Here is a 44443-nt window from a genome sequence, read left to right as displayed (position 1 = left end):
ATTGCCGCTCAGGTAGCGCTGGTGTTCTTCTTGCCTCTGCTGATCGGCAGCGGCGGTAACGCCGGCGCTCAGGCCGCCACGCTGATGGTGCGCGGCATGGCGACGGGGGATGTCGGGGTCAAGGATTGGGGCAAGCTGCTCGGCCGCGAGCTGTTGGTGGCCGGCGCGTTGGGTTTGACCATGGCCCTGGCGGTAGCGCCTATCGGTGTCATGCGCGGAGGCGAGGCGGTGGCGATGGTAGTGGCCATGAGCATGGTCACCATCGTTCTCTTCGGCAGCCTGCTGGGCATGTGCCTACCCTTTGTGCTCAATCGCGTTGGCTGGGATCCGGCCACGGCCTCGGCGCCACTGGTAACCACCGTAATCGATGCCTGCGGCGTGGTGATCTATTTCAGCATCGCCACGGCGATACTCACGGGACTCTGAAACGGCGAAACGATGCGCCTCGACTGGTCGCAGTCGTAGCAAGTCGGGGGAATAGGAAACGAGAAGGGCGGCCCATGGCCGCCCTTCTCGTTCATGCTGCTGCAAATGCAAAGTGGTATTGGCGCTTGCTCGGTCGTTACTTCTTGCGCTGAAAGAACGAGCGGATGGAGACGAACAGGATAACGCTGAGCAGCAGCGTAAAGGGAACGACAATCAGAGAAACGGCGGGCACGATCATGTCGGCGGCCATGGCGAACTCCTTGAGAACGGCGGGTGGGGAGTGCCGGCGCGGGGCGTCGACGAAAGGAAAATGGTATCACACGGCGCCGGCGAGTTTCAGCGAACTCGCTGCGTTACCTCCACCTCTGCCAGCCAGGGCACGTCCTTGATGCTGTCGCTAAGCTGTCGCGGCAGCATATCGAGGTCGCGGTACGACAGCCGAGCATCCAAGAACACGTCCACGCTGATCCTGCCATCCAAGTAGTGCAGGCGGTAGTGCTCGATATAAGGCCAACACGGAAGAGACGACCAGCGCTCGACCAGAACCCGATCCACCTCAGGTCTTAGTGGCAGGCCGGGAAACCGGCTGGGGTCGCCCTCGCCGGCATCGTCTTCCGGGTCGATATGAAAGGTCACGTCGCTGAGCGCGGGATAGGCCAGGCGTAGCCGGCGGCTCACCTCGTTGCCGATCTCGTGGGCCTCGGAGACGCTGATACGCGGCCCTACCACCACGTGCAGATCGACGATGGCATGGCCGGCCGATTGGCGGGTACGCAGGTCGTGAACGCCTTCTACACCGGGCACCTCGAGGGCCACCTCGTGCATGTGCTGCTGGGCATCGGCGGGCAAGGCAGTGTCGACCAGCTCGCGCGCCGATTCCCACAACAGGTCCCAGCCCACCTTGCCAACCAGCAGGCCGACGATTACAGCGGCGATGGCATCCAGCCAGCCAGCACCGAACTGGGCACCGATCAGGGCGATCAGCACCACTGCGGTGGAGAGCACGTCGGTACGTGAATGCCAGGCGTTGGCCTCGAGCAGCTTCGAGTTCACCCGCTTGGCAATGCGCATGGTGTAGCGGAACAACCACTCCTTGGCGAGCAGGGCCACAAGTGCCAACAGCATGGCCCAGAGGCCAGGAGCGGCGATCTCGGTTCCACGGAACAGGCGCAGCAGGCTCGACCAGGCGATGGCACCGGCGACGAAAATCAGCACGCTGCCCAGCAGCAGCGTGGCCAGCGTTTCGATGCGTCCGTGGCCATAATGGTGATCCTGGTCGGGCCCCTGGCGACCATAGTGCGTGGCCGCCAGGACGAAGCCGTCGGTGATCAAATCGGAGAACGAATGGATGCCGTCGGCCACCAACGCCGCCGAGCCGACCAAGGCACCCACGACGACCTTGGCACAGCCCAGAAGGCCATCCAGCCAGGCGGCGAAATAGGTGGCGCGTTTGGCGTCACGACTGTGTATGGCTTGATCGTGAGTCGAGATCATCGCTTCGAGACTCCGTTACGTCTCCGGTTGGATTTTCGCATCCTCACCGAGGCAGTTGAAGTGCCTAGGGAAGTGCTGAACAAATCGGCGAACGAGACGGTAGCGCGAACCGTAGCCAATGCTCGCGTGACATCGTAGTAGGCCGGAATCGCCACGTAATCCGAGGTCATGATCGCCCCGGCGGTGCCTTCTGCGTAGCTGGCCAGCCGCTCTTTCATCGGCATTCATTTGCTCCAGCAGTTCGCTCAGCTTCACATCGGTGAGCGAGGCGGCTATCTCCTCCTGGAGCGCCACGCTCAGATAGCCGAAGGCCTGCGCACGACGCTCCAGAGGGAGATGACGTAGCAGGGAGATGACGGTGTCGGTGTGCTCGTGCTGAACGAATTCGGCCAGGTCGGCCGGCTGCATATCGGCGATCAGGCGCTCGATGGCTTCCTGGTCGTTACGCTGCATGGCGCTGCGCAGAGAGGCAGCGAGAATGGCATAGCTCATGTCAGGCTCCTAGGCGCGCATCGGCATGCGCGCACGGGAGCTCGACTAGACCTGAGGGGTCAGGGCCGGGCGGTGTCCGCGCGCACGTATCGGTGCGGCACTGATATCTGGAAATTCCGTCGCTGTCTGTCGACTCGGAGGTTCCATAACGTCCTCGGGATAATGGGTGTCGCCGCGATTCAGCGGCGCGCGCATTCTAAGCTCACCAGCGCGCACCTGCAACATGAGGTAAATACACTCGAAATGGTAACTATGCACGGCGGACAATCGGAAAGGGGGCGTGTATTCTCTTGGCCTCCTGTCATGCATTTGCTGCGTTGCACATGCCTTGTCATCGGGAGAGTGCCGGAATGGATTGGCTTCAGGTCGTTGTATTGGCTGTGGTTCAAGGATTGACCGAGTTTCTGCCCATCTCGAGTTCCGCCCACCTGATTCTGGTGCCCGTGCTCACCGATTGGAACGATCAAGGGCTGACTTTCGACGTGGCGGTGCATCTGGGCAGCCTGGCGGCAGTAGTGATCTATTTTCGTCATGATCTGCGGCGGATGGGAGCCAGTTGGGCCAGGTCGCTGCGCGGAAGCCGTCTGGGCGAGGGCGTGGAGGATCGGGATGCCCGGCTGGCCTGGTGGGTTTTGCTGGCCACGATCCCGGTTTGCGCGGTCGGGTTCGTGTTCCATGACAGCATCAGCGTGAACATGCGCTCACCTATATTGATCGGCGTTATGCTGATCGGCTTCGGTTTGCTGCTGGGGTATGCTGACTGGAACAAGCGGGCGGGGAGAAGCGAGTATCAGCTTACCTTTCGCGATGTCATGTGGATCGGGGGAGCACAGGCCCTGGCACTGTTACCCGGGACGTCGCGCTCCGGCATCACCATGACCGCAGCGCTGCTGTTGGGTATGAGCCGTGAGGGAGCGGCGCGCTTTTCGTTCCTGCTGTCGATCCCGGTAACCGCCCTGGCTTCTGCCCTGGAGATCCACGGGCTGGTGCAGTCACCGCGCGAGATCGACTGGATGGCGATGGCGACAGGTGTGTTGCTTTCGGGGCTGAGTGCCTATATCTGCATTCACTACTTCATTGCCTTCATCAAGCGGATCGGTATGCAGCCCTTCGTTGTCTACCGCATTGTGCTGGGATTATGGCTGCTTTGGATCTTCTGGTAGCCCTACCTACCTTATCGAGGAGTCCTTTAATCATGACCTCTGTCCTGCGCCCTATGGCGGCTTTGGCCCTCTGCCTTGGGCTGCTGCTTACCGGTTGCTCCGAAAAAGACCGTCCGCTGGACTCTCCGGTGCGCCTCGAAGGAGCCATCTTCGGCTCCTTCTATCAGGTGACCATTGCCGATAGCCTGACGCAGGGCAAGGCTCAGGAACTCCATGAGGGATTGCTCGAGGTACTCGAGCAGGTCGATACGGCCATGTCCATCTATCGTGACGATTCTGAGCTGGTGGCGTTCAATCAGTCGCCGGTGGGGGAATGGCAGCCGCTCTCCAACGAGCTGATCGAGGTACTGGCCATCAGCCAGTCGGTGGCCGAGGCCAGCAATGGCGCCTTTGACGTGACCATCGGGGGGCTGGTCAATCTATGGAGCTTTGGCTCCGAGGCGCGCCCGCGAGAAGTGCCCGCCGAGGAGAGCCTGCAGGCCCGCCTCGCCGAGGTCGGGCCCGGCAGTATCGAAGTCGATGAGCCTGCCATGCAGGCGCGGCGCTTGCGTGACGTCTTTGTCGATCTCGGCGGTGTGGCCAAGGGGCACGCTACCGACCGGGTCGCGGCCTACCTGGATGGCCAGTCCATCGAACATTATCTGGTCAACCTGGGGGGCGATCTAGTTGCGCGAGGTTACCGTGACGCCGATAGTGAAGCTTGGCGAATCGGTATCGAAGCGCCGCTGGACGATCGACAGGAAGCGACTCAGATCGTTTCCGTGCGCGATGTTTCCATCGCCACGTCAGGCGATTACCGTAACTATTTCGAGGAAGAAGGCCGGCGCTTCTCGCATACCATTGACCCGCGTAGCGGCTACCCCATCGAGCACCGGGTGGCCTCGGTGACGGTGGTGCATCCCTCCAATGCCTGGGCCGATGCCTGGGCCACGGCATTCATGGTGCTCGGTGAGGAAGAGAGCCTGGCACTGGCACGCGAGCAGGATCTCAAGATCTTGCTGCTGGTACGCGATGACGAAGGCTGGACCAGCCTGGCGAGCCCGGCCTTCGCGGATCACTTCGGCGGGGAACTGAGTGATGAAATGGGTCTGGAAGTGCGCTGAACCGTCGTCTCAGAACGGTAAGCACAGCCCATGAGGAAATCACGGGAGCGCCATCAGGCCCCCGATGAACTGAAGCCAATCGAATGGACAAGGAGTCTTCGATGACCCTGGATGTGGTGGTTCTTGCCGCGGGGCAGGGCACGCGGATGCGTTCGAGCCTGCCCAAGGTACTGCATCGTCTGGCCGGCAAGCCCATGGTGAGTCACGTACTCGATACCGCCGGCAAGCTCGATGCGCAACGCCTGCATGTAGTGGTAGGGCACGGTGCCGATCAGGTGCGAGAAGCGCTGCGCGATTATCCGGTGCGTTTTGCCCTGCAGGCCGAGCAGAAGGGCACCGGCCATGCGGTGGCTCAGGCGCTGGATGGCCTGGGCAATGGCAAGGTCCTGGTGCTGTATGGCGATGTGCCGCTGATCCGTCGCGAGACCCTTGCGGAACTGTTGGCGCAAGTCAGCGAGTCGCGTATGGGTCTGTTGACCGTGACCCTGGAAGACCCCAGCGGTTACGGTCGTATCCTGCGTAACGACCGTGGTGAAGCGGTGGCCATCGTCGAACAGAAGGATGCCAGCGAACAGCAGCTGGCGATTTGCGAATGCAACACCGGCATCATGGCAATGACCGCAGCACAATTGAAGCGCTGGCTGCCCCGCCTCTCTGCCAACAACGCTCAAGGTGAATACTACCTGACCGACGTCATCGCCATGGCGGCCGACGAAGGGGTTGCCATTGCCACGTCTCAGCCCGTCGATGCGATGGAAGTGGAGGGTGTCAATAACCGGCTTCAGATGGCTCGCCTGGAGCGCGCTCATCAATTGCACATCGCCGAGCAGCTCATGGTCGGTGGGGTGGCGCTGCTCGACCCTTCTCGCCTCGACGTGCGTGGTCAGCTCAATTGCGGGCACGACGTGGAGATCGACGTCGGCTGCGTGTTCGAGGGCAACGTGGAGCTGGGCGAAGGCGTGCGCATCGGTCCCCACTGTGTGATTCGAGACAGCCATATCGGTGCCGGAACCGTCGTCGAGCCTCATAGCGTAATCGACGGCAGCGTGGCGGCCGGACACAACCGCATCGGTCCCTTTGCTCGGCTGCGCCCCGGTACACGCCTGGCGGTGGGCGCCAAGGTCGGCAACTTCGTCGAGACCAAGAATGCTGAAGTGGGCGAGGGCAGCAAGATCAATCACCTCAGCTATGTCGGCGATGCGCGGCTGGGACGTGGCGTCAACGTCGGGGCGGGCACCATCACGTGCAACTACGATGGCGCCAACAAACATCATACCGACATTGGCGACGATGCCTTCATCGGTTCCAACACTGCCCTGGTGGCACCGGTGAGCGTTGGCCGTGGAGCCACGGTTGGGGCCGGCTCGACCATCAGCAAGGATGTACCCGATAACGCCCTGGCCGTTTCTCGTGGGCGCCAGATCGGTAAGGCTGACTGGCCGCGACCGGCCAGGAAGAACGCAGACTGAAGCTAGCGCGAGGAGTCGTTATGTGTGGAATCGTCGGTGCCGTTGCCGAGCGCAACGTGGAAGGGATCCTGCTGGAAGGCTTGAGGCGCCTCGAGTACCGGGGCTACGATTCGGCCGGCATGGCCGTGATCGACCCTTCCGGTGAGCTTCAGCGACGCCGTGCGCTGGGCAAGGTGGCCGCGCTCGAGGCAATACTCGATGAGGCGGCCCTGCCGGGGCGCTGCGGCATCGCTCATACCCGTTGGGCCACCCACGGCAAGCCCAGCGAGGAGAATGCCCATCCGCATCAGTCGGGCAACCGGCTGGCGGTGGTGCACAACGGCATCATCGAGAACCACGAGCCGCTGCGCCGCGAGCTCGTGGCAGGTGGCTACGATTTCACCTCGCAGACCGATACCGAAGTAGTGGCGCATCTGCTGGAGCGTGAGTACCGCCAGGGAGACGGCCTGCTCGCTGCCGCCCAGCGGGTATTGGCAGATCTGGAAGGGGCCTATGCTCTGGCCGTGGTACATGCCGCTGAGCCCGGTGTCATCATCGGGGCGCGCAAGGGCAGCCCGCTGGTGGTGGGCGTGGGTATCAACGAGGCTTTCCTGGGCTCCGACCCGCTCGCGCTGCTGCAGGTTACCGATCGCTTCATCTACCTGCAGGAAGGCGACGTCGTTCGGCTTTCCGACGGGGGGCGAATCGAGATCTTCGATGCACAGGGCCAAGCCGTGCAACGTGAGGTACTCACTTTCGAGCACGGCGATGGCGCCGCCAGCAAGGGCGACTATCGACACTTCATGCAGAAGGAGATCTTCGAGCAGCCGGAGGTGATCGCAGCGGCCCTGGAAGGGCGCCTGGGTGAGCGTTCGGTACCGGTGGAATGTTTCGGTCCCGACGCCGAGTCGCTGTTCGGACGGGTCGCCCAGCTCCATATCGTCGCCTGCGGTACCAGCTACCATGCCGGCCTGGTGGCCCGCTACTGGATCGAGCGCTACGCCGGGATCCCGGTGCAGGTCGAGGTGGCCTCGGAGTACCGTTATCGTACCGTGGTGGTACCCGAGAACACGCTTTTCGTCACCCTGTCGCAGTCCGGTGAAACTGCCGATACGCTGGCGGCGCTGCGCTTTGCCCGTGAGCGGGGCTATCTTGGCAGTCTAGCCATCTGCAACGTGCCGGGTAGCTCCCTGGTTCGGGAATCCGACCTGACGCTGATGACCCGGGCCGGCCCCGAAATCGGCGTGGCCTCGACCAAGGCTTTCACCACCCAGCTTACCGCTCTGATGCTGCTGACGCTGGCCCTTGGCCGGGTCAAGGGCCTGGCGGAAGAGACCCAGGCGGAGCTGGTGGCCGGCCTGCGCACCTTGCCGCAGCTGGTGAGCCAGGTGCTGAACTTGGATGGAGCGATCGAGACACTGTCGACGGCCTTCGCCGAGAAGCACCACGCCCTGTTCCTGGGGCGCGGCGCACATTTTCCCATCGCCCTCGAAGGTGCCTTGAAGCTCAAGGAAATTTCCTATATCCATGCCGAGGCCTACCCGGCCGGTGAACTCAAGCACGGCCCGCTGGCGCTGGTGGACAGTGAGATGCCGGTGATCTCGGTGGCACCCAACGATGAGCTACTCGACAAGTTGAAGTCGAACCTTCAGGAGGTGCGCGCCAGGGGGGGAGAGCTCTACGTCTTTGCCGACGAACGGGTCGGCCTCGACGAGGAGGACGGCGTCAGAGTCCTGTTTCTTCCACACGTCCACGAGGCTTTGGCACCGATCCTATATACCGTGCCGCTGCAGCTGCTCAGCTACCATGTGGCAGTGCTCAAGGGCACCGATGTCGACCAGCCGCGTAACCTGGCCAAGTCGGTAACGGTGGAATAAAACCGGCGTGAGTAATCTTACGTTTCCCGTTTCCTGTCGTTAAACTTCGCGTTTGAAATCCAGCAGCAATAGGCATCGCTTATTGCTGCTTAATTTTAATTAAACGAAGAACGAGAAAAGGATATCGACGTGGGGAAAGGACAGAAACGCAAGGGAAGCCTCCTGAAAAGATCAGTGCTGGTCATCGTCGGCTTGATGATCATGGCTGGCCTGGCAGCTCCTTATTGGCTGGGTCAACAGATCGAGCAGAAGTACGCCGATTATCTTCAGCAGTTGCAGCGTTTTGGCTATATCCAGATTGAGAACCAGACTTATGAGCGGGGCTGGTTCGAGGCACGTGCCCGTTATGAACTCACTATCGAGCCGGAGTTTTCTCAGGCGTACGAAGGGCTTCTCAGCGCAAACATGGGCCTGGAGTTCGAGGGAGAACCGTTGAGGGTCGCCGTCGACGATCGTATCACCCACGGCCCCTTCGTTGGCGCCCTGGCCACGTTCGAGGGTCGAGCCGAGGCGTCGGGCTGGCTGTTCGAGCAAGCCATCCAATTGGAAGAGCAAGCGGCTTTCTCACGCTATGCTGGCAGGGTCGGTTTCGACCGGGTAGTACGGGGCACCTGGGAGCCCATGACGGTAACGCTGGTCGCGGGTCCGTTGCTCAGCGATGCCGGTCTCGAGATGCGCTACGAGGCCGATTACCAGGGCGGTGAGTTCCGCTTCGACCCAGGCACGGGAGAGTATCGCAATACCAACCGGTTGGGGCGGGCGCGCTTGGTGGAACCCTCGGCCGTGCATGTCTTCGAGGGCTCCACTACCCATCTCGTGGCTGCCTTTCCCCAGGGCGTCCTGCGCGAAGTCACGTTGCGCTCGGACGATGCGCCGATGCTGACGGAGAGCCGTGATCCGCAGCAGGCGGGCAGCTCCCGGATCGAAGGGCAGAACGTCGAGGCCAGGTTCCTGTTCGACGACCAGGGGCGCTTCGAAGACCTTGCCGTGCATTTCGAAATGCAGGGCCTCGAATCCGAAGCGCCCGAGCTCAATCTGACGATGAATGGTCTGGCGGTCGATATCGCTGCAGCCCGCCAGGGCGGTGACAGCTGGTATGGTCAACTGGGCCTCAGCCTCGATGGCATGGCGGCACGTGAGCAGAACTCGCCGGGCTTTAGCGCCCAAAGCGCCAATTTCCGCCTGGCGCTGGAGCCGCAGTCCGAGTCGCACTTTCAGGTAGCCCAGCTGTGGTCCGCCAATGATTTACGGATCCAGGGTATGGAAGAACCCATCGCGTTTCATGTCGAGTCGAGTTACAGGCAACTGCCGCGTGCCGAGTACGAGACGCTGTGGAGCCTGATCTACGAAGCCATTGCCAGCTTCCGTTGGGACGACCCCGACGCCCTGCTGCCTATTTTCCAACGCATGGCAGAGACCGGTGAAGCGCTGATGGCGGGCCGCTCCGTCCTCACCTTCAAACCGGCGTCGTTCAGCATCGGCGATGCGGATATCGAGCTGGAGCTGGAAGCCGATCTGTTGCTGCGAGACCTCGCCGATTTCGATGAAAGCCACCTGCTCGATCCGGAGAATCGGCTGGAACTCAACGTCAACGCTTCCGCCATGCTGCTTCACAGGGTGGCCCGCGAGTCGCTGCGCCAGCAGTACAACGGGATGCTTTCTGGCAATGAACTCGATGCAATGGCCAAGGACGTGGTTGCCGGCGGCGTGGAGCCGATGCTCGAGCTTGGTGTCATTCGCCGTGAAAAAGACGGACGCTACACCTTGAACCTGCAGCTACAGGATGGACAACTGCTGATGAATGGCGAACCCGGCGAGTGGTTGTTGGGACAGTTTTGAGCCATCTTGGAGAACCCTGGTAGGGGAATCGGGTGGAGCGCTCAGCGCTCCACCCAGCCACGGCGGATAAGCGGAGCGAACAGCAGGTGATAAAGCCGCATGGCCACGCGGTGATAAAAGGGCAGGATCAGCCAGCTGCGGCTGATGCCGACCAGCGTGGCCATGGCAGCGGCGAGCAGCAGCGCGCCGAGCATGTCCTGAGGGAAATGCACCCCGAGGAAGACCCGCGCCCAAGCTACGGGAAGGGCCAGAAGCAGCAGATAGCGCCCGATACGGCGGGTACCGCCATGCAGCAGCAGACTGAAGGCCATGGTCAGCATGATGGTGGCATGGTTGCTGGGAAATGCCGGGGTGGGGGCATGTTCGAGAAATGTCGCCCCGATAGGCATCATGAACGGCCGGGGTGTCGGCCATAGCCAGCCAATCAACCAGCTCGCCGCCAGGGCAAACAGGGTGGCGATGAAAGCCTCCAGTAGCGGACGCTTGAGGCGATCGCTGCCGCGCAGCCAGCCGATGACCAGCAGGGCCGGCACCAGCCAGATCAAATAGACCGCGAAGAGTTCTGCCATCAACAGCAGACGTGGGTCACTGTCGGGTGTCGCATTGAGCCGGGCGAAAAGGGTTAGATTGAGCGTCGATTCCATGAACGTAGGCGCACTGGGGCGCTTCCTTGTTGATCTTCTGGCGGGCAGCTTATGCTGCCACTCGTCACGCGGCGTTTCCGATTAATTTTGTTACAGGAGTATGACAAGCTTGTCCAGACTGTATCTCGGTTTGGCCATGTGGGCCAATTCCGACTGGTGTGGCTCGCTGTATCCGCCCTATGCCGGTCAGCGGGACTGGCTTGCCGACTATGCCAAGGTATTTTCTGCGGTTGAGGGCAACACCACCTTTTATAGCGGTGCGCCAAAGAGCGAAACGGTAGCGAGCTGGTCGCATCAGGCACCCGCTCACTTCCGCTTCTGCTTCAAGCTACCGGCGGCGCTCACCCACGAGCGTCGTCTCGAGGATGTCGAGGAGGACTTCGATACCTTCATCGCCTCGCTCGAGCCGTTACACGATCGTCTGGGGCCGCTGCTTGTCCAGTTGCCTCGGGATTTCGGATCTGCCGAGCTGCCTCGGCTTGAGAAATTGCTGGCGCGATGGCCTGCGGGCATGCCTTGCGCGGTCGAGGTCCGACACCCCGAGTTTTTCCACAAGGGCGAGGCCGAAGTTGCCTTGAACCGCCTGTTGATAAGTCATGGTGTCAACCGTGCAATGCTTGACGTACGTGCCCTGTTTTCAACGACCTCGGAAGGCAGCCCGGCGCTGGCCCAGGCGCAGCAGGAAAAGCCAAGAAGCCCATTACACGTGCTTTCCACGGGCGAGCAGCCGCTGATTCGCTTTATCGGTCATCTCGACGAGTCGATCAACCTGGCCTACTTCGAGCCTTGGATCGCCCAGCTCAAGCTGTGGATAAATCAGGGGAAAACCCCTTTTCTCTTTGTGCATACAGCTGACAACCGTGCAGCCCCGCAGTTGGCCCGGCGGCTCTATCAGGCCCTTGCCGAGCACAGCGAGCAGCCGCCGCTAAACGACTTTGCCGGCGAACGGCAAACGACGCTGTTCTGACTTCCCTTCGTTGCTGGCCTTCGGCCGTATGATCGGATAGATTTGCCGCTATTCGGTGCAATTACCCATCTATCTCCTGGTTTTTGCGCTTGAGGCAGATCAACAATCGGATACATAACAATAGGGTGACTCATGTCTAAACTCGTCCATGCGCAGTGGTCATCGAAGATGACCTTCGTGCTAGCGGCGGCCGGTTCGGCCGTGGGACTAGGCAATATCTGGCGCTTCTCCTACATGGTGGGAGACAACGGTGGCGCCGCTTTCGTACTCGTATATCTCGCTTGCGTGGCAGTCGTCGGTCTGCCCGTACTGGTCGCCGAGTGGCTTATCGGGCGGCGCGGTCAGAAGAATCCGATCAATTCCATGGCGGAGCTTGCCGCCAAGAACGGCCAGAGCAAGGCGTGGGCGCTGGTGGGAGTGAGCGGGGTGCTGGCGGCGTTTCTTATCCTTTCCTTCTACAGCGTGATCGGCGGCTGGTCGCTCTCCTATACCCTGGGCTCGGTTACCGGTTCCTTCACCGGCCAGGATGCCGATGGCGTGGGCGCCATCTTCGAGGGACTGCTGGGCAGCCCCGTCGTGCTGCTGCTGTGGCACACTGCTTTCATGGCCTTGGTGGTATGGATCGTGGCTCGCGGCGTGACCAAGGGGCTGGAAGGGGCGGCTCGCACCCTGATGCCGGCACTGGTGCTGCTGATGATCGTCCTGGTGGGTTACGGCATGACCACCGGTCATTTCGGCGAAGCCCTGGCCTTCATGTTCCGTCCGGACTGGAGCGCGCTCTCAGGCGATGTGGTACTGGCTGCCATGGGCCAGGCCTTCTTCACCCTGTCGCTGGGCATGGGCATCATGATGGCCTACGGCTCCTACCTCGGTGAGGACGTCAATCTGCTGGGCACCGCGCGCACGGTGATCCTTCTGGATACCGGCATCGCCCTGCTGGCTGGTCTGGCGATCTTCCCCATCGTTTTTGCCAACGGCCTCAGCGCAGGCGAGGGGCCGGGGCTCATTTTCGTTACCCTGCCCCTGGCTTTCGGCAACATGACCGGTGGCATGCTGCTGGGCCTGATGTTCTTCCTGCTGCTGACCTTCGCTGCCCTGACCTCGGCCATTTCGCTGCTCGAGCCGGTAGTGGAATTCGTCGAGGAGCGCACTCCGCTGACACGGGTCATGGCGACCCTGACGAGTGCTGCAGCAGTGTGGCTGTTGGGCATTGCGGCGCTGATGTCGTTCAATGTCTGGCCCGAGCCAGTGATGTTCGGGCTCAACGTGTTCGACCTGCTGGATACCTTCACCAGCAAGATCCTGCTGCCGTTGACCGGGTTGGGAGCCATCGTCTTTGTCGCCTGGTGCCTCGATCGAGGCAGTGTCGCGGCCGAGCTGAATCTTACGGGTGGTAGCGAGCAACTGTGGCAGGCAGTGGCACGCTATGTGGCCCCGCTGGGGGTCATCGCCGTGTTCATTCACTCCCTTCTGGGGTGACGAACCTTGCAAGCCCCGCCTGGTGCGGGGCTTGATCGAACCTGCTGTCCGGTCGCTTGCGGGTGACCGTTCAGTGTTTCTCGTCGTCGATCAGATCGGCGATATCACGCTCCAGCTGCTTGAACTCCTGGTGCAGCTCTATGCCGCGGCGCGCACGCAGATTGCGCTGGGCGGCGCTTCGGGAGCGCTTTTCGTGCTCGGCGACGTTGATGCTCATGAAGATGTCAAGAAGCTCGTTCTTGACGGAAGTGACGCGTTCGACCTTACTCATGATCGACTCTCCCTTCTTCTTCTGTGTCTTATCTTCGTCCGTACCGCAAGATCAAAATCACAGCATCTTTACTATACCCTACTTGACAGATTAATGACGACGTGGGCTATTCCACGCTGCAAGCGAATCTCCCCCAAGCGAGTCAGGATCAGGCATACTGAGATTTTGCGTTCGTCAACCAAGGAGTAAAGCGTGAGCCGCGCCCTGTTCGATGAAATGAGACGCCGCATGGAGCATTTCCGCCGCTCCGAGCAGAAGGTGGCGCGTTTCGTGCTACGCAATCCCGATGAAGTTATCCACATGCGTATCGTCGACCTGGCTACCGAGGCCAAGGTCAGCGAACCCACCGTAGTGCGCTTCTGCCGCGCGCTGGGCTGCAACGGATTTCAGGACTTCAAGCTCAAGCTGGCGCAGATGCTGGCCTCGGGCAGCCAATTCGCCCAGTTCTCGATGAACGATGACGACTCCGTCGCCGAATTCTCCCAGAGCATCTTCGACTCCACCGTCGGCACCCTGCTGTCGGTGCGCGATCGTCTCGACAACGATGCCTTGAGTCGGGCGATCCAGGCCCTGGCCATGGCCAACCGGGTCGAGTTCTATGGCTTCGGTGCTTCTGGTGCGGTGGCCTTCGACGCCCAGCACAAATTCTTCCGCCTGCAGATTTCCACCGCCGCCTATGCCGACCCGCACATGCAGAACATGTCGGCGGTGACCCTCAAGGAGGGAGATGTGGTGGTGGCGATCTCCCAGACCGGGCGTACTCGCGCCCTGGTGGCCAGCGTGCGTCTGGCCCGTGAGGCCGGTGCTACGGTGATCGGGCTGTGCCCGAGCGGTTCGCCGCTCTCCGAGGAGGTCACCCTGCCGCTCTACATCGACGTGCACGAGGATACCGAGATCTATACGCCGATGAGTTCCCGTGTGGCGCATCTGGTACTGGTCGACGTGCTCGCGGTGGGCGTGGCCAAGACCCGCGGGCCGAGACTCGCCGAGCAGCTCAAGGCGGTGAAGAAAAGCCTGACGCCGCTGAGGTTCCCCGAACAGGAAGGCAAGCCTTGAAGTGAGCGCCGCCGCTCGCCTCACTGATTGGGCTGGCGGATATGCTAAGCTGGGCGATCAATTTTCCAGCGGCAGACCCCTTCCATGGATGACGTCACGGCGATTCTCGATCAGTTGAACCCGGCCCAGCGTGAGGCGGTGAGTGCCCCGCAGGGCAACATGCTGGTGCTGGCCGGCGCCGGCTCGGGCAAGACCCGTGTCCTGGTGCATCGCATTGCCTGGTTGATGCAGGCCGAGGGGCTGTCGCCCTATGCCGTGCTCGCCGTGACCTTCACCAACAAGGCGGCGCGCGAAATGCGTACGCGCCTCGAGGCGCTGCTGGGGCTGTCGCTGCGCAACGTCTGGGTCGGTACCTTCCACTCCATTTCTCATCGCCTGCTGAGAACTCACTGGCAGGATGCGCGCCTGCCGCAGCACTTCCAGATCATCGACTCCGACGACCAGTTGCGACTGGTCAAGCGCCTGCTCAAGGACCACCGGATCGACGACGAACGCTTCCCCCCGCGCCAGGTGCAGTATTTCATCTCCGGCTGCAAGGAGGAGGGGCTGCGCCCGCATCAGGTGGACGTGCATGGCGATGCCTACATGGCTCAGATGGTCGAGCTTTACGAGCGCTATCAGCTGACCTGCGACCGCGGCGGCCTGGTCGACTTCGGCGAGCTGCTGCTACGGAGCCTGGAGCTGCTGCGCGACAATCCGGCACTGCTGGCTCACTACCAGGAGCGCTTCGCCCACGTGCTGGTCGACGAGTTCCAGGATACCAACACCCTGCAGTATGCCTGGCTCAAGCTGCTCACCGGTTCGAAGACGCCGATGACCGTGGTCGGCGACGACGATCAGTCGATCTACGGCTGGCGCGGAGCGCGGATCGAGAACATTCGCCGCTTCGAACGCGAGTTCGCCGAGACCAAGACGGTACGGCTGGAACAGAATTATCGCTCTACCAGCGCCATCCTCGATGCCGCCAACGCCTTGATCAGCCACAACGCCGAACGTATGGGCAAGGAGTTGTGGACGGCGGGCGCTCGCGGTGAGCCGATCTCGGTGTATGCCGGGTTCAACGATCTCGACGAGGCTCGTTTCATCGTCGACAGCATCAAGGAGAAGGTCGATGAGGGCTACCGGCGCCGCGACGTGGCCATCCTCTACCGCTCCAACGCTCAGTCCCGGGTGCTCGAGGAAACGCTGATCCGCCAGGGCATGCCCTATCGCATCTACGGTGGCCACCGCTTCTATGAACGCCTTGAGATCAAGAACGCTCTGGCCTACCTGCGGCTGCTGCTCAACCGCGACGACGATGCGTCGCTGGAGCGCATCATCAATGTTCCGCCACGCGGCATCGGCACCCGTACCGTGGAGCAACTGCGCGAGCATGCCCGCCTCACCAGTGTCTCGCTGTGGCAGGCCCTGCACGACGGCTTGGCCGACGGCTCTCTGAAAGGTCGAGCCGGTGCTTCGCTGCAAGCCTTTGCCGATCTCATCGACGGTCTCGACAATGACACCGCCGGCATGTCGCTGCACGAAATCATCGCCCATGCCAACGAGATCTCCGGGTTGATCGAGCACCACCGCAACGAGAAGGGTGAGAAGGGGCAGGCCAGGGTCGAGAACCTGGAAGAGCTGATCAATGCCGCTCGTGCCTTCACCCAGGGCGAATCCTTCGAACCACCCGAGGCGGGTGAGGGCGCCGTAGCGCTGGAGGCCTTCCTGGCCGAGGCGGCGCTGAATGCCGGCGAACACGAAGCTGATGAGTTCGAGGATAGCGTGCAGCTGATGACGCTACACTCGGCCAAGGGGCTCGAGTTCCCGGTGGTATTCATCGCCGGCGTCGAAGAGGGGCTATTCCCCCACAAAATGTCACTGGAAGAGCCCGGCCGCCTCGAGGAAGAACGCCGTCTCTGCTACGTGGGCCTGACCCGCGCCATGCGCAAGCTCTATCTTACCCACGCTGAGATTCGTCGCCTGCACGGCAAGGAGACCTTTCAGCGGCCGTCGCGCTTCCTGCGCGAGATACCCGCCGAGTATCTCGAGGAGGTGCGTCTGCGCGGCCAGATTTCGAGGCCAGTGACGGCTTCGCGCCCGGCGGTGGGGCTGTCGCGTCAGACCTCGGTCGATCCCGGGGGCGATCTACCCAGCCTGAGCCTGGGTCAGCGGGTGCAGCATCCCGTCTTCGGTGAGGGCGTGATTCTCAACGCCGAAGGCGAGGGGGCGCGTGCCCGGGTGCAGGTCAGCTTCGAGGGCGAAGGGGACAAGTGGTTGGTGCTAGGGTTCGCCAAGCTCACCCCACTGTAGGGATACGTTGACGTCTACGTCAAAAGGCGTGCTTGCTGCCAAAATTGGCTTTAAGCATACTCACAGGCGGACACATCGCGCTGAGCTTGATAAGACGCGACTCAGAACAACCACCCGGAGTCATGCACGCATGCAACGCCGTAAATTTCTCAAGACCGTCGGCATCGGTGCCGCCGGCGTCGCCGCCGCGCCTTTCGTTTCCACTGCCAAGGCGCAGGACACCATCACCTGGGACATGGTCACCTCCTGGCCGACCAACTTCCCTGCCCTGGGCACAGGTGCCAACGAGTTCGCTCAGCGCATCGAACAGCTCTCCAACGGTCGTATGCGTATTCGCGTACACGGCGCGGGCGAGCTGGTACCGGCAATGGAGGTGTTCGACGCCGTTGCTGCCGGCACTGCCGAAATGGGCCATTCCGCTGCCTACTACTGGCGTGGCAAGGTGGCCGCATCGCAGTTCTTCACCGCCGTGCCCTTCGGCATGAACACCACCGAAATGAATGCGTGGCTCTATCATGGCGGCGGCCAGGAGCTGTGGGACGAGATCTACGCCAAACACAACCTCAAGCCGTTCCCGGTAGGCAACACCGGCGCGCAGATGGCCGGCTGGTTCAAGCGCGAGATCAACTCCCTGGCCGACATGCAGGGCATTCGCCTGCGTCTGCCGGGCCTGGCCGGCGAGGCCATGAACGGTATCGGCGTGACCACGGTGAACATGCCGGGGGGAGAGATCTTCACTTCGATGCAGACCGGCGTACTCGATGCCGCCGACTGGGTCGGACCCTATAACGATATGGCTTTCGGGCTGCATCAGGTGGCGGACTACTACTACACCTCTCCGTGGAACGAGCCCACCGCCGTGCTCGAGGGTACCGTCAACCTGGACGCCTGGAACGCTCTGCCCGACGACCTCAAGGACGTGGTGCGCGAAGCGGCCAAGGCCTCCAACCTGAGCATGATCAGCGAGTTCGCCTATCGCAACGCTCAGGCCCTGGCCACACTGGTGGAAGAACATGGCGTTCAGCTGCGTTCCTTCCCGCAGGACGTGATCGAGGCGTTGTACGAATCCTCGCAGCGGGTCATTCAGCAGCAGGTGGAAAATGACCCCGACTCGGCCAAGGTCTACGAATCATATAGCGCCTTCCAGGCGCTGCTGCGCCCGTTCAGCGACGTGGGTGAGTTCGAATACCTGAAGACGCGTGACACCGTCGTCACCTGATCGGCGAGAGTAATACCGTAACGAGGGCGCCCGGTGGCGCCCTCGTTGCGTTGTGAGGTCACCCGGCCTGGCGTACTGCGCGGATGCGCCCCTTGTCGTCGAGCGCCACCATCACGAAGCGGGCTTCGGTCACCTTGTGGAGTTCGCTATTCTCACGTTCTTGAGGCTGGCGAATCCATACTTCGACGTCGATCTTGATCGAGCTGTGGCCGATTTCGCGCACCGCGGTGAAGATATTGACCATCGAACCGACTCGTACCGGACACAGGAAATCCATGGTCTCGATGGCGACGGTAGCGGTGCGGCCGTGAGCCTCACGTCCCGCAGCGAGTTCGGCGGCCTGATCCATGTGGCTTACCAGCCAGCCTCCGGGAATGTCCCCATAGAGGTTGGTATCCTGCCGGTTGGCCAGTAGTTTGAGAGTCAGTTGTCCCTGGGGAGCGGGAACATCGTCGAGGTCGGTCATGGAATGTCGTAAGCTCGGCTTGTTGTTGTGGGTGGCGGTATTGCGTTGCAGCGATAGCAGAGCGCCATCTTATACGCCAAGCTCTGCCCTCACCAGCGCTGCAGCGAGCCGGCCTGAGCGATATGCTGCCTAGCACCCGTAAGGAGTCCATTATGATCGCTTCCGGCAAGACCCTGAGCCGGCCCAGGCTGCTGCAAGGTTGCATGGCGTTCGTGCTGGCATTGGTGATGGCCAATGCCCAGGCCGATGAGCCACTCGGCACGCTGGGTATCGTGGGGTCGGACACCATGGCCGGGCTGATGCTGCGCTGGGGCGAACAGCTCAGCGAGCAACACCCCGGCATTCGCTTGCAACTCCAGGCCGGCGGCTCTGCCAGTGCGCCACCGGCGTTGGTGGCCGGCACCACGCGTCTCGGGCCGATGTCACGACCGATGAGCGAATCGGAGCGTCAATCCTTTATCGAGCGGCAGGGTTATGCGCCGGTGGAAGTGGAGGTGGCGCGGGACGCCTTGGCGGTCATCGTGCACCGCCACCACTTGCTCGAGTCGCTGCGCCTCGATGAGCTGGACGCTATCTTTTCGACCTCGCGGCGCTGCGGTGCCGACCAGGCCATTGTGCGCTGGGAGCAGCTGGGTATTGCTGGCCGAGCGGGACAGATCGAACTCAACGGACGCAACCCTGCCTCCGGCAGCTTCGGCCTGTTTCGCCAGCAGGCACTCTGTGGCGGAGACTACAGCCCCCGACTCAACGAGCATCCGGGGTCGGCGGCGGTGGTGGCAGCGGTGACCGAGAGCCTGGAAGCCATTGGTTATGTCGGCCTGAATCATCTGACACCTGGTGTGAAGCCGCTTTCCATTGAAGACCGCGATGGCCGTCTGCATTTTCCGCACGCCGAACCGGTCCGCCAGGGTGAGTATCCGCTGGGTCGTGCGCTCTATCTCTATGTCAATCTACCCCCCGATGACACGCTTTCCGGACCGGAGCGGGCTCTGCTGGAACTGGTACTGTCCCCGCAGGGGCAGCAGACGGTGGTGGAGCTGGGTTTCGTCGCGCTGTCTGAGCGACTGCTGAAGGACCAGCGCCTGCGTTTGGGGCTCGACCCGCTACCTTGAGGCTGTCACGCAATTGTCATCAAGCCGCTATAGGCTGCCGAACATGATAGAACCCTCACGTCTTCATTCCGCTACCCGATCTCCCTGGCGCCGATGGTTCGATCGGCTGGCCACGGGGATGATTGCTGCGGGCGGCATTGGCGTGATCCTCGCCCTCATGGCGATAGGTGCCTTTCTCGTCGTCGAGGTGCTGCCGGCGCTGCTTGGGGGGAGGCTGGAGGCGCAGCGGGTGCGTACCGCCCTGACGCCAATGGCCTGGGGAACGCTGAAGGCGGCGCTGTGGGCCATGGTCTTTGCCGTGCCCTTGGCACTGGGGGCCGCCATACATTCCGCGTTGTTCATGACCCAGCGACTGCGCAGCCGCATGAAGCCCACCCTGGAGATGATGGAAGCCATGCCGGGGGTGGTGGTCGGCTTCGTGGCCGGCCTGATCCTGGCCCCCTGGGTCGAGCGCCATCTGGCCGGAGCGCTGACACTTCTGCTGATGCTGCCTCTGGGGGTGCTGCTTGCGGCCGGCGTGTGGCGCCGGCTGCCGTCTCTCTGGCGGCGGCAGCTGCCGCTGTCTCGTGCCGGGCTGTGGCTGGTCCCTTGGCTGTTGCTGCTGGTGCTGATGACCTTTTGGCTATCGCCCGGGGTCGAGAGGCTGCTGTTCGACGGCAATCTACGCCTCTGGCTGGATCGCGAACTGGGCCTCGATTACGCCACACGCAACGCCATGATCGTGGGCCTGGCCATGGGCTTTGCCGTGATGCCAAGCATCTATGCCCTGGCCGAGGATGCCCTTTCAGGCGTGCCCGGACGACTTGGCGAGGGTGCTCACGCGCTGGGAGCGACGCGCTGGCAGACCCTGTGGCGGGTGGTGCTGCCGGCGGCGTCGCCCGGCATCTTTGCGGCCGTCATGATCGGCGCCGGACGGGCCGTGGGCGAAACCATGATCGTGCTGATGGCCAGTGGTAACGCTGCCCTGATGAGCTTCAGTCCGTTCGAGGGCATGCGTAGCATGGCGGCAGGAATCGCCGTCGAATTGCCCGAGGCCGTGCCCGGCAGTGAAGCCTATGCGCTGCTGATGCTGGCGGCACTGCTGCTGTTTCTGTTTACCTTCCTGGTCAATACCCTGGCCGAAGTGGTGCGAAGCCGTCTGCGGCGGCGCTATCGCTGGATCGGTGGTGGCGCCGCATGAGCAGGTATTCGCCAATTAGTGCCTGGCTGCCCTTCTCGCAGCGGCGCCTGCCGCGAACGGAGGGGCCATGGGCCTGGCTGGCCGCGGGCAGCGTGGCGCTGTCGCTACTGATGCTGGGTGGTTTGCTGTTATTGCTTGCTACTCGCGGCCTGGGGCACTTCTGGCCGGCGTCAGTCGTGCTGGTCGAACTCGATGACGGTCGCATGCTTGCAGGCCGCGCCGTACGCGAGCTACCGCTGGGGGGAGAGGCCGGGCGAGAGCGACTCTATTTCACCGGCAATCGCGACCTCGATGGTCATGTGTGGCACTGGCTGCCGGTCGATGCCATCGTGGCCAGCGAGCGACCTGCCGATCTGGTGGTGCTGGAGCGCCGTCGACACGGCCATTTCATCGGTCGGCTGCTAGCAGTGGGTGAAACCGATAGCCTGCCGATCGCCCAGACCCAGGAAGCGGCCTGGGCCAGCCTGCAGGAACAGCTGACCGCGCTTCACGACCTGCGCGGCGAGCGCGAGCGATTGCGCAGGGAACTGCTGCGGCCGCTGATCCGGCGACTGGACGACAGGCCGGACGACACGGCAGCACGCCAGGCGCTGGCCGAAGCCAACGAGCGCGTGCGTCAGCTGCAGCAGGCCATGCGCAACCGAGTGGCGCTGCTCGAAAGCGCCGATGGCCGCCGGCTGGTCCAGCCGCTCGATGATGTGCTTCGCGCCTGGCAACCCAACGGCATGTCAATCGGTGAGAAAGTAGCGGCCTGGGCGCAGGGGGTCTGGCGTTTTCTCTCCGAGGGGCCGCGGGACGGCAATACGGAGGGGGGAGTATGGCCGGCCATCTTCGGAACCGTGCTGATGGTGCTGCTGATGTCGCTACTGGTCACGCCCTTCGGCGTGCTGGCGGCGGTCTATCTCAACGAGGTGGCGCATCAGGGACGGCTGACCAATCTCGTGCGCATCGCCGTGCGCAATCTGGCGGGGGTGCCTTCGATCGTCTATGGCGTGTTCGGTCTGGGGGTATTCGTCTACGGTATCGGTGGCTCACTGGATGAATGGTTCTTCAGCGAATCGCTGCCTTCGCCGACCTTCGGTACCGGGGGGCTGCTGTGGGCCTCGCTGACGCTGGCGCTGCTGACCTTGCCGGTAGTGATCGTAGCCACCGAAGAGGGCCTGGCGCGGATTCCGGTACAGCAGCGCGAGGGCGCACTGGCACTGGGCGCCACGCGTCTGGAGGCTCTCACGCGAGTGGTGCTGCCAATGGCGGTACCGGCCATGCTCACCGGCGTGATCCTGGCCGTGGCGCGCGCCGCCGGTGAAGTCGCACCGCTGATGCTGGTTGGGGTGGCCAAGTTGGCACCTCAGGTGCCGGTGGACACCGAGTTTCCTTTCCTCCATCTCGATCGCAAGTTCATGCACCTCGGCTATCACATCTTCGATACGGCCTTTCACGGCAACGATGTACAGGCGGCGCTGCCGCTGGTCTATGCCACGGCGCTGCTGCTGGTCATGGTAATACTGGTGCTTAACCTGACTGCCATATTCCTGCGTCATTATTTACGCGCGCGTCACGACGTGCAGTCGCGTCCATGATGAGGAACGCCGAACGATGAACACACCGCCGCGACTCCAGCCAACCGCTCAGGGCTCGATCATCGCATTCGCCCCGGACGTCAGCTGCTTTCAGCTCGAGGGGCTGAGTCTGGCCTATCATGGTAAACCTGCGCTGCGCGACATTTCGTTGCGGGTGCCGCGCCATCGCGTCACGGCATTCATCGGTCCATCGGGATGCGGCAAGTCGACGCTGCTGCGCATGCTTAACCGTCTTCACGACCTCAATGAGGATGTGAGTCATGAAGGCAGGATACTGCTCGAAGGCGAGGACATTCACGCGCCCGAGGTGGCCGTGGACGAACTGCGTCGGAGGGTTGGCATGGTGTTTCAGGTGCCCAACCCGTTTCCCATGTCGATCTACGAGAACGTGGCCTTCGGCCTGCGTCTGCAGGGCGGACTGACGCGCCGGCGCATGGACGACATCGTCGAGTGGGCGCTGCAGTCTGCGGCGCTGTGGGACGAGGTGAAGGATCGCCTTCGCGCTTCGGCCTGGTCGCTATCCGGTGGACAGCAGCAGCGCCTGGTCATTGCCCGTTCGCTGGCGGTACGCCCTGAGGTGTTGCTGCTCGATGAGCCGGCCTCGGCGCTGGATCCGATCTCCACGCTCAAGATAGAGGAGCTGATTCGCAGCCTGAAATCGCAGCTCACATTGATACTGGTTACCCACAACATGCAGCAGGCGGCGAGGGTCTCCGACTACACCGCCTTTCTGCAGGACGGGCAGCTAGTGGAATACGCTCCCACCGATACCCTGTTCACCAACCCCAGCCTGCGCAGTACCGAGAATTACATTACCGGCCGCATGGCTTGAAAGGCCGCCCGAGGAGTGCAAGATGGATATCACCAGTGAAACCCACAGCCAGCACATATCCCGCCAGTTCAACCAGGAACTGGAAGCCCTCAAGACCCAACTGATGACCATGGGTGGACTGGTCGAGCAACAGGTGCAGGAGGCAATCCAGGCGCTACTCGAGGGCGACAGCCGCCTGGCCGAGAAGGTTCGCGACCGCGACCGCGACGTCAACGAAATGCAGCTCAAGATCGACGATGAATGTACTCGGGTGCTGGCTCGGCGTCAGCCGGCCGCCTCCGACCTGCGTCTGGTGCTGGCGGTGATACGCGCTACCGCCGACCTCGAGCGCATCGGTGACGAGGCGAGCAAGATCGCACGCAACGCCCTGACCCTGATCGATAACGGAAACAATGTGCGCGGCCTGGTAGAGGTTCGCCATATCAGCGAGCATGTACGGGGTATGCTGCGCGATGCCTTGACCGCCTTCGCCCGCTTCGATACCGAATTGGCCTTGCAGGTCGTGCATGAGGACGAGTCGGTGGACGACGAGTACAGCAGTGCGATGCGCTCGCTGATGACCTTCATGATGGAGGACAGTCGTGCCATCGGCCCGGTGCTCAACGTGATGTGGATATTGCGTGCCCTGGAGCGGGTCGGCGATCATGCCGACAATCTCGCCGAGTACGTGATCTACTTGGTCAAGGGGCTCGACATCCGCCATATGGATCCGAACAAGATCGACGAGGATGCCTTGAAGCGCAAGTAACTGTCACCGCAAGAGGATACGGATGCTGGACGCCTTCACGGCTCTCAATCGCGGGACGCGGCTGGTCTACGGTCGCGGCCTGCGTCGCTACGTCTACGCGCCGATTGCCGTCAACCTGACGGTCTACACGGTGATGCTCTACTACGTGGTAAGCGGTTTCGGCGGCTGGCTCGAGGCCTGGATGGCGCTGGTGCCGGCCTGGCTCGGCTGGCTGGAATGGCTAATCTGGCCGCTGTTCGTGGTGAGTCTGGCGCTGATCGTCTTCTTTACCTTCACCCTAGTGACCCACCTGATCGCAGCGCCCTTCTACGGCTTCCTGGCGGCCAAGGTCGAAGTCATCGTGACAGGCCGCCCGCCGCTGGACGACCGCGGTCTGGCACGCACCGCCGTGGATGCCCTGGGGCGTGAGCTGGTCAAGCTCGGCTATATCCTGCCGCGTGCAGTGGCGCTGTTCATGCTCAGTTGGGTGCCCGCGCTAAACGTATTCGCCCCTTTCCTTTGGGCCCTCTTTTCGGCCTGGATGATGGCGATCACCTACCTCGACTACCCCATGGACAACAACAAGGTGAGCTTCGCCGACATGCGTCGCCGCCTCAGCTTGCACTCCTGGCAAACCCTCACCTTCGGCGGCTGGGTGACGCTGATCACCTGGATTCCCCTGGCCAATCTCTTCCTGCTTCCGGGTGCCGTCGCCGGCGCCGTGCTGATGTGGGACAGCCACTATCGGGGTAGTGTGATGGTTCCCGACTCGCATGTGCGATAAATAGATTAATTAAAATTAGGTAACATGTTGCTCAGGGAGCAAAAAATTTCCCGTCGCGGGCAATTTTTAGCCTAATTAAATTTTTCCTTTGCGCGGATTTTTAATTACCTGTCTGTTTTTATTAATATTTATTTTTTCGGGCATGCTTTCTGCTCTTGCTGAATGCCTTTAGGGGCATCCATGACATGTAAGCAGCAGCCCAATGCTGACTCCCCTGTTACACCCAAATCTAAAGTGGTTCTCTGGGTAGCGTCATGAACGGCGTCATCGCCAGGCTGAGGTGTCTGCGGAGTAAGTGTGGCGGCGGCCGCATAGCAAGGAGAACGAGGTATGAGCAGAAAACTCGTGCTCGTGGGTGATATCGGCACCGGCCATGATGGCTTTCCACCGTCCCCGGTCACCGCCGGGAGTCCTACCGTACTGATTGATGGCAAATCGGTGGCGCGCTTGGGCGACCCCCTGGCGCCACATGAGAAGTCCAACCATCCCGCTCATCCGCGCTTCATCAGTGAAGGTGCGGATACCATTCTTGTAGATGGCAAGCCGGCGGCACTCACCAGCCACGCTGTGAGTTGTGGTGGCGTGGTGATTGGAAGCGCCAGCGCAGTAGCAGATGATTCGTCCGCGGGAGCGCCGTCATCTACTGCTGTAGGGCCGGCCCTTTCAACTAACGCAGTTACAATTCCCACTGAAAGATCTGATACGCAAACAGAAGCCCTCGCCATGAGCGAAGCTGGAAAGCAGTGGCTGAAAGATGTCGAGCAACTGCGTTTAATGCCCTACGACGACCAGACCGGGCGTGACATCACCTCTTGGGTGAAAGGTGCCACGATTGGTTACGGCCATCTTGTTTCCGAGGCCGAATGGGATTTATATCGTGAGGGGATCGATCGTGAGCAAGCCGAGCGCCTCTTTGAAGAAGACTTGGCTCCATTCGTCAGGGCAGTGAACGGATCGGTAGAAATCCCATTGGCTCAGCATCAATTCGATGCCGCTGTCATGCTTGCGTACAACATCGGTATTGGTGCCTTTTCCTCTTCATCTGTGGTCAAGCTGATGAACGATCCTTGGGCTGTTACTCCTTACCCCACCCTGGAGGAAGCCTGGAAGGCTTGGAATAGATCTCAGGGTGTCGTCAATCGTGGTTTGGTAAACAGACGGGCTGCCGAGTGGAAAATGTATTCACAAGGAATTTATGAAAGATGGTGAAAAAGTCCCTGCTGTTTTTTCTTCCGGTTTCCCTGAGCTTTGCTCAACCGGATGCATTGGCTAATTGCGACTGCCCAAGCCTGCAAGACATTGTGGGTGAATACATCACTACCGAGATCGCTCGCTATCGCGGGGGCCTGACCTCTCCGGAGGAAGCAGAACGGCGCATCGGGGAAAGTACCAGAGTGACTGAGCATGCTTTTTCCCTCTGGAATGAAGTTAACTACGAAGCACCGAGCTACGAGGTGGCTTGCCATTCCCAACGTCAGGAAGAGGGGGAGGTGGCGGCTCCGTCAGAAAGGTGGGGGAATTTTTACGGCTTCGGGGTCGATAGGAACACCATTGTCACGCTCGATATCGTTCCTTCAGCACAGGATGGAGCGCGTTTGTCATTCGAATTCGTCGACGATGAACTGTGGGCTTTTATCGATGGCTGGTTCTATCGGTTGGAGCGAGAGCCCAAAGTCGAAGATGACGAGACATGAGAGGCTGTGGCGATGTGGTGCGGATTCCGTCTAAACGCTGCCTTCACCGGAGCCGCTCTATCTCAGTTGGTCACGGTTTCGGCCGCCACCAGCCGTTCAGCGGGGAAGACGCAGCGGAACAGCGCGCCCTGGCCGGGGTGGGATTCGATTTCCAGATAGGCGTCGTGGCGCAGCAGCACGTGCTTGACGATGGCAAGCCCTAGGCCGGTGCCGCCGGTTTCGCTGCTGCGACCCTTGTCGACCCGATAGAAGCGTTCGGTGAGGCGGGGAATATGCACCGGGTCGATGCCCTCACCATCGTCTGCCACCTCCAGGCATGCCCCCTTGGGGTGCTTCTTCCAGCGCAGCACGACCTGGCTGCCCGGCGGAGTGTAGCGCACCGCGTTGAAGGCAAGGTTGGAAAGCGCGCTGTGTATCTCGGTATCGCTGCCGACTAGCCGGCTGGGCTCAGCCACCTCGACGCTCACCTGCTGACGGCCTCCCGCTAGCGCCTCGGCGTCGCGGCGCACTTCCTCGAGCAGCGTGGCCATGGCCAGGGGTGAATGGTCCTCTCCACCGCGGTCTATCTCAAGGCGCGACAGCAGCAGCAGGTCGTTGACCAGATTCTGCATACGGCTGGTCTGCTCCTGCATGCGACTCAGTCCTTGCGCCAGCCGCGGCGGAAGCTGCTCGGCGTAGGTAGCGTAGGTCTCGAGGTAACCTGCCAGCACCGTCAAGGGGGTTCTCAGCTCATGGGAGACGTTGGCGATGAAGTCGCGGCGCATCTCCTCCAGGCGATGCAGCCGGGTAATGTCGCGGGCCATCACCAGGCGTTCGTCGTCTCCATAGAGGGTGATCTGGAACTGCAGCACCATGCGCTCGCTGACCGGCGAACTCAGCGTCAGCGGCTCGCGGTAATCACGTGAATTGAAATAGGTAACGAAGCGCGGGTCGCGAATCAGGTTGGTGATGTGCTGGCCTCGGTCATGTGCGGCCTTGAGTCCCAGCATGCGCTCGGCGGCACTGTTCCACCACTCCAGGTCGCCATGGGGGTCGAGCATGACCACGCTGTCGCGCATCGCTTCCGAGGATTCCTGAATGCGCTTCAGGGTCGTCTGTAGACGATGCTGGGTGTGGCGCTGGCCTTTTTGATAGCGGTAGAGGCGATCGAACAGATCGCCCCACAGACCGGTGGCCGCGGGTGGTTCGCTGTGGGGATTACGCGCGAGCCAACGGCGCAGGGCATGCAGCTGTCGTAGATGGTAGGCCAGGCGCAGGGCAATACCGACGGCAAACCCGAGCCAAGGGACTGATAACAGCCAGCCGACAACGAGCCCGGCAATGGCAAGCAGGCCGAGGCGCCAGAGTTCATGGCTCCAGAGGCGCACGTCAGCCCTTGCTGGAGAATCGGTAGCCGGTACCGCGCACGGTCTGTACCAGATGCTGGTGGGCATCGCCCAGCGCCTTGCGCAGGCGACGAATATGCACGTCCACGGTGCGCTCCTCGACGTAAACGTTGCCGCCCCACACCTGATCGAGCAGCTGGCTACGTGTGTAGGCCCGCTCCTGATGGGTCATGAAGAATTGCAGCAGACGATACTCGGTAGGCCCCATTTCCAGCGCACGGCCGTTGGCACTGACCCGATGGCTGACGGGATCGAGCATCAGACCGTCCACCTCTACCGGCTCCTCGACGCCCTTGGGGGTGGTGCGTCGCAGCACCGCCTTGAGCCTGGCCACGAGTTCCCGCGGTGAGAAGGGCTTGGTGATGTAGTCGTCGGCCCCGGCTTCGAGGCCCAGTATCTTGTTGTCCTCTTCGCTCTTGGCGGTGAGCATGATGATGGGCAGTTCGCGGGTGGCTTCCTCACGCTTCAGGCGGCGTGCCAGCTCGATGCCGCTGGTGCCGGGCATCATCCAGTCCAGCAGCAGCAGGTCGGGCTGGTTGTCGACGATCATGGCGTGGGCGCTCTGGGCGTTGGCAGCCTCCAGCACGCGATAGTCGGCCATCTCCAGCGCCACCGCGATCATCTCGCGAATCGGCGTTTCGTCGTCGACGATAAGAACGGTCTTGGCGGTCATCCCGAAGCCTCGCGGTCAGTGACGGGTCGGTGACGATCTCACCATGGCATCATGACATTTGCGTGACACTGCCGCTAGCGCTGCGCTACAGGCCCGCTGCCGGCCATAGACTCAGCGCAATGCCGGCGAAAACCAGCAGGCCCGACCAGTGGTTGTTGAGAAAGGCCTGGAAGCAGCGTTCCCGTTCACGGCCTCGGATCAGAACCTGCTGGTGCAGAAAGGTCGCTGCCATGCCCGCCAGCCCCAGCCAGAAGAACACGCCGAGCCCCAGGCGCAACCCGGCCCAACCCAGCAGCCCCAGGGTAACCAGCTGCAGCAGACCGATCATGGCGCGGTCGGCACGGCCGAACAGCACCGCGGTGGATTTGATCCCGATCCTCAGGTCATCGTCCCGGTCGACCATGGCGTATTGGGTGTCGTAGGCCACGGTCCAGGCGACGTTGGCGGCGAACAGCAGCCAGGCTTCCAGCGGCACGTGGCCCAGCACCGCGCCGAAGGCCATGGGAATGGCCCAGGAGAAGGCAGCACCGAGGAACGCTTGCGGCAGGTGGGTGTAGCGCTTCATGAAGGGATAGATGAAGGCGAGCACCACGCCCACCAGGGAGAGCATCACGGTAAAGAGGTTGGTGAAGAGCACCAGCACGAAGGCCGCCGCCACCAGGATCACGAACAGCGACTTGGCTTCGCGTTCGCTGATGCGTCCGGTGGCCAGCGGGCGGTTTTTGGTGCGTTTGACGTGGCCATCGAAGTGACGGTCGGCGTAATCGTTGATCACGCAGCCAGCGGCACGCATCAGGTAGACGCCGGCCACGAATATCAGCAGCAGGTGCCGCTCCGGGATACCGGCGGCAGCGACCCACAAAGCCCACAGCGTCGGCCACATCAACAGCCAGGTGCCGATAGGGCGATCCAGCCGCATGAGGTGCAGGAAATCGGGCAGGCGAGCCAGCCCCTTGGGGCGCATCAGGGAGCGATCCATCGGTGTCTCCTCATTCGATGCCGGTCATCCTAGCGTGTTGCCAGTCCCAGTTCATCCGCCATCGTATCGAGAAAGAACTCCTGCACCAGCACCGCAAAGCGGCGGTGGCGAAACACGGAGCGCCGCCCCCAAGGACCGGGCAGGGGATGGAAGGGGGCCGGTGCGGCGGTAATCTCGATGGGGCCGCGCTCGAGACCGGGCTGACGAAACAGCCAACTACCCAGAGAGCGCTCGCCCAGTCGCTCGAGACGCTGTCCGCGTAGCTGTGCCAGCGGCGCCACCGAACGGGCCACCACCCAGGGCCGTTCGTCCAGACATAGTGCGACTTCACGCAGCCAAGCCAGGCGGTCGAGGGGCAGGCCCAGGGCGTGAGCCTCGTCGGGCCGCGGTCGCCCCAGACGCTGATCGAGCAGGCGCACGCGGAAGGTGCGGCCGGTGCCGGCCTCGATGAGCCGTGCTGTGAGCGAGTCGCGGGTGGCGACCCATGCCCACCAGTCGGGGCTCATGGCCGGCCGGCCCGCGGCCAAGGGGCGCCAGGGTAGGGACAGGTGGGGGTGGCCGTGGCGCGCCGTGAGGTGAGTCACCTGCACTCTCCGGGTCGAACTAGGGGCGCATAGTGTAACATGCGGTCTTCACGAAACCTGACCGAGCCGTGGCACGAAACGACGGCTCCGTAAGCCATCAAGGAGCCCCATGACCGCTCCCCTGATCATCATCGGTTCCGGCATGGCAGGCATCGGCCTGCTCAAACAGATACGCGCGCTGGACACCGAGCGCCCCGTGACGCTGATCACTGCCGATAGCGGTGACGACTACTCCAAGCCGCTGCTCTCCACCGGCTTCGCCAAGCGCCTGCCACCGCAGCGGCTGGCAGCACGCACAGCTCTGGACGTGGCCGACCAACTGGGCGCAGTGGTGCGAACCCATACCCGCGTTACAAGCATCGACACCCAGCAGCGAGTTCTAGTCATCGGCGACGAACGCCTGGCCTGGAGCGAACTGGTGCTGGCCACGGGCGCTGCCCCCGCCATGCCATTCACCCTGCCCGACGAGATCGTGGGACGCGTATTCAGCATCAACGACCTGGACGACTACCGGCGCTTTCATTCCACGCTGGGAATGCTGGGCCGGCCTGCGCGGGTGGCCATCGTGGGTGCCGGCCTGGTGGGCTGTGAATTCGCCAACGACCTCACCGCTGGCGGCCATGAAGTGACGCTGATCGCACCGGAGAAGGCGCCGTTATCGCGCCTGCTGCCCGACCCCCTGGGGAGGGCGCTGGGGGAAGCCTTCGTCGAGGCCGGCATGGTGTTGAATCTGGGCCACGGCATTCGGCGGCTGGCGCAGAGCGGTAGTGACGTGGGGCTTTCACTCGAAGACGGCAGCTGCGTCCAAGCCGATCTGGTACTGCTCGCCACCGGCTTGCAGCCGCGTATCGAGCTGGCGCGAGCGGCAGGCATCGAGGCCGGGGCTGCCGGCATCCAGGTCGACCGCTACCTGCAGAGCTCTATTGAGGGTGTTTTCGCGCTGGGCGACGTGGCCTGTGTGGATGGGGTCAATGCCATGTACGTACAGCCACTGCAGGCCGGCGCCAAGGCCTTGGCGCGCACGCTCTGTGGCACACCCACGCCGGTGAGTTACGGCGCTTGGCCGGTGCTGGTCAAGACACCCTTGTTGCCGGTGGTAGCCATGCCGCCTCTGCAGACCCCGGCGCGCTGGCGGGTCGAAGGGACGGGACATGACCTGGCGGCCTTCGCCGAAGACCAAGACGAACGTTTGATCGGCTTTGCGTTGACAGGAAGCTGCGTGAAGCGGAAAGTTGAGCTGGCGCGGGCCACGCCGCCGTTGCTAGGCTAGTGTCGTCATCGTTTCGGCCGGCTTGACAGCTCGACGCGCGATGACCGCCACGCTTGCCGCTCCAGGAGCAGGGGAAGATCCAGACAAGGGAACGGGCTCTCCGGGAGAGTGACAGGCGTCACCAACTCGATACGAACGTGAATAACAAAAGACCGGCACTTTCGCCGGGATATAGCCAATACCAGGAGGGCTGTATGCGTAAGCCAGAACTTGCCGCGGCAATTGCCGAGCGTGCGGAGCTATCCAAGGACAAAGCCAGCCAGGTGCTCAACGTCATCCTCGACGAAATCACCGGCAGCGTGGCCCAGGGGCAGGACGTTTCCCTGATCGGTTTCGGTACCTTCACCGTGCGTGAGCGTGCCGCTCGCACCGGCAAGAACCCGCAGACCGGCCAGCCGCTGGCCATCCCGGCCAGCAAGACCGTTGCCTTCAAGCCGGGCAAGGGACTCAAGGACGCCGTCGGCAAGGGGTGATCCGACATCGGATCCACACCCGGCGCGGCCTGCCTCGTCAGGCCGCGGTACCACTCCACCTGCTCGAAACGGATTCGACATGAAGCTGCGTTTGATGCTCTGGCTGCTTGGGTGGATGCTGAAACGCGCGCTGCGTCGCAAGCCGCGCTTTCGCCAACTGCTCTCCGAGACGCGCAGTCTCGACTGGGGCATCGCCACCGAAGATATCTCCATTGCCCGCCACTACCGCATGTCGCCGGAAGCCATTCAGGTCGGCGCCGGGCTGCCGGTGGATCTCGATCTCGAGCTGCGCTTCGATGACGAAGCCACCGCCATTCGGGTACTGCGCAAGCCGACCCAACAGGCTTTTCTCGACGGCATGATGGCCGGCAAGGTGCGTCTGGTGGGCGACTCGGCCGATCTCAAGAAGCTGCAGAAGCTGCTCAAGCATCTTTGATTCCGCACCGTATCACGTACCAGCGAGCCTTTAGTCGGCGAAACATGACGTGGATATTCCCCACCAGCGTCTGGTCTATTTCAGAGTCACCCTGGAGTCGGGCTCGGTTCGCCAGGCCGCCGCACGCCTGGATATCGCCCCATCGGCGGTGAGCCGCCAGATCATGCTGCTGGAAGATGCGCTGGGCGCTACGCTGCTCGAGCGCAAACGCACCGGTATCCGGCTCACCCCGGTGGGCGAGATGCTGCTGGAGTACTGCGAGCGCCGCGGTGCGTTGGATGAGAGCTTCGTCGCCTCGCTGGAAGCCTACCAGCGGCTGGAGACCGGCACCGTTGCGCTGGTAGTGGGAGAAGGCTTCGTCGGCGATCTGGTGGCCAAGCCGCTGCGCGAATTCACCGAGCGTTATACCGGTATTCAGATCGACATCCACCTGGCCGGCACCTCGGGCATCATCGAGGCGATCATCGACGAGCAGGCGCATATCGGCCTGATGTTTCATGAGCGCACCCATCACCAGCTGCGTTTCTGGGTATCGAGCCCGCAGCCGTTGATGGCCATATTGCCGCCTGACCATCTGCTGGCCGCAGAGACGCGACCCCTGACCCTGGCTCAGCTGAGCGAGGCACCCATGGCGATGTGGGACCCCAGCCATCAGGTACGCCAGATGGTGGACGAGGCGTTCCATCAGGCGCGGCTGCGGCCGCGCATGGCCATGAACACCAACTCCATGGCCATCCTGGCCCAGTACGTGCGCAGCGGCATGGGCATCACCCTGCTGCCGGCCTTTGCCGTGGCTGCCGACCTGGCCGAGGGGCGCCTGGTGGCGCGCCCCGTCGACGACCCGCTGTTCCAGCGCTCCCAGGCCCACATGGTCACCCGCATCGGCCGCCAGCAGCCCAAGGCCAGCATTCTGCTGCTGCGCCATCTGCAGCGCTGGATGCAGGCCTTCCAAGGCGTCGATCCGGCACAAGCCCCGGACGAGGTGCGACCTTAACCCACGCCGCTGCCGTAACCCATTGCCACGCTGGCGTCAGTGGCGGTCTCCACCCATACGCTCTGCGGCAGGGTGTACTCACGCAGGCCGTCGAGGCCGCTGGAGCGACCGAAGCCGCTGTCGCCGAAGCCGCCGAAGGGCGACATCACGCTGATCGCCTTGTAGCCGTTGATCCATACCGTACCGGCACGCAGCTGGCCGGCGACACGGTGCGCGCGCGCCGGGTCCTGGGTCCACACCGCGCCGGCGAGACCGAAGCGGGTGGCGTTGGCGAGGCGCACGGCATCCGCTTCGTCGTCGAAGGGCATTGCCACCAGCACCGGGCCGAACACCTCTTCGCGCGCGATCTCCATTTCCGGGGTGACGTCGACCAGCACGGTCGGTGCTAGGAAGTAGCCCTGAGCCTCTTCGGGCAGCCCCGCCGGGCGGCTACCGCCGACGATCACCCGCGCTCCGGCGGCCACGGCAGCGTCGATCATGCGCGTGACGTGGGCGTACTGGCGGGCGTTCTGCAGTGGTCCCATGCGGGTCGCCTCGTCACTGGGCAGGCCAACGGCGATTTCGGCCGCGGCACGCGCCAGCCGCTCGGTCATCTCGGCGAAGGCCTCGCGTTGAACCAGCAGTCGCGAGCCGGCCACACAGCTCTGGCCTGCCGCGGCGAAAATCGCTGCCTGTGCGCCGGCCACGGCGGCGTCGAGCCTGGCGTCGGCGAAGACGATGTTGGCCGACTTGCCGCCCAGCTCCAGTACGCTGGGCACCAGCCGCCGGGCACCGGCCTCGGCGATCATGCGTCCGCTCTGGGGCGAGCCGACGAACACCAGCTTGCTGATGCCCTCGCTGTCGGTAAGGGCCTTGCCGGTGCTCGGCCCCAACCCATTGACGATATTGACCAGCCCCTCGGGCAGGCCGCCTTGCTCCAGCAGCCGGGCGATCACCACCGAGGTGAAGGGGGTGAGCTCCGAAGGCTTGAGCACGACGCCGTTGCCGGCGGCGATGGCGGGAGCGAGCTGCCAGGCACAAGTGAACATCGGCGCGTTCCACGGCGTGATCTGGCCCACTACGCCGTAAGGGACATGACGCACGTAGTTGAGGTGACTGGTGGGCACCGGGATCACCTCGCCATGCTGCTTGTCGCACCAGCCGGCGTAGTACTCGAACATCTCGCGCACCTTGCCCACTTCGCCGCGGCAGTCGCGGATCGGTTTGCCGGCCACCACGCTCTCGAGCTGGGCCAGGGCTTCCTCATGGCCTTCCAGGCCACGTACGGCGGCGTTCATGCGCCGGCCGCGCTCGCTGGCGGTGAGTGCCATCCACGCCTGCTGCGCTCGCGTAGCGGCGACGACGGCGCGCTCGACCAGGGCCGGGCCGGCATCGCGGTACTTGAGCAGCGGCTCGGCGGTGGCAGGATCGATCAGCCTGATCGTCTCGCCTTCGCCCGGGCAGGCGGTACCGTCGATCCAGTTGGAAAGCGGTGTTTCGCCCTGCAGGGCGAAGCCATCGAGCAGCGCCGAGATACGCTCCCGGGCCTGTTGATTGAGTCGGTTCATTGCGTGGCTTCCTCGGCGGAGATGGCGGCGGCCAGCAGCGCGCCGGCGATGCGGTTGAAGTCGTCGCCATCGGCGGGACGATCAGGATTGGCATGCCACGCCTCGACCACGGCATCGAGCAGCCCCGGCGGCATGTCCAGGCGCTCGGCGGCGTCGCGGGCCAGGCGCAGGTCCTTGCGCATCAGGCCGGTGGTGAAGCCGGAATCGAAGCGCCCGGAGAGAATCCACTCGGGGAAGTTGACCTCGCTGACCGCACTGCGTCCCGAACCGCTGTTGAGCCCGGCCAGGCAGGCCGCAGGATCGACCCCGGCGCGAGCGGCCATGGCTACTGCCTCGGCGGTGGTCAGCAGGTGGGCGGCACAGAGATAGTTGTTGGCCAGCTTGACCACATGGCCACTGCCCGGCCCGCCGACGTGGGTGTAGCGGGCCGACATCGCGTCGAGCATCGGTGCCAGACGCTCGATGGTGGTCGACTCGCCGCCGAGCAGCATGCCGAGCTTGCCTGTTGCCGCCCCCTTGGGGCCGCCGCTCACCGGGGCGTCGAGCCACGCCAGGCCGGCGGCCTGGATCTTGGCCGCCAGCTCACGACTGACCACCGGGTCGGAGGTGGAGGTATCGACGATGACACTGCCCTGTGGCGCCAGGTCGAGCAGCCCGGGCGAGGTTTCGATCACCTCCCGGACCTGTGCGGAGGTGGGCAGCGACAGCAGGTAGACGTCGCTCGACGGAAGCCGCTCGGGAGCGACCACGGTAAGACCTTGGGCGGCCAGACGCTGGCGTGCCTCGTCGAAGAGGTCGCTGCCGGTGACGTTGAACCCGGCGGCTTGCAGGGTCAGGGCCATGTTGCCGCCCATCTGGCCGAGGCCGATAACGCAGATGTTCATTGGCATTCCTCTGAAGCTGTATGTTCCCTGGCAGACGCGCCTCACCCGGCCGCGGCATGACGCAGCCAGGAGGCATAGGGGATAGCGTCGCCTTCAGTCGTCGAGCAGGGCCTTGACCAGCGCCTGCCAGTAGGTCACGCCGAGCGGTGTGATGGCGTCGTTGAAGTCGTACCGCGGGTTGTGCAGCGCCGCGCTTTCCAACCCGTTGCCGAGCCAGATGTAGGCGCCTGGACAGGCCTCGAGCATGAAGGCGAAGTCCTCCGAGGCCATGCTCGGCGGCAGGTCGCGATGCACCCGGGCGATGCCCGGCAGCGTTTCGAGTACCTCGGCGCAGCGTGCCGCGTGCTCGGACGCGTTGATCGTGGCCGGGTAGCGCGACTGATAGTCGAGCTCGGCCCTTAGATCATGGAAGCCGGCCAGCGCATCGACGGCATCGCGGAAGCGTCGTTCCAGATAGGCGCGCAGCTCGCCGTCGAAGCAGCGCAGGGTGCCGCGCAGCTCCACCGTCTCGGGAATCACATTGAAGGCATCGCCGGCGTGGAACTGGGTGACGCTGAGCACTGCACTCTGGTGGGGGGGCGTCTCGCGGCTGACCAGCCCCTGCAGCTGGCTGACCAGCTGACAGGCGGCCAGAATGGTGTCGCTGCCAAGATGAGGCATGGCGGCGTGACAGCCGCGCCCGCTGAGCCTCAGGGTGAAGACGTCGAAGGCGGCCATCACCGCACCGTCGTGCACGGCCGCTTCGCCCACGGCGAGCCCGGGCCAGTTGTGCAGGCCATACACGGCGTCCATGGGAAAGCGCTCGAAGAGGCCCTCTTCGACCATCACGCGGCCGCCACCTTCGCTCTCTTCCGCCGGCTGGAAGATGAAATATACCCTTCCGGCGAAGTCGGGATCGGCCGCCAGGGCACAGGCCGCCCCCAGCAGCATGGTGGTGTGACCATCATGGCCGCACGCGTGCATCTTGCCGGGCGTACGGGAGGCATGAGCGAAGTCATTGGCCTCCGTCACGTCGAGAGCGTCGATGTCGGCCCGCAGCCCGATGGCGCGTCCGGGCCCGCGCCTGCCGTCGAGTATCGCCACCACGCCCGTGCCGCCGCCCAAGCCGGTGACGACCTCCAGGCCAGCCTGACGTAGCAGCTCGACGATACGGGCCGATGTCCGGTGCTCCTGGAAAGCAGTTTCCGGATGGCGGTGAAAATCATGGCGCCAAGCCGTGAGACGCTCTCGTGTCGGCAGCAGGCAGTCATCCATGAACGGGCTCCTCAAAGAAACAGATGGGCGATGAATGCCGAAGCGACGAAGGTCCCGGTGAAGACCAGCAGCGAGACGATCACCAGCTTCCAGCCGGTCTGGCGGAACATGGTGAACTCGCGGCCGGTCAGCGCCAGACCGGCATAGGCCAGCACCGGGGTCACCACGGCAAGAAAGTTCACATGAGCGAGCTGGCCGACGATCCAGGCGTTGCCGGGGAAGAACGGCAGCGTCATGACGATGCTGACCAGCGAGACCCAGGCCACGCTGGGCAGGTAGAACGGTACGAAGCGGCCGATGGCCAGTCCGATCATGACCATGATGTAGAGCAGGATCATGCCGGGCAGTGCCTGAGGCAACGGGGCACCGTTGACGATGTTGGCGATCCAGGCGGCCACGCACACCACGGCCAGCAGCAGCGCGGTCTTGCCCAACTGCTGCTCGGGGCGCAGCTCCTGCAGCGCGGAGGAGTCGAAACCGTTGTTGGGTGCGGTCGTATCAGAGGGTTTCATTGCGGACCTCCTCGAACTTGGCGCCGCCGAGGCGCTTGTAGAGCCATTCGGCAGTGGGCAGGGCGATGAACAGGGAAACGTAGAGGCCTGTGGCGTAGGTCAGCAGGTTGCTGGCGCCGGAGAAGGCCAGCAGTTCGTCGCGCAGATGGGGAGCGGCTTCGGCCAGGGCGCCGGAGCAGGCTGCCACCATGCTGCCGCTGCCTACCCCGCAGGCCATGGCCAGGGCGCGAATGTCGAGAACGTCCAGCGAGGCCAGATAGCCTGCCATCAGGGCGAAGTAGAGCGTACCGAACATGGTGCCCACCACGTAAACGCCCATGATGCCGATGCCCTCGGGGCTTCTCAGGCCGTAGCGGTCGGAAATGATGGCGATGTTGGGCTCGCGAGCGATGGAGTAGGTGGCGCCGATGGCCTCGCGCCCCATGCGCAGCACCAGCACGGCGAAGGGCAGTGCCAGCAGCATGGTGCCGAGATTGCCCAGCTCCTGCAGGATCAGGGCCGGACCGGCGGCGATGATCTGCTCGATGGCCGGTCCGATGGTGGAGCCGAACTTGGCGATGAAGGGCAGGATGGAGATCAGGATCAGCGGCCCGGCGGCATTGCTGACCGGCTTGGGAATGATCTTCTGCATGCGCGAGAAAAGGTGCGGATTGAATAGCACGCCGATAATGAAAGCGTAGAACAGCGGCAGCAGCAGCAGCGTTCCCGGACCCAGAGGAATACGCAGGATGCCGATCCACTCGGCAAGTAACGACGCCAGTATCACCGTCAGGTGAAGGCGCCAGTTGAGCAATAGCTTCATGTCCATCGGTTTATCCTTGTCATGTTATGGGACTTCCTGAGTATCGAAAAGGGTGTCGTACTAATGGTAGGTGCTTGGTGTTCTGTTTATTGATACACAGCGTCCAGCGTCGCGGTCTACGCTGTAGGCGTAGCGTCCGAATGAGAGCGCCATGAACCGTTCACGTAGCATCTGGCAAGCGTCGCTGACGGATTTCCGCAATGCCATCGAGGCTCGCGCCATGCCGGGCTGCGGCGCTGCGGCAGCGGTATGCGCGGGATTGGGGCTGGCGCTGGTACTCAAGGGGCTGCGCTTGAGCGAGGCCCACGCGTCAGTGCCGGTACGGGTCGCGCTGATCGAGCGTGGTGACGAGCTGAGGGATACCCTGGCGCGTCTGGGCGACGCCGATGTTGCTGCTTTCGAGCGGTATCTGGAGATCGTGAAGCAGCCTCACGCCAAGCCGGAACAGGCCCGTCGGCATGATCAATTGGCGCGTGCCATCGAGAATACCTGCCGCGTACCGCTGGAGATCGCCTGCGCCTGTCGCGACGGCCTGGCGCTGGGTGTGGAAGCTTTGGAGCTGACGAGCGCACGATTGCGGAGCGACACCCAAGCCGGGTTACGCCTCATGCATGCCGGGCTCGCTGCCGTTCTGGTCGGGTTCGACGACAATCTTGCCGATATCGATGATGCAGCGCTGCGTGACGTATTGGCGCAGGAACGTCATGCATTGCAGGCAGAGGCCGACGCATTGTTGGAGCGCGTGGAGGGTTGAGTCGATACGGCGTTCCGTCAATATACGAAAGTCGAACGGATGGGTAGAGTAGGTGCATCCTCCATCGACGATAATGCGCACGAACCCATGCCGACCTCGCTATCACTATCGCTAAGACGTTTGTGGACGTTGGACAGGTTCGCCTACAGCCTGCGAGTATTCATCGCTCTCAGTGGGGCGTTGCTGCTGAGTTGGGCTCTGGCCGATATCGCCTTGGTGATCCCGCTGTTCCTCGGCATCATTGCCAGCGCGCTGTCGGAAACCGACGATAGCTGGCAGGGCCGCCTGCAGGCGCTGGCAGTTACGCTGCTCTGTTTCGCTGCGGCAGCGCTCATCGTGCGCTGGCTGTTTCCCTGGCCCTGGCTGTTCGCCCTCGGGCTTGGGCTTTCGACCTTCGTACTGATCATGTTGGGCGCCATCGGGCAGCGCTACGCCACCATCGCTTCCGGTACGCTGATCCTGGCGATCTATACCATGATCAACATCGAGCACCATGGCGGCGTACCGCAGGCGGGGGACTGGGGGCAGACGCTGCTCATTCTCTCCGGCGCGGCCTGGTACGGGGTGATCTCGGTGCTGTGGTGCGCGCTCTTCTCGCGTCAGCCGGTCAAGCAGAGCATGGCTCAGCTCTATCGCGAGCTGGGCAGGTACCTGATGCTCAAGGCCACCCTGTTCGAGCCGTTGCGTGGCGTTGACATCGAAGCGCGCCGGCTGGCCCTGGCGCGTCAGAACGGCCGGGTGGTGGATGCGTTGAATCTGGCCAAGGAGACCATTTTCCGACGCCTCGAGGGGCAGCGTGGCGAAGGCAAACTCAACCGCTATCTGCGCATCTATTTCATCGCCCAGGATATCCATGAGCGTGCCAGCTCGTCGCACTACCCCTATGCTCGATTGACCGAAGCCTTTTTCCACCAGGACGTGCTGTTTCGCTGTCAGCGCCTGCTCGACCAGCAGGGAGAGGCGTGCAAGCGCTTGGGCAAGGCGCTTCTGCTCAACCAATCCTTCGAGCACGATCAGAGCGAGCAGGCCCTGTCCGATCTGCGCGCCTCCATCGATCACCTGCGCGCCATGCGCAACCCGGCATGGCGTGAGCTGATGAGCCCACTCAACGCCTTGGCCGACAACCTCACCACTCTCGAGGGCCAACTCGTTCTGGCTCACAATCCCGACAGCGACCCCAGCCCCGGCGATGCGAGCCTGTTCGATCGGTCGCCTGGAAGCGTGAAAGACGCCTGGGAACGCATACGCCTCAACCTTACGGTGGGCTCTCCCACTTTTCGTCACGCGCTCCGGCTGCCCATCGCCCTGCTCACGGGCTATGGCTTGCTGCACCTGATCCAGCCAACCCAAGGCTTCTGGATCCTGCTCACCACGCTATTCGTCTGCCGCCCCAACTTCGCCGCCACTCGGCGATTCCTCTCCCAGCGCATCATCGGCACCATCCTGGGGCTGGTGGCAGGCTGGGTCTCGATCACCCTGTTTCCTGGCGCCTTGCTGCAGACGATGATTGCAGTGCTTGCCGGGGTGACCTTTTTCGCCGCCCGCGAGAAGCACTATGTACTGGCCACATCGGCCATCACGCTGCTGGTGCTGTGCAGTTTCAATCAGGTGGGGGACGGCTTCGACCTGATCTGGCCGCGGCTGTTCGACACCCTGATCGGAGCCATGATCGCCGGAGCTGCGGTGTTCCTCATCCTGCCCGACTGGCAGGGGAGAGGAGTGCACCGCGAGGCCGCGGCGGCGCTGCTGGCCGGACGCTGCTATCTCGAGGAGATCCTGCATCAGTACGAGAGCGGCAAGCGGGATGACCTCGCCTATCGGCTGGCGCGGCGCGACGCTCACAATGCCGATGCAGCACTCTCCACGCTGCTGGCGAACATGCTCCAGGAGCCCGAGCACTACCGGCGGCAGTACGCCGACGACGGTTTTCGTTTCCTGGTGCTGTCGCATACCCTGCTGGGCTACCTGTCGGCGCTTGGGGCTCACCGGCATCGGATCGAGCCTACGGGTAGCGATGTGGCGTTGTTGTCTGCTGCGCGGCAGATCGCCGAATCCCTGGGGCAACTGGCGGACGCTCTGGCCCGACGCGTGCCACTTAGCATGAGTGAATTGAGCGAAGAGTGGCGTGAACGACTTCCGGCCGAGCCGATAGACGTGTCAGAGGGGGCGGAAGAGGGAGAGCACCGGCCGCTGAAGACTCAGCTGCTGCTGATTGCCAGCCTGATGGAACCGCTGGTCGAAGCCGCCAACCGCCTGGTCGAGTCGGACAAACGACCAGCGGTTGCCGCCAGCTAGGTCGCTCCGGGCTGACTCGCAGCGCTTATACCTGACCGTAGCGGCCGGCTTCCTCACCGAGCCAGCGCCGAATCAGCGGTTGGCTCGCCTCGGGATGGCGCGCGAGCAGCGCCTCGGCCAGCGGGGCGATGCGCTCCAGCAGATCGGCATCGCGTTCCAGGTCGGCAATCTTCATCTGTGCCAGGCCCGTCTGGCGGGTACCCAGTACCTCGCCGGGGCCGCGCAGCTCCAGATCCTTTTCGGCAATGCGAAAACCGTCGGTGGTTTCTCTCATCACCGCCAGTCGTTCGCGGGAGTGGGCCGACAACGGCCCATGGTAGAGCAGCACACAGAAGCTCTCGCTGGAGCCGCGCCCGACCCGACCACGCAGCTGATGCAGCTGAGAGAGTCCCAGGCGCTCGGGATTCTCGATGATCATCAGGCTGGCATTGGGCACGTCGACCCCCACCTCGATCACGGTAGTGGCTACCAGTAGGTCGAGGTCTCCGCTCTTGAAGGCGTCCATCACCGCCGCTTTCTCGGCGGGCTTCATGCGGCCATGAACCAGCCCGATGGCGAGCTCCGGCAGTGCCTCGGTAAGCTCGTCGCGAGTCGCCTCGGCGGCCTGACACTGCAGCGCATCCGACTCTTCGATCAGCGTACAGACCCAGTAGGCCTGACGCCCCTCGGCGCAGGCGTGGCGGATACGGGCGACCACGTCGGGACGCCGTTCATCGGGCATCGCCACTGTCTTCACCGGGGTGCGACCGGGCGGCAGCTCGTCGATGATCGACACATCGAGGTCGGCATAGGCGCTCATGGCCAGGGTGCGAGGGATCGGGGTGGCGGTCATCACCAGCTGGTGGGGCGTCAGCCCTCCGGCCTCGCCCTTCTCGCGCAGTGCCAGGCGTTGGTGTACGCCGAAGCGGTGCTGTTCGTCGATGATGGCAAGCCCAAGGCACTGGAAATGTACGTCGCCCTGGAACAGCGCATGGGTGCCTACCACCATGCGTGCACGGCCGTCCAGAATGGCGGCCTTGGCATCGAGCCGCGTCTTGCCCTTGAGCTTGCCGGCCAGCCAGGCCACCTCGATGCCGAGCGGTGCGAACCACGCCTTGAGCGTGCGGTAGTGCTGTTCGGCAAGGATCTCGGTGGGGGCCATCATCGCGGCCTGGCAGTCGCCGGCGATGGCCGAGAGGGCCGCCATGGCGGCCACCACCGTCTTGCCCGACCCCACGTCACCCTGTACCAGCCGCAGCATGGGGACTTCACGAGCCAGATCCGCACTTATCTCGTCGAGCACGCGACGCTGAGCGCCGGTCAGCGAGAACGGCAGTTGGGTGAGGAAGCGCGCCTGAAGGCCGCGCCCGCTGGGCAATGCCGGGGCTCCGTCTTGCTGAATCTGCTGGCGTACCTGCTGCAGACTGAGGCGGTGGGCCAGCAGCTCCTCCTGGGCCAGGCGGCGGGTCGCCGGATGCTTGCCGCTGGCGAGCCGTTCGGGGTCGGCGTCGGGCGGTGGCTGATGAAGTACATGAAGACAGTGGTGCAGCTCGGGCAGGTCGAAGCGTATGCGCAGATCGTCACCGATCCAGTCGGGCAGGGCCGCCGGGTTCTCGTCGAGCCGGGCCAGGGCCTGTTCGATCAGCGCCCGAAGGCGCGCTTGGTTCAGCCCTTCGGTGGTGGGATAGATCGGTGTCAGGTGATCCTCGACCGGCGGAACGTCAGCGCTGAGCAGACGATACTCGGGGTGGTAGATCTCCAGCCCGGTGGCGCCGGCGCGAGCCTCGCCGAAGCAGCGTACCCGCGCGCCGGGGCGGAACTGCTGCTGCTGTACCGGGGAGAAGTGAAAGAAGCGCAGGCTGATGATGCCGGAGCCGTCCCGCAGGCGAACCAGGAGGCTGCGGCGACGCCCCTTCACCACATCGCTGGCCGAGACATCGCCTTCTACCACGGCCTCGTGTCCGGCCCTCAGGGTGCCGATCGGGGTAATTCGGGTGCGGTCCTGATAGCGTAGCGGCAAGTGAAACAGCAGGTCGGCCACGCTCTCGATGCGCAGACGCGCCAGCTTCACCGCTACTGCTTCCCCAACGCCTTTCAGGGAGGTGACCGGCGCATCCAGCGCATTGATGTCGCTCATGTGGGTTCGGGAAGCGCCTCATGACACTGCTGGATGGCCTCGGTGACCGCATCGATCGCCTTGGGGCGCGGAAAGCTGGCACGCCAGGCGATGGCAACGGTGCGTGAAGGCGCCGGGCTCTTGAACGGCAAGCTGGTAAGCAGGCCGCTCTCATAGTGCACGGTGCCGATGGCCGAGCGCGGCAATACGGTGATGCCCAGCTTCGAGGCGACCATGTGGCGGATCGTCTCCAGCGAGCCGCCTTCCGCTGTCAGGGTGTTGCTTGGGCTGTTGAGTTGATGGCTGATGGCGGGGCAGGCCTCGAGGATCTGGTCGCGGAAACAGTGGCCTTCACCCAGCAGCAGCAGACGCTCCTTGAGCAGGTCCTCCTTCTCGATGAATTCGCGCTGGTTCCAGGCATGATCGGCGGGTAGCAGTACCTCGAACTCCTCCTCGTAGAGCGGCTTGGTCACCACATCCGTCTCGGTGAACGGCAGGGCGATGAGAATCGCGTCGAGCTCACCGCTGCGAAGCTTGCGCCGCAGGTTGGCGGTGAACCCTTCCTCGATGTAGAGCGGCATCTGCGGGGCGCTGCGGGTCAAGGCGGGCACCAGGTGCGGGAACAGGTAGGGGCCGATGGTGTAAATGGCTCCGATGCGCAGCGGGCTTGCCAACTGGTCCTTGCCGGCATTGGCCAGCTCCTTGATCACGCTGCTCTGCTCCAGCACGCGCTGGGCCTGCTCGACGATCTTCTCGCCCAGCGGGGTGACCTGAACGGTGGACTTGGAGCGTTCGAACAGCGCAACGCCAAGTTCCTCCTCGAGTTTCTTGACCGCTACCGACAGCGTGGGCTGGGAGACGAAGCAGCGCTCGGCCGCTCTGCCGAAGTGACGCTCCTGCGCCAAGGTTACGATGTAGCGAAGTTCTGTTAGAGTCATGACTGGTGCCCTTTGGGCATCCTCTCGGACGATAGATGACTTTCAATAGGGACTTTTTATCAGGGGGCGAGAGAAAGGTGAAGAAAACTACACTGATTCTGGGCTGCGGTGACATTGGAATGGCCCTTGGCGGAGAGCTGCTCTCGGCCGGGCATCGCGTGATCGGGGCCCGTCGCAGTGTCGCGGCGCTGGAGGCCAGTGGCATCGAGCCGCTGCCGCTGGACCTGTACGACGAGGAAGCGCTGGCGGCGCTGCCCGACGTCGATTACGTGGTCTACATCCTCAGCGCCGACCGCTTCGATGAAGCCGCCTATCGGGCTGCTTATCCCGATGGGTTGAAGGCCGTACTGCGCACCTACGAGGAGCGCGACGTCACACCGAAGCGCCTGTTCTTCGTTTCGTCCACCAGTGTCTATGGCCAGA

Annotated in this window: 42 protein-coding genes (1 of these 42 running past the window's edge); 26 read left to right on the top strand and 16 right to left on the bottom strand. The window is 63.2% G+C overall.

Annotated elements, in window-relative coordinates; all coding sequences use genetic code 11:
- Positions 1-426 (top strand): magnesium transporter (locus AC2VNO_RS08970; protein ID WP_486933810.1); only part of this gene is annotated, 426 nt, incomplete at its 5' end.
- 336 nt (positions 427-762) lie between these two features.
- On the opposite strand, the gene AC2VNO_RS08965 is transcribed toward AC2VNO_RS08970, so the two are convergent.
- Both AC2VNO_RS08965 and AC2VNO_RS08960 read right to left on the bottom strand, forming a co-directional pair.
- Positions 763-1920, bottom strand: a complete 1158-nt coding sequence (locus tag AC2VNO_RS08965; protein WP_486933809.1) for a cation diffusion facilitator family transporter — start codon at positions 1918-1920, stop codon at positions 763-765.
- A 15-nt stretch (positions 1921-1935) separates the two neighbouring features.
- Positions 1936-2412 (bottom strand): magnesium transporter MgtE N-terminal domain-containing protein, encoded by a 477-nt coding sequence (locus AC2VNO_RS08960; protein WP_486933808.1) that lies wholly within the window; start codon positions 2410-2412, stop codon positions 1936-1938.
- 350 nt (positions 2413-2762) lie between these two features.
- Between AC2VNO_RS08960 and AC2VNO_RS08955 the strand changes: the two genes are divergently transcribed.
- The 5 genes from AC2VNO_RS08955 (at position 2763) to AC2VNO_RS08935 (ending at position 9842) form a co-directional block, all read left to right on the top strand.
- Entirely contained in the window at positions 2763-3575 is an 813-nt protein-coding gene (locus tag AC2VNO_RS08955; protein WP_486933807.1) for an undecaprenyl-diphosphate phosphatase, read from the top strand.
- Positions 3576-3607: 32 nt separating this feature from the next.
- The gene (locus AC2VNO_RS08950) at positions 3608-4678 is read left to right on the top strand and encodes an FAD:protein FMN transferase (protein ID WP_486933806.1); all 1071 of its coding nucleotides are present in this window, start codon (positions 3608-3610) and stop codon (positions 4676-4678) included.
- 101 nt (positions 4679-4779) lie between these two features.
- The gene (gene glmU / locus AC2VNO_RS08945) at positions 4780-6147 is read left to right on the top strand and encodes a bifunctional UDP-N-acetylglucosamine diphosphorylase/glucosamine-1-phosphate N-acetyltransferase GlmU (protein ID WP_486933805.1); all 1368 of its coding nucleotides are present in this window, start codon (positions 4780-4782) and stop codon (positions 6145-6147) included.
- A gap of 20 nt (positions 6148-6167) precedes the next feature.
- Positions 6168-8003 carry a glutamine--fructose-6-phosphate transaminase (isomerizing) gene (gene glmS, locus AC2VNO_RS08940; protein ID WP_486933804.1) on the top strand — a complete coding sequence of 612 codons (1836 nt, stop codon included), beginning with the start codon at positions 6168-6170 and terminating at the stop codon, positions 8001-8003.
- Positions 8004-8177: 174 nt separating this feature from the next.
- Positions 8178-9842 carry a DUF945 family protein gene (locus AC2VNO_RS08935; RefSeq protein ID WP_486933803.1) on the top strand — a complete coding sequence of 555 codons (1665 nt, stop codon included), beginning with the start codon at positions 8178-8180 and terminating at the stop codon, positions 9840-9842.
- Positions 9843-9883: 41 nt separating this feature from the next.
- Here the strand turns inward: AC2VNO_RS08935 and AC2VNO_RS08930 are convergent, their stop codons facing one another.
- Complete coding sequence (locus AC2VNO_RS08930; RefSeq protein ID WP_486933802.1) at positions 9884-10486, bottom strand: phosphatase PAP2 family protein; 603 nt, start codon at positions 10484-10486, stop codon at positions 9884-9886.
- Between the two features lie 100 nt (positions 10487-10586).
- On the opposite strand from AC2VNO_RS08930, the gene AC2VNO_RS08925 reads away from it, so the two are divergent.
- The gene (locus AC2VNO_RS08925; protein WP_486933801.1) at positions 10587-11453 is read left to right on the top strand and encodes a DUF72 domain-containing protein; all 867 of its coding nucleotides are present in this window, start codon (positions 10587-10589) and stop codon (positions 11451-11453) included.
- 132 nt (positions 11454-11585) lie between these two features.
- Positions 11586-12932, top strand: coding sequence for a sodium-dependent transporter (locus AC2VNO_RS08920; protein ID WP_486933800.1), 1347 nt, complete (start codon positions 11586-11588; stop codon positions 12930-12932).
- Between the two features lie 70 nt (positions 12933-13002).
- Here the strand turns inward: AC2VNO_RS08920 and AC2VNO_RS08915 are convergent, their stop codons facing one another.
- The gene (locus AC2VNO_RS08915) at positions 13003-13203 is read right to left on the bottom strand and encodes a PA3496 family putative envelope integrity protein (RefSeq protein ID WP_486933799.1); all 201 of its coding nucleotides are present in this window, start codon (positions 13201-13203) and stop codon (positions 13003-13005) included.
- Between the two features lie 192 nt (positions 13204-13395).
- Between AC2VNO_RS08915 and hexR the strand changes: the two genes are divergently transcribed.
- From hexR to AC2VNO_RS08900, 3 genes are all read left to right on the top strand, one after another.
- On the top strand, positions 13396-14259 hold the full coding sequence (gene hexR / locus AC2VNO_RS08910; protein ID WP_486933798.1) for a transcriptional regulator HexR: 864 nt from the start codon (positions 13396-13398) through the stop codon (positions 14257-14259).
- A gap of 84 nt (positions 14260-14343) precedes the next feature.
- Positions 14344-16551, top strand: coding sequence for a DNA helicase II (gene uvrD / locus AC2VNO_RS08905; protein ID WP_486933797.1), 2208 nt, complete (start codon positions 14344-14346; stop codon positions 16549-16551).
- 130 nt (positions 16552-16681) lie between these two features.
- On the top strand, positions 16682-17770 hold the full coding sequence (locus AC2VNO_RS08900) for a TRAP transporter substrate-binding protein (RefSeq protein ID WP_228574230.1): 1089 nt from the start codon (positions 16682-16684) through the stop codon (positions 17768-17770).
- Between the two features lie 58 nt (positions 17771-17828).
- Here the strand turns inward: AC2VNO_RS08900 and AC2VNO_RS08895 are convergent, their stop codons facing one another.
- Positions 17829-18236, bottom strand: a complete 408-nt coding sequence (locus AC2VNO_RS08895) for an acyl-CoA thioesterase (protein ID WP_486933796.1) — start codon at positions 18234-18236, stop codon at positions 17829-17831.
- Positions 18237-18388: 152 nt separating this feature from the next.
- Here AC2VNO_RS08895 and AC2VNO_RS08890 point away from each other — a divergent pair, with 152 nt between their 5' ends.
- From AC2VNO_RS08890 to AC2VNO_RS08855, 8 genes are all read left to right on the top strand, one after another.
- On the top strand, positions 18389-19348 hold the full coding sequence (locus tag AC2VNO_RS08890; protein WP_486933795.1) for a phosphate ABC transporter substrate-binding protein: 960 nt from the start codon (positions 18389-18391) through the stop codon (positions 19346-19348).
- Positions 19349-19391: 43 nt separating this feature from the next.
- Positions 19392-20528, top strand: coding sequence for an ABC transporter permease subunit (locus tag AC2VNO_RS08885; protein ID WP_486933794.1), 1137 nt, complete (start codon positions 19392-19394; stop codon positions 20526-20528).
- Entirely contained in the window at positions 20525-22108 is a 1584-nt protein-coding gene (gene pstA, locus AC2VNO_RS08880; protein ID WP_486933793.1) for a phosphate ABC transporter permease PstA, read from the top strand. Before AC2VNO_RS08885 ends, pstA begins: the two co-directional genes overlap by 4 nt.
- 16 nt (positions 22109-22124) lie before the next feature.
- Positions 22125-22940: a phosphate ABC transporter ATP-binding protein PstB gene (gene pstB, locus AC2VNO_RS08875; RefSeq protein WP_486933792.1), complete on the top strand. Its 816-nt coding sequence runs from the start codon at positions 22125-22127 to the stop codon at positions 22938-22940.
- A gap of 22 nt (positions 22941-22962) precedes the next feature.
- Complete coding sequence (phoU, locus tag AC2VNO_RS08870) at positions 22963-23688, top strand: phosphate signaling complex protein PhoU (RefSeq protein ID WP_228574218.1); 726 nt, start codon at positions 22963-22965, stop codon at positions 23686-23688.
- A gap of 22 nt (positions 23689-23710) precedes the next feature.
- Positions 23711-24451, top strand: a complete 741-nt coding sequence (gene cysZ / locus AC2VNO_RS08865) for a sulfate transporter CysZ (RefSeq protein ID WP_486933791.1) — start codon at positions 23711-23713, stop codon at positions 24449-24451.
- 330 nt (positions 24452-24781) lie between these two features.
- Positions 24782-25660, top strand: a complete 879-nt coding sequence (locus tag AC2VNO_RS08860) for a type VI secretion system PAAR protein (protein ID WP_486933790.1) — start codon at positions 24782-24784, stop codon at positions 25658-25660.
- A complete protein-coding gene (locus AC2VNO_RS08855) occupies positions 25654-26145 on the top strand; it encodes a hypothetical protein (RefSeq protein WP_486933789.1) in 492 nt (163 codons plus the stop codon). Before AC2VNO_RS08860 ends, AC2VNO_RS08855 begins: the two co-directional genes overlap by 7 nt.
- A 62-nt stretch (positions 26146-26207) precedes the next feature.
- Here the strand turns inward: AC2VNO_RS08855 and phoR are convergent, their stop codons facing one another.
- The 4 genes from phoR to AC2VNO_RS08835 all read right to left on the bottom strand — a co-directional run bounded on the left by phoR (position 26208) and on the right by AC2VNO_RS08835 (position 29766).
- Entirely contained in the window at positions 26208-27512 is a 1305-nt protein-coding gene (gene phoR / locus AC2VNO_RS08850) for a phosphate regulon sensor histidine kinase PhoR (RefSeq protein WP_486933788.1), read from the bottom strand.
- Between the two features lies 1 nt (position 27513).
- Positions 27514-28203 (bottom strand): phosphate regulon transcriptional regulator PhoB, encoded by a 690-nt coding sequence (gene phoB, locus AC2VNO_RS08845; RefSeq protein ID WP_486933787.1) that lies wholly within the window; start codon positions 28201-28203, stop codon positions 27514-27516.
- A gap of 85 nt (positions 28204-28288) precedes the next feature.
- Positions 28289-29182 carry a 4-hydroxybenzoate octaprenyltransferase gene (gene ubiA, locus AC2VNO_RS08840; protein ID WP_486933786.1) on the bottom strand — a complete coding sequence of 298 codons (894 nt, stop codon included), beginning with the start codon at positions 29180-29182 and terminating at the stop codon, positions 28289-28291.
- Between the two features lie 29 nt (positions 29183-29211).
- Entirely contained in the window at positions 29212-29766 is a 555-nt protein-coding gene (locus AC2VNO_RS08835; RefSeq protein ID WP_486933785.1) for a chorismate--pyruvate lyase family protein, read from the bottom strand.
- Between the two features lie 109 nt (positions 29767-29875).
- On the opposite strand from AC2VNO_RS08835, the gene AC2VNO_RS08830 reads away from it, so the two are divergent.
- The 4 genes from AC2VNO_RS08830 to AC2VNO_RS08815 all read left to right on the top strand — a co-directional run bounded on the left by AC2VNO_RS08830 (position 29876) and on the right by AC2VNO_RS08815 (position 32939).
- Entirely contained in the window at positions 29876-31036 is a 1161-nt protein-coding gene (locus AC2VNO_RS08830; protein ID WP_486933784.1) for an FAD-dependent oxidoreductase, read from the top strand.
- Between the two features lie 194 nt (positions 31037-31230).
- Positions 31231-31509: an HU family DNA-binding protein gene (locus tag AC2VNO_RS08825; protein ID WP_010625919.1), complete on the top strand. Its 279-nt coding sequence runs from the start codon at positions 31231-31233 to the stop codon at positions 31507-31509.
- 79 nt (positions 31510-31588) lie between these two features.
- On the top strand, positions 31589-31945 hold the full coding sequence (locus tag AC2VNO_RS08820) for a hypothetical protein (RefSeq protein ID WP_486933783.1): 357 nt from the start codon (positions 31589-31591) through the stop codon (positions 31943-31945).
- 49 nt (positions 31946-31994) lie between these two features.
- A complete protein-coding gene (locus AC2VNO_RS08815) occupies positions 31995-32939 on the top strand; it encodes a LysR family transcriptional regulator (protein WP_486933782.1) in 945 nt (314 codons plus the stop codon).
- Here the strand turns inward: AC2VNO_RS08815 and AC2VNO_RS08810 are convergent.
- The 5 genes from AC2VNO_RS08810 to AC2VNO_RS08790 all read right to left on the bottom strand — a co-directional run bounded on the left by AC2VNO_RS08810 (position 32936) and on the right by AC2VNO_RS08790 (position 37944).
- The gene (locus AC2VNO_RS08810; protein ID WP_486933781.1) at positions 32936-34486 is read right to left on the bottom strand and encodes an aldehyde dehydrogenase family protein; all 1551 of its coding nucleotides are present in this window, start codon (positions 34484-34486) and stop codon (positions 32936-32938) included. The two genes, AC2VNO_RS08815 and AC2VNO_RS08810, sit on opposite strands and share 4 nt — an antisense overlap.
- Positions 34483-35370, bottom strand: a complete 888-nt coding sequence (locus AC2VNO_RS08805; protein WP_486933780.1) for an NAD(P)-dependent oxidoreductase — start codon at positions 35368-35370, stop codon at positions 34483-34485. Before AC2VNO_RS08805 ends, AC2VNO_RS08810 begins: the two co-directional genes overlap by 4 nt.
- 93 nt (positions 35371-35463) lie before the next feature.
- Positions 35464-36624: a M20 aminoacylase family protein gene (locus AC2VNO_RS08800; protein ID WP_486933779.1), complete on the bottom strand. Its 1161-nt coding sequence runs from the start codon at positions 36622-36624 to the stop codon at positions 35464-35466.
- 11 nt (positions 36625-36635) lie between these two features.
- Positions 36636-37136, bottom strand: coding sequence for a hypothetical protein (locus AC2VNO_RS08795; RefSeq protein WP_486933778.1), 501 nt, complete (start codon positions 37134-37136; stop codon positions 36636-36638).
- Positions 37123-37944 carry a DUF3100 domain-containing protein gene (locus AC2VNO_RS08790; protein WP_486933777.1) on the bottom strand — a complete coding sequence of 274 codons (822 nt, stop codon included), beginning with the start codon at positions 37942-37944 and terminating at the stop codon, positions 37123-37125. Before AC2VNO_RS08790 ends, AC2VNO_RS08795 begins: the two co-directional genes overlap by 14 nt.
- 145 nt (positions 37945-38089) lie before the next feature.
- Here AC2VNO_RS08790 and AC2VNO_RS08785 point away from each other — a divergent pair, with 145 nt between their 5' ends.
- Positions 38090-38692, top strand: a complete 603-nt coding sequence (locus AC2VNO_RS08785) for a cyclodeaminase/cyclohydrolase family protein (protein WP_486933776.1) — start codon at positions 38090-38092, stop codon at positions 38690-38692.
- Between the two features lie 87 nt (positions 38693-38779).
- Positions 38780-40987, top strand: coding sequence for a YccS family putative transporter (yccS, locus tag AC2VNO_RS08780; RefSeq protein ID WP_486933775.1), 2208 nt, complete (start codon positions 38780-38782; stop codon positions 40985-40987).
- Positions 40988-41012: 25 nt separating this feature from the next.
- Here yccS and recG read toward each other — a convergent pair whose 3' ends face one another.
- Both recG and AC2VNO_RS08770 read right to left on the bottom strand, forming a co-directional pair.
- Entirely contained in the window at positions 41013-43103 is a 2091-nt protein-coding gene (gene recG, locus AC2VNO_RS08775; RefSeq protein ID WP_486933774.1) for an ATP-dependent DNA helicase RecG, read from the bottom strand.
- Positions 43100-44020, bottom strand: coding sequence for a hydrogen peroxide-inducible genes activator (locus tag AC2VNO_RS08770; protein ID WP_486933773.1), 921 nt, complete (start codon positions 44018-44020; stop codon positions 43100-43102). Before AC2VNO_RS08770 ends, recG begins: the two co-directional genes overlap by 4 nt.
- 77 nt (positions 44021-44097) lie before the next feature.
- Between AC2VNO_RS08770 and AC2VNO_RS08765 the strand changes: the two genes are divergently transcribed.
- Positions 44098-44443, top strand: partial view of an NAD(P)H-binding protein gene (locus AC2VNO_RS08765; protein WP_486933772.1) — the start only. The gene runs 527 nt beyond the window's last position; only the first 346 of its 873 coding nucleotides appear in the window; it begins with the start codon at positions 44098-44100; its stop codon lies off the right edge, out of view.

Source organism: Halomonas sp. TH-94, assembly GCF_057473365.1.
The sequence above is the reverse complement of the archived record's forward strand: the minus strand, read 5'-3'. Positions and strand labels throughout refer to the sequence as shown.

Excerpts from the sequence above, each read along its gene's own strand:
- AC2VNO_RS08820 (WP_486933783.1), top strand. The coding sequence starts at position 31,589 with ATGAAGCTGCGTTTGATGCTCTGGCTGCTTGGGTGGATGCTGAAACGC.
- phoU (WP_228574218.1), top strand. The coding sequence starts at position 22,963 with ATGGATATCACCAGTGAAACCCACAGCCAGCACATATCCCGCCAGTTC.
- AC2VNO_RS08790 (WP_486933777.1), bottom strand. The coding sequence starts at position 37,944 with ATGGACATGAAGCTATTGCTCAACTGGCGCCTTCACCTGACGGTGATA.
- yccS (WP_486933775.1), top strand. The coding sequence starts at position 38,780 with ATGCCGACCTCGCTATCACTATCGCTAAGACGTTTGTGGACGTTGGAC.
- AC2VNO_RS08855 (WP_486933789.1), top strand. The coding sequence starts at position 25,654 with ATGGTGAAAAAGTCCCTGCTGTTTTTTCTTCCGGTTTCCCTGAGCTTT.
- uvrD (WP_486933797.1), top strand. The coding sequence starts at position 14,344 with ATGGATGACGTCACGGCGATTCTCGATCAGTTGAACCCGGCCCAGCGT.
- AC2VNO_RS08885 (WP_486933794.1), top strand. The coding sequence starts at position 19,392 with ATGATAGAACCCTCACGTCTTCATTCCGCTACCCGATCTCCCTGGCGC.
- AC2VNO_RS08770 (WP_486933773.1), bottom strand. The coding sequence starts at position 44,020 with ATGACTCTAACAGAACTTCGCTACATCGTAACCTTGGCGCAGGAGCGT.
- AC2VNO_RS08950 (WP_486933806.1), top strand. The coding sequence starts at position 3,608 with ATGACCTCTGTCCTGCGCCCTATGGCGGCTTTGGCCCTCTGCCTTGGG.
- cysZ (WP_486933791.1), top strand. The coding sequence starts at position 23,711 with ATGCTGGACGCCTTCACGGCTCTCAATCGCGGGACGCGGCTGGTCTAC.
- pstB (WP_486933792.1), top strand. The coding sequence starts at position 22,125 with ATGAACACACCGCCGCGACTCCAGCCAACCGCTCAGGGCTCGATCATC.
- AC2VNO_RS08890 (WP_486933795.1), top strand. The coding sequence starts at position 18,389 with ATGATCGCTTCCGGCAAGACCCTGAGCCGGCCCAGGCTGCTGCAAGGT.
- phoB (WP_486933787.1), bottom strand. The coding sequence starts at position 28,203 with ATGACCGCCAAGACCGTTCTTATCGTCGACGACGAAACGCCGATTCGC.
- AC2VNO_RS08830 (WP_486933784.1), top strand. The coding sequence starts at position 29,876 with ATGACCGCTCCCCTGATCATCATCGGTTCCGGCATGGCAGGCATCGGC.
- AC2VNO_RS08805 (WP_486933780.1), bottom strand. The coding sequence starts at position 35,370 with ATGAACATCTGCGTTATCGGCCTCGGCCAGATGGGCGGCAACATGGCC.
- AC2VNO_RS08915 (WP_486933799.1), bottom strand. The coding sequence starts at position 13,203 with ATGAGTAAGGTCGAACGCGTCACTTCCGTCAAGAACGAGCTTCTTGAC.
- AC2VNO_RS08925 (WP_486933801.1), top strand. The coding sequence starts at position 10,587 with ATGACAAGCTTGTCCAGACTGTATCTCGGTTTGGCCATGTGGGCCAAT.
- AC2VNO_RS08930 (WP_486933802.1), bottom strand. The coding sequence starts at position 10,486 with ATGGAATCGACGCTCAATCTAACCCTTTTCGCCCGGCTCAATGCGACA.
- AC2VNO_RS08795 (WP_486933778.1), bottom strand. The coding sequence starts at position 37,136 with ATGAAACCCTCTGATACGACCGCACCCAACAACGGTTTCGACTCCTCC.
- AC2VNO_RS08825 (WP_010625919.1), top strand. The coding sequence starts at position 31,231 with ATGCGTAAGCCAGAACTTGCCGCGGCAATTGCCGAGCGTGCGGAGCTA.
- ubiA (WP_486933786.1), bottom strand. The coding sequence starts at position 29,182 with ATGGATCGCTCCCTGATGCGCCCCAAGGGGCTGGCTCGCCTGCCCGAT.
- AC2VNO_RS08900 (WP_228574230.1), top strand. The coding sequence starts at position 16,682 with ATGCAACGCCGTAAATTTCTCAAGACCGTCGGCATCGGTGCCGCCGGC.
- AC2VNO_RS08785 (WP_486933776.1), top strand. The coding sequence starts at position 38,090 with ATGAACCGTTCACGTAGCATCTGGCAAGCGTCGCTGACGGATTTCCGC.
- AC2VNO_RS08920 (WP_486933800.1), top strand. The coding sequence starts at position 11,586 with ATGTCTAAACTCGTCCATGCGCAGTGGTCATCGAAGATGACCTTCGTG.
- glmU (WP_486933805.1), top strand. The coding sequence starts at position 4,780 with ATGACCCTGGATGTGGTGGTTCTTGCCGCGGGGCAGGGCACGCGGATG.
- glmS (WP_486933804.1), top strand. The coding sequence starts at position 6,168 with ATGTGTGGAATCGTCGGTGCCGTTGCCGAGCGCAACGTGGAAGGGATC.
- recG (WP_486933774.1), bottom strand. The coding sequence starts at position 43,103 with ATGAGCGACATCAATGCGCTGGATGCGCCGGTCACCTCCCTGAAAGGC.
- AC2VNO_RS08810 (WP_486933781.1), bottom strand. The coding sequence starts at position 34,486 with ATGAACCGACTCAATCAACAGGCCCGGGAGCGTATCTCGGCGCTGCTC.
- AC2VNO_RS08960 (WP_486933808.1), bottom strand. The coding sequence starts at position 2,412 with ATGAGCTATGCCATTCTCGCTGCCTCTCTGCGCAGCGCCATGCAGCGT.
- AC2VNO_RS08965 (WP_486933809.1), bottom strand. The coding sequence starts at position 1,920 with ATGATCTCGACTCACGATCAAGCCATACACAGTCGTGACGCCAAACGC.
- AC2VNO_RS08895 (WP_486933796.1), bottom strand. The coding sequence starts at position 18,236 with ATGACCGACCTCGACGATGTTCCCGCTCCCCAGGGACAACTGACTCTC.
- pstA (WP_486933793.1), top strand. The coding sequence starts at position 20,525 with ATGAGCAGGTATTCGCCAATTAGTGCCTGGCTGCCCTTCTCGCAGCGG.
- AC2VNO_RS08800 (WP_486933779.1), bottom strand. The coding sequence starts at position 36,624 with ATGGATGACTGCCTGCTGCCGACACGAGAGCGTCTCACGGCTTGGCGC.
- AC2VNO_RS08955 (WP_486933807.1), top strand. The coding sequence starts at position 2,763 with ATGGATTGGCTTCAGGTCGTTGTATTGGCTGTGGTTCAAGGATTGACC.
- AC2VNO_RS08860 (WP_486933790.1), top strand. The coding sequence starts at position 24,782 with ATGAGCAGAAAACTCGTGCTCGTGGGTGATATCGGCACCGGCCATGAT.